This window comes from Massilia frigida (assembly GCF_011682175.1).
Lineage (GTDB): Bacteria > Pseudomonadota > Gammaproteobacteria > Burkholderiales > Burkholderiaceae_D > Telluria_A > Telluria_A frigida.
Window position 1 is genome coordinate 57,672 of sequence record NZ_WHJG01000002.1, and the last position, 56,819, is coordinate 114,490.

47 protein-coding genes and 6 tRNA genes (1 of these 53 only partly in view) are annotated in these 56,819 nt (G+C 65.3%); 30 read left to right on the plus strand and 23 right to left on the minus strand.

All coding sequences use genetic code 11. The features are described 5' to 3' along the window. Positions 1-384: 384 nt before the first annotated feature. Positions 385-1,593, minus strand: coding sequence for an MFS transporter (locus F2P44_RS02585; protein ID WP_167084774.1), 1,209 nt, complete (start codon positions 1,591-1,593; stop codon positions 385-387). 101 nt (positions 1,594-1,694) lie between these two features. Here F2P44_RS02585 and F2P44_RS02590 point away from each other — a divergent pair, with 101 nt between their 5' ends. Then, positions 1,695-2,486, plus strand: coding sequence for an AraC family transcriptional regulator (locus F2P44_RS02590; RefSeq protein ID WP_167084776.1), 792 nt, complete (start codon positions 1,695-1,697; stop codon positions 2,484-2,486). Positions 2,487-2,576: 90 nt separating this feature from the next. Next, on the plus strand, positions 2,577-3,842 hold the full coding sequence (locus tag F2P44_RS02595; protein ID WP_167084778.1) for a TolB-like translocation protein: 1,266 nt from the start codon (positions 2,577-2,579) through the stop codon (positions 3,840-3,842). Between the two features lie 66 nt (positions 3,843-3,908). Here the strand turns inward: F2P44_RS02595 and F2P44_RS02600 are convergent, their stop codons facing one another. Then, complete coding sequence (locus tag F2P44_RS02600) at positions 3,909-4,877, minus strand: questin oxidase family protein (RefSeq protein ID WP_167084780.1); 969 nt, start codon at positions 4,875-4,877, stop codon at positions 3,909-3,911. A 182-nt stretch (positions 4,878-5,059) separates the two neighbouring features. On the opposite strand from F2P44_RS02600, the gene F2P44_RS02605 reads away from it, so the two are divergent. From F2P44_RS02605 to F2P44_RS02615, 3 genes are all read left to right on the plus strand, one after another. Next, complete coding sequence (locus F2P44_RS02605) at positions 5,060-7,474, plus strand: catalase (protein ID WP_167084782.1); 2,415 nt, start codon at positions 5,060-5,062, stop codon at positions 7,472-7,474. Positions 7,475-7,824: 350 nt separating this feature from the next. Continuing rightward, the gene (locus F2P44_RS02610; RefSeq protein ID WP_370662629.1) at positions 7,825-9,615 is read left to right on the plus strand and encodes a response regulator; all 1,791 of its coding nucleotides are present in this window, start codon (positions 7,825-7,827) and stop codon (positions 9,613-9,615) included. 341 nt (positions 9,616-9,956) lie between these two features. Next, positions 9,957-11,003 (plus strand): NF038122 family metalloprotease, encoded by a 1,047-nt coding sequence (locus tag F2P44_RS02615; protein ID WP_167084786.1) that lies wholly within the window; start codon positions 9,957-9,959, stop codon positions 11,001-11,003. A 62-nt stretch (positions 11,004-11,065) separates the two neighbouring features. On the opposite strand, the gene clpB is transcribed toward F2P44_RS02615, so the two are convergent. Further along, a complete protein-coding gene (gene clpB, locus F2P44_RS02620; protein WP_167084788.1) occupies positions 11,066-13,648 on the minus strand; it encodes an ATP-dependent chaperone ClpB in 2,583 nt (860 codons plus the stop codon). 137 nt (positions 13,649-13,785) lie between these two features. On the opposite strand from clpB, the gene F2P44_RS02625 reads away from it, so the two are divergent. Then, entirely contained in the window at positions 13,786-14,070 is a 285-nt protein-coding gene (locus tag F2P44_RS02625) for a hypothetical protein (RefSeq protein ID WP_167084790.1), read from the plus strand. On the opposite strand, the gene F2P44_RS02630 is transcribed toward F2P44_RS02625, so the two are convergent. After that, on the minus strand, positions 14,024-14,965 hold the full coding sequence (locus F2P44_RS02630) for a LysR family transcriptional regulator (protein WP_167084792.1): 942 nt from the start codon (positions 14,963-14,965) through the stop codon (positions 14,024-14,026). The genes F2P44_RS02625 and F2P44_RS02630 overlap by 47 nt on opposite strands. 92 nt (positions 14,966-15,057) lie before the next feature. On the opposite strand from F2P44_RS02630, the gene F2P44_RS35040 reads away from it, so the two are divergent. The 3 genes from F2P44_RS35040 to F2P44_RS02645 all read left to right on the plus strand — a co-directional run bounded on the left by F2P44_RS35040 (position 15,058) and on the right by F2P44_RS02645 (position 17,261). Next, positions 15,058-16,272: a hypothetical protein gene (locus F2P44_RS35040; protein WP_167084794.1), complete on the plus strand. Its 1,215-nt coding sequence runs from the start codon at positions 15,058-15,060 to the stop codon at positions 16,270-16,272. Beyond that, positions 16,272-16,961 (plus strand): hypothetical protein, encoded by a 690-nt coding sequence (locus F2P44_RS02640; RefSeq protein WP_167084796.1) that lies wholly within the window; start codon positions 16,272-16,274, stop codon positions 16,959-16,961. Before F2P44_RS35040 ends, F2P44_RS02640 begins: the two co-directional genes overlap by 1 nt. A 102-nt stretch (positions 16,962-17,063) precedes the next feature. Beyond that, entirely contained in the window at positions 17,064-17,261 is a 198-nt protein-coding gene (locus tag F2P44_RS02645) for a hypothetical protein (RefSeq protein ID WP_167084798.1), read from the plus strand. A 49-nt stretch (positions 17,262-17,310) separates the two neighbouring features. Here F2P44_RS02645 and yiaA read toward each other — a convergent pair whose 3' ends face one another. The 5 genes from yiaA to F2P44_RS02670 form a co-directional block, all read right to left on the minus strand. Next, on the minus strand, positions 17,311-17,748 hold the full coding sequence (gene yiaA, locus F2P44_RS02650; protein WP_167084800.1) for an inner membrane protein YiaA: 438 nt from the start codon (positions 17,746-17,748) through the stop codon (positions 17,311-17,313). 21 nt (positions 17,749-17,769) lie between these two features. Next, complete coding sequence (gene crcB / locus F2P44_RS02655; protein ID WP_167084802.1) at positions 17,770-18,144, minus strand: fluoride efflux transporter CrcB; 375 nt, start codon at positions 18,142-18,144, stop codon at positions 17,770-17,772. Then, positions 18,141-18,608 carry a molybdopterin synthase catalytic subunit MoaE gene (moaE, locus tag F2P44_RS02660; protein WP_167085192.1) on the minus strand — a complete coding sequence of 156 codons (468 nt, stop codon included), beginning with the start codon at positions 18,606-18,608 and terminating at the stop codon, positions 18,141-18,143. Before moaE ends, crcB begins: the two co-directional genes overlap by 4 nt. Next, positions 18,608-21,169 (minus strand): DUF349 domain-containing protein, encoded by a 2,562-nt coding sequence (locus tag F2P44_RS02665; RefSeq protein ID WP_167084804.1) that lies wholly within the window; start codon positions 21,167-21,169, stop codon positions 18,608-18,610. Before F2P44_RS02665 ends, moaE begins: the two co-directional genes overlap by 1 nt. Before the next feature lie 231 nt (positions 21,170-21,400). Further along, positions 21,401-22,015, minus strand: coding sequence for a hypothetical protein (locus tag F2P44_RS02670; protein ID WP_167084806.1), 615 nt, complete (start codon positions 22,013-22,015; stop codon positions 21,401-21,403). Between the two features lie 24 nt (positions 22,016-22,039). Between F2P44_RS02670 and F2P44_RS02675 the strand changes: the two genes are divergently transcribed. The 4 genes from F2P44_RS02675 to F2P44_RS02690 all read left to right on the plus strand — a co-directional run bounded on the left by F2P44_RS02675 (position 22,040) and on the right by F2P44_RS02690 (position 26,526). Further along, on the plus strand, positions 22,040-22,183 hold the full coding sequence (locus tag F2P44_RS02675; RefSeq protein WP_167084808.1) for a hypothetical protein: 144 nt from the start codon (positions 22,040-22,042) through the stop codon (positions 22,181-22,183). Between the two features lie 351 nt (positions 22,184-22,534). Next, entirely contained in the window at positions 22,535-25,456 is a 2,922-nt protein-coding gene (locus tag F2P44_RS02680; RefSeq protein ID WP_229423343.1) for a PAS domain S-box protein, read from the plus strand. Between the two features lie 114 nt (positions 25,457-25,570). Continuing rightward, positions 25,571-26,104: a hypothetical protein gene (locus tag F2P44_RS02685; protein WP_167084811.1), complete on the plus strand. Its 534-nt coding sequence runs from the start codon at positions 25,571-25,573 to the stop codon at positions 26,102-26,104. Beyond that, on the plus strand, positions 26,095-26,526 hold the full coding sequence (locus F2P44_RS02690; protein ID WP_167084812.1) for a PIN domain-containing protein: 432 nt from the start codon (positions 26,095-26,097) through the stop codon (positions 26,524-26,526). The genes F2P44_RS02685 and F2P44_RS02690 overlap by 10 nt, the downstream gene beginning before the upstream one ends. A 9-nt stretch (positions 26,527-26,535) precedes the next feature. Here F2P44_RS02690 and F2P44_RS02695 read toward each other — a convergent pair whose 3' ends face one another. Beyond that, on the minus strand, positions 26,536-26,688 hold the full coding sequence (locus F2P44_RS02695; protein WP_167084813.1) for a hypothetical protein: 153 nt from the start codon (positions 26,686-26,688) through the stop codon (positions 26,536-26,538). 126 nt (positions 26,689-26,814) lie between these two features. Here F2P44_RS02695 and F2P44_RS02700 point away from each other — a divergent pair, with 126 nt between their 5' ends. From F2P44_RS02700 to F2P44_RS02715, 4 genes are all read left to right on the plus strand, one after another. Next, on the plus strand, positions 26,815-27,027 hold the full coding sequence (locus tag F2P44_RS02700) for a hypothetical protein (RefSeq protein WP_167084814.1): 213 nt from the start codon (positions 26,815-26,817) through the stop codon (positions 27,025-27,027). A gap of 104 nt (positions 27,028-27,131) precedes the next feature. Further along, positions 27,132-27,971, plus strand: a complete 840-nt coding sequence (locus F2P44_RS02705) for a hypothetical protein (protein ID WP_167084815.1) — start codon at positions 27,132-27,134, stop codon at positions 27,969-27,971. Positions 27,972-28,071: 100 nt separating this feature from the next. Continuing rightward, positions 28,072-29,229: a methyltransferase gene (locus F2P44_RS02710; protein ID WP_167084816.1), complete on the plus strand. Its 1,158-nt coding sequence runs from the start codon at positions 28,072-28,074 to the stop codon at positions 29,227-29,229. After that, positions 29,208-29,984 (plus strand): substrate-binding periplasmic protein, encoded by a 777-nt coding sequence (locus F2P44_RS02715; protein WP_167084817.1) that lies wholly within the window; start codon positions 29,208-29,210, stop codon positions 29,982-29,984. The genes F2P44_RS02710 and F2P44_RS02715 overlap by 22 nt, the downstream gene beginning before the upstream one ends. A gap of 60 nt (positions 29,985-30,044) precedes the next feature. On the opposite strand, the gene F2P44_RS02720 is transcribed toward F2P44_RS02715, so the two are convergent. After that, the gene (locus F2P44_RS02720) at positions 30,045-30,566 is read right to left on the minus strand and encodes a GNAT family N-acetyltransferase (protein ID WP_167084819.1); all 522 of its coding nucleotides are present in this window, start codon (positions 30,564-30,566) and stop codon (positions 30,045-30,047) included. Between the two features lie 136 nt (positions 30,567-30,702). Here F2P44_RS02720 and F2P44_RS02725 point away from each other — a divergent pair. The 7 genes from F2P44_RS02725 to F2P44_RS02755 all read left to right on the plus strand — a co-directional run bounded on the left by F2P44_RS02725 (position 30,703) and on the right by F2P44_RS02755 (position 36,510). Then, positions 30,703-30,779, plus strand: a tRNA-Met gene (locus tag F2P44_RS02725). A 94-nt stretch (positions 30,780-30,873) separates the two neighbouring features. After that, positions 30,874-31,107: a hypothetical protein gene (locus tag F2P44_RS02730; RefSeq protein ID WP_099876952.1), complete on the plus strand. Its 234-nt coding sequence runs from the start codon at positions 30,874-30,876 to the stop codon at positions 31,105-31,107. Between the two features lie 94 nt (positions 31,108-31,201). After that, positions 31,202-32,611: an ATP-dependent RNA helicase DbpA gene (gene dbpA, locus F2P44_RS02735; protein ID WP_167084821.1), complete on the plus strand. Its 1,410-nt coding sequence runs from the start codon at positions 31,202-31,204 to the stop codon at positions 32,609-32,611. A gap of 353 nt (positions 32,612-32,964) precedes the next feature. Further along, positions 32,965-33,597, plus strand: a complete 633-nt coding sequence (gene tagH, locus F2P44_RS02740; RefSeq protein ID WP_167084823.1) for a type VI secretion system-associated FHA domain protein TagH — start codon at positions 32,965-32,967, stop codon at positions 33,595-33,597. After that, positions 33,590-34,363, plus strand: coding sequence for a PP2C family protein-serine/threonine phosphatase (locus F2P44_RS02745; RefSeq protein WP_167084826.1), 774 nt, complete (start codon positions 33,590-33,592; stop codon positions 34,361-34,363). The genes tagH and F2P44_RS02745 overlap by 8 nt, the downstream gene beginning before the upstream one ends. Then, positions 34,360-36,027 (plus strand): serine/threonine-protein kinase, encoded by a 1,668-nt coding sequence (locus tag F2P44_RS02750; RefSeq protein WP_167084828.1) that lies wholly within the window; start codon positions 34,360-34,362, stop codon positions 36,025-36,027. Before F2P44_RS02745 ends, F2P44_RS02750 begins: the two co-directional genes overlap by 4 nt. An 18-nt stretch (positions 36,028-36,045) precedes the next feature. Then, entirely contained in the window at positions 36,046-36,510 is a 465-nt protein-coding gene (locus F2P44_RS02755) for a TssQ family T6SS-associated lipoprotein (protein WP_167084830.1), read from the plus strand. Positions 36,511-36,575: 65 nt separating this feature from the next. On the opposite strand, the gene F2P44_RS02760 is transcribed toward F2P44_RS02755, so the two are convergent. The 10 genes from F2P44_RS02760 to F2P44_RS02805 all read right to left on the minus strand — a co-directional run bounded on the left by F2P44_RS02760 (position 36,576) and on the right by F2P44_RS02805 (position 45,594). Next, positions 36,576-37,151, minus strand: a complete 576-nt coding sequence (locus F2P44_RS02760) for an elongation factor P (RefSeq protein ID WP_054267202.1) — start codon at positions 37,149-37,151, stop codon at positions 36,576-36,578. Between the two features lie 118 nt (positions 37,152-37,269). After that, a complete protein-coding gene (gene earP / locus F2P44_RS02765) occupies positions 37,270-38,445 on the minus strand; it encodes an elongation factor P maturation arginine rhamnosyltransferase EarP (protein ID WP_167084832.1) in 1,176 nt (391 codons plus the stop codon). Positions 38,446-38,618: 173 nt separating this feature from the next. Beyond that, a tRNA-Glu gene (locus F2P44_RS02770) sits at positions 38,619-38,694 on the minus strand. A 55-nt stretch (positions 38,695-38,749) separates the two neighbouring features. Continuing rightward, positions 38,750-38,825, minus strand: a tRNA-Ala gene (locus F2P44_RS02775). Positions 38,826-38,889: 64 nt separating this feature from the next. Next, positions 38,890-38,965, minus strand: a tRNA-Glu gene (locus F2P44_RS02780). A gap of 139 nt (positions 38,966-39,104) precedes the next feature. Next, positions 39,105-39,180, minus strand: a tRNA-Glu gene (locus F2P44_RS02785). A gap of 59 nt (positions 39,181-39,239) precedes the next feature. Continuing rightward, a tRNA-Ala gene (locus F2P44_RS02790) sits at positions 39,240-39,315 on the minus strand. 64 nt (positions 39,316-39,379) lie between these two features. Beyond that, positions 39,380-40,789, minus strand: a complete 1,410-nt coding sequence (gene gltX / locus F2P44_RS02795; protein ID WP_167084834.1) for a glutamate--tRNA ligase — start codon at positions 40,787-40,789, stop codon at positions 39,380-39,382. Between the two features lie 93 nt (positions 40,790-40,882). Next, complete coding sequence (locus F2P44_RS02800; RefSeq protein WP_167084836.1) at positions 40,883-44,335, minus strand: ATP-binding protein; 3,453 nt, start codon at positions 44,333-44,335, stop codon at positions 40,883-40,885. After that, positions 44,332-45,594 carry a metallophosphoesterase family protein gene (locus tag F2P44_RS02805; protein WP_167084838.1) on the minus strand — a complete coding sequence of 421 codons (1,263 nt, stop codon included), beginning with the start codon at positions 45,592-45,594 and terminating at the stop codon, positions 44,332-44,334. Before F2P44_RS02805 ends, F2P44_RS02800 begins: the two co-directional genes overlap by 4 nt. Before the next feature lie 303 nt (positions 45,595-45,897). On the opposite strand from F2P44_RS02805, the gene F2P44_RS02810 reads away from it, so the two are divergent. The 6 genes from F2P44_RS02810 (at position 45,898) to F2P44_RS02835 (ending at position 55,258) form a co-directional block, all read left to right on the plus strand. Beyond that, entirely contained in the window at positions 45,898-47,397 is a 1,500-nt protein-coding gene (locus F2P44_RS02810) for a vanadium-dependent haloperoxidase (protein ID WP_167084839.1), read from the plus strand. Between the two features lie 397 nt (positions 47,398-47,794). Further along, positions 47,795-49,150 carry an SWIM zinc finger family protein gene (locus tag F2P44_RS02815; protein WP_167084841.1) on the plus strand — a complete coding sequence of 452 codons (1,356 nt, stop codon included), beginning with the start codon at positions 47,795-47,797 and terminating at the stop codon, positions 49,148-49,150. Beyond that, positions 49,147-50,745 (plus strand): DUF5691 domain-containing protein, encoded by a 1,599-nt coding sequence (locus F2P44_RS02820; protein ID WP_167084843.1) that lies wholly within the window; start codon positions 49,147-49,149, stop codon positions 50,743-50,745. Before F2P44_RS02815 ends, F2P44_RS02820 begins: the two co-directional genes overlap by 4 nt. 5 nt (positions 50,746-50,750) lie before the next feature. Continuing rightward, the gene (locus tag F2P44_RS02825) at positions 50,751-51,833 is read left to right on the plus strand and encodes an AAA family ATPase (RefSeq protein ID WP_370662630.1); all 1,083 of its coding nucleotides are present in this window, start codon (positions 50,751-50,753) and stop codon (positions 51,831-51,833) included. A 7-nt stretch (positions 51,834-51,840) separates the two neighbouring features. Beyond that, positions 51,841-54,111: a DUF5682 family protein gene (locus F2P44_RS02830; protein ID WP_167084847.1), complete on the plus strand. Its 2,271-nt coding sequence runs from the start codon at positions 51,841-51,843 to the stop codon at positions 54,109-54,111. After that, positions 54,101-55,258 carry a VWA domain-containing protein gene (locus tag F2P44_RS02835; protein ID WP_167084849.1) on the plus strand — a complete coding sequence of 386 codons (1,158 nt, stop codon included), beginning with the start codon at positions 54,101-54,103 and terminating at the stop codon, positions 55,256-55,258. The genes F2P44_RS02830 and F2P44_RS02835 overlap by 11 nt, the downstream gene beginning before the upstream one ends. A 55-nt stretch (positions 55,259-55,313) precedes the next feature. Here F2P44_RS02835 and F2P44_RS02840 read toward each other — a convergent pair whose 3' ends face one another. Together F2P44_RS02840 and F2P44_RS02845 are read right to left on the minus strand one after the other, a co-directional pair. Continuing rightward, positions 55,314-56,513, minus strand: coding sequence for a right-handed parallel beta-helix repeat-containing protein (locus F2P44_RS02840; RefSeq protein WP_229423344.1), 1,200 nt, complete (start codon positions 56,511-56,513; stop codon positions 55,314-55,316). 165 nt (positions 56,514-56,678) lie between these two features. Next, on the minus strand, positions 56,679-56,819 hold the end of the coding sequence (locus F2P44_RS02845) for a substrate-binding periplasmic protein (RefSeq protein WP_167084851.1). Its footprint extends 636 nt past the window's final position; 141 of the gene's 777 nt are visible here — the last part of the coding sequence; its start codon lies off the right edge, out of view; its stop codon occupies positions 56,679-56,681.

A 56,819-nucleotide genomic window follows, 5' to 3' on the forward strand; every position in this document is an offset into this window, starting at 1 on the left:
CAGTCGATGCCCGAGCGCCAGGGCCGGCCCATGGCCGCCAGCTACCAGGACCGCAGCGCGCATTACACCGACCACGCGCACTACCGCTATTACGGCGTGCTCGACAAGTCCGGCAAGCTGATGGCGTATTGCGAACTGGGTATCTACGGCAATTTTGCGCTGTTCTCGCGCCTGCTCGGCTACCGCAACAATGACGGCATCATGCACTTCATGATCGTCGAAATCGTCAGCATGCTGATCGCCGAACGCGGCCTGCGCTATGCCATGTACGACACCTGGTTCGGCGCGTCCGAAGGCTTGCGGCGCTTCAAGACCATCCTCGGCTTCAAGCCGTACCGGGTGCGCTACGCCCTGCTTCCGGCCGAGCGCCTGTACCCGGCAGGCTCAGGCCTGCTTGAGCTGCGGCGCGCGGCTGCTGCCGCCGACGGTCAGGGCGGTCCCGATCGCCAGCACCTGGAACAGGGCGATGCAGCCGAATACCCAGGCCGGGTGGCCGCCATCCATCATGGTGCCGAACAGGAGCGGGCCGAGCGCCAGGCCACTGTCGAGGCCCGAATACACGATGCCGAACACGCGTCCGGTCGAGTTCTTCGGCGCCGCGGCGCGGATCAGTAAATCGCGCGAGGGACCGGCGACGCCGGCCGCCAGGCCGATGCCGCCCATCAGCACCACCGCCATCCAGCCCGGCACCACGGCCGCGCCGACCAGCAGCGCCATCAGCGCGGCGCAGATGAAGGACAGGGCGATCGTGCGGTCGTGGCGCTGGGCGCGCGCGGCCAGGAAGCCGCCCAGCACCATGCCGCCGGCCGAGGCCAGCATGTAGGCGGTGTAAGCGGTGGTGGCCGATGCCAGCGAAATGCCGTACAGCGCTACCAGGCTGGCCGAGGAAAAGCTCTGGATGCCGCCCAACGCGATGGCGGTCAGGAAAAAGAAGCCAAAGCTCATCCAGACAGCCGGCAGCTTCATGAAGGCGAACGAACTATCCTGCGCCACCCCGGCCGCCTGCACCGGAGCCGGATCGGCATGCAGATGGGCGCGCTGGGCGAACAGCAGCGCCAGCGTGGCGAAGGGAATGGCGGACGCGGACAGCAGCGCCACGCGCCAGCCGGCCAGCGCGGCGATGCCGGCCAAAAACGCGGGCGCAGCCGCCCAGCCCAGGTTGCCGCTGATGCCGTGCAGCGAAAAGGCGTGGGCGATGCGGGCGCGGCTGACGCGCTGGTTCAGCAAGGTATAGTCGGCCGGATGGAATACGGCATTGCCCAGGCCGGCCAGCATGGAACCGGCCGCCAGCATGGCATAGGTGTGCGCGCCGGCCAGCACCAGGGCCGCCGTGCCGAGCAGCGCCAGCCCGCAAAACAGGACCCGGCGCGCGCCGACCCGGTCCACCACGAAGCCGGACAAGGCCTGGCCGACGCCGGAGACGACGAAGAACATGGTCATCAGCAAGCCGAGCTGGGCGTACGACAGATCGAAGGCGGGTTTCAGCCACGGAAACAGGGCCGCCAGGATCAGGTGATAAAAGTGCGATACGCCGTGAGCCAGGGAAACAAGTCCGATGACGCGCGCATCCTCGCGCAGGGTAGGTGTGTTCATGAAGCATCCTTGAATGAGCGAACCCCAGTGTAAGTAAAAAACCATCGACAGTTTTGAGACAGGAAGCCATACTTTGTCGCAAATCCGCCAATCGCATGCGCATGACCCTGACCATCCTGACCCATACCCGCTGGCAGCCGGCCGGACTCGAACCGACGCCGGCGCGCCCGGTGCGCGCCCTGGCCCGCGACCTCGACGTCACCCAGTGGCTGGCCCCGCACCAGCATCGCTGGGGCCAGCTGACCTTCGCCCTGAGCGGGGTGCTGCGCGTGACCACGCCCGGCAGCAGCTGGATCGTGCCGCCGCTGCGCGCGATCTGGATTGCGCCCAATGTGGAGCACGCCATCCACGTGCTCGAAACGGCGCGCCTGCGCCCGCTCTGCATCCTGGCCGCGCGCGCGCCGTTCGAGGGCGACGAATGCCGGGTGCTGACCGTGTCGGTGCTGCTGCGCGAGCTGATCATCGCGCTCGGGCAGGCCGGCCCGGGGCCGCGCGAGCACTTGCTGGCCGAGCTGATCCTCGACGAATTGCCCGGCTCGGCCACCCGTCCCATGCGCGTGCCCCTGCCCCGGGACAAACGCCTGGGCGCCCTGTGCACGGCCCTGATCGAGGACCCGTCCTGCCAGCTGACCCTGGGCCAGTGGGCGGCCCAGGTCGGCGCCTCCGAGCGCACCCTGACCCGCCTGTTCGAGCGCGAACTGGGGATGCGCTTCGGCCACTGGCGCCAGCAAGTGCGCCTGGCCCACGCCGCGCCCCTGATCGCGCGCGGCATGCCGCTCTCGCAGGTGGCCGGGGAACTTGGCTACGCCAGCCAGTCGGCCTTTTCGGCGATGTTCAAGAAAACCTTCGGCAGCTCGCCGACCGCTTTTTTTGCCGACGATAAGCCGCGCTGAACGGCGCCGTGACAAATAGTGTATTTCTGATCAGTATTAAGCACGTATAGTGGGCGCTTCCCTGTCGTCCCCAATTTTAGGAGTTCTCTGGTGGTTTTACTTATCGGTTTTGCGCTGCTCGTCTGCCTGGTCGTCCTGTTCTACCGCGTGACGGATGCGCCGAAAGAGCCTGCGGCCGGCACCGCGAGCGCCGCCGGCTCGGCCAACCTGTCCGGCATCGGGGTGGCGTACATCTCGAACGGCAAGCTGTTCTACCAGCCCGACGGCGGCGCGCTGCGCCAGTTGCACAGCCCCTACATCCAGGAGATCGAAGACCGCCTGGCGCGCAGCAACGAGCGCAATTCGTGGAAGAAAAACACCAGCTTCGAAGTGGGCGCCTACGGCCAGATGAAGCAGTTCGGCGACGCCGCCAATGGCATCCGCTATACCTCGGCCCAGTTCGACCAGCATCAGGCCATCCTGTATTTCCTGAGCGACGCGGGCATCGGCGGCCTGTTTTCCCTCAACCTGGAGACGGGCGTGGAAACGCGCATCGTGCACCGCCAGCATCTCGATTTGAGCGACCTGAACCTGAACCGCGACACCGGCAAGCTGGTCTGCACCTCCTCGTCCAAGGACAGCATCACCAATATTGCCACGCTCGACGTGCAGGGCAACAAGCTGCGCGAGCTGACCGGCGGCGACACGGCCGATTCGGCGCCGGCCTGGTGCGACGAAGACACCATCGTCTACCAGTCGGCCGGACTGGCGCGCGACGGCCAGGGCATGATCGTTGCGCTCGGCCACAGCACCATCCAGAAGCTGGACCTGCGCTCGGGCAAGCTGGACACGGTACTGGACGACGCCAACACCGACTTCCTGCATCCGCGCGTAACAAGCACGGGCGAACTGCTGTTCATCCGCCGTCCGTACGAAGTGTCGCAATACAGCAGCGGCAATATCTTGCTCGATACCGTACTGTTCCCGTTCCGCCTGCTGCGCGCGGTGTTCCACTACCTGAATTTCTTCTCGATCATGTACAGCCGCAAGCCGCTCACCGGCGCCAGCGGACCAGCGGCCCAGGCCGACGTGAAGGCCATCATCCTCAAGGGCAAGCGCATCGATGCCGAGAAAGCCCTGCGCAGCGAAAACATGGTGGCCGGCGTGCCCTCGCTGGTGCCGGCCAGCTGGCAACTGGTACAGCGCAGCCGCTCGGGCGATGATCGCGTGCTGGCAAGCAATGTGGCGTCCTACGACATCACGCCGGCCGGGCAAATTCTCTACTCGAACGGACGCGGCGTGTTCCTGCTGGGCGATGACGGACGCTCGACCCTGGTGCTCAAAGGCGACCTGGTGGGCGACATCATCGCGCGTTGAGCCGGGCCGCCGGCGAACGCAGCGCCGGTTTCCGGCAGCTGACAAAGCTGCTCAAGTCGGCGCCAGTCACGCGAGCTTGCGCGCCGCAATCGCCAGGTAGCGCGGGTCGCCATAGACAAGCGACTCGCACCAGGCCGAATAACACAGCTTGATGACGTGCGCATCGGTGGCCCGCGCAGCTTGCGCCATGCAGGCTTGCCAGTCAATTCCCGCAGCGGGCGCGGGCGTGCCCCCAGGTGCAGGTTCGACTGTCAGGCTCGCGACTACCACCGCTTCCCACAGATAGCGCAGCGCCTGCCGTGGGTCGCCCGCGTACGGCGCCACTACCCGGAAAGCATGGCAAGCCGTGACAGTGTGCAAGAGCGTGAAATCTTCCTGCGCATGGTAGGCGCCAAGCGCAAACTGCGCCACCTGGCGCAGGTCGAGCGTGGCCGGCTGGATCGCCGTGCCGGCCATGGCAGGATGGCGTGCCGCCTGGCGCATGTGGTCGATGATGATGCCATCCCACGGCGCATGGCCTGCCACCGCACGGGCCAGGCGCGCCGCGATGGCGGCCGGCGCCTCGTCCACCTCGTCCGGCGCCAGATCCAGGGTCACGTATTCCATGACCCAGTAGGCCAGCGCGGCGCACGTTTCGTCCAGGTCACCGGCATCGATGGCATACGCAAGCCGGATCAGGCAATGAAACGCCGACGCCGACACGCCCGGCAACAGCCGTGGCACCCAGCCGCGCAATACGGCGTCGAGCCCGGCGCGACGCACGCTCTCCTGGAAAAAGCGCTCGAGGCCGCCGGCGTTGCGTCCCTTGCCCAGCCACGCAAGCGCATCCGCCACCGCGCCGATATCGCCATCCTGCGCTTCCAGGCGGCGCGCATTGACGTCAAACGCGCGTTGCATGGCGTCGGCCGGCGCGCCCATGCGGTCGAGCGCGATCAGCGTCATCGGCAAATGATTGGCGAGCCGCTCGCCATACAGCGGCCCGTAGCGCCGGCTGTGCGCCAGCAAGTTGCGGCAAGTATCCGACAATGTCGCCATGCAGGTTCTCCACGTGATCCACCAGCCCGACAGACTACCACCGGCCGCGATCGCGCGCACGCCATGAAAGCGCCCTGATCTCCCGCGCCGCATCGCCTGCTGGCGATCAATCCCGCGCAGCGGCAGCGATGCAAACTCGACAGGCCAGGGGCGCCGGCCCCACTCTTTCAAAGAGGAAATCCATGGTCACACGTAAAAAAAGCGGACCGTCCACCGACGGCGCAGGCTCCATCTTCAGCACCGTCGCGGGTCCCTCGGACCCGACCCTGCCCGGCAGCCTGGGCAGCACCAATCCCACTGCGGAGCGCTTGCTCGACAAAGCCGGCGGCGACGCGGACCTGGCCGACGAGCAGCCCTTCAACGCCACCAAACCGCTCGAACACGGCGCTGCGGCGCGCACGCCCCACACCGGCGAAGCGTATGCGGCGTCGACCCCGCTGGCCACGGCCAGCACCAGCACCGACAACGTCGCCTCGCCCAAGGTCGGCGCCGGCACCCCGCATCTGGGCGACAACGCCCTGAACAGTTCGCTAGACCGGGTGCGCGCCGACGATACCGAACAGCGCCTGACCACCAACCAGGCCGTTCCGGTGTCGAGCAACCAGGACGCGCTCAAGATCGGCCTGCGCGGCCCGATCGCGCTGGAAGACTTCGTCATGCGCGAAAAAATCACCCACTTCGACCACGAGCGCATCCCGGAACGGGTGGTGCACGCGCGCGGTTCTGCCGCGCACGGCTACTTCGAATCCTACCAGGACCTGTGCCAGCTCTCGCGCGCCGCCCCCTTCGCCCATGCGGGCAAGCGTACCCCGGTGTTCGTGCGTTTCTCCACCGCCACCGGCGAGCGCGGCTCGCCCGACACGGCACGCGACGTGCGCGGCTTTGCCGTCAAGTTCTACACCGACGAAGGCAACTGGGACCTGGTGGCCAACAACATCCCCGTGTTCTTCATCCAGGACCCGATGAAGTTCCCCGACGTGGCCCACGCCATCAAGCCCGAACCGCACCACGGCATGCCGCAAGCGTCCAGCGCGCACGACACCTTCTGGGATTTCGCCTCGCTCAGCCCCGAAATCACCCACATGCTCATGTGGATCATGTCCGACCGCGCCATCCCGCGCAGCTACCGCATGATGCAAGGCTTCGGCGTGCACACCTTCAAGCTCATCAACGCCAAGGGCGACGTACGCCTGTGCAAATTCCACTGGACCCCGCTGCAGGGCACCCACTCACTGGTGTGGGACGAGGCGTTCAAGCTGCGCGGCGTCGATGCCGACTACCACCGGCGCGACCTGTGGCAAGCCATCGAGGCCGGCAACTTTCCCGAGTACGAACTGGGCCTGCAAGTGTTCACCGAAGAGGAAGCCGCCACCTTCCCCTTCGACATCCTCGACCCGACCAAGCTGATCCCCGAGGAATTGATCCCGCTGTTCCCGGTTGGCAAACTGGTCCTGAACCGCAACCCGGACAATTTCTTTGCCGAGACCGAACAAGTGGCATTTTGCACGCAGCACATTATTCCCGGCATCGACTTCAGCAACGACCCGATCCTGCAGGGCCGCAACCATTCCTACCCGGATACCCAGATCACCCGCCTGGGCGGCCCCAACTTCCACGAAATCCCCATCAACGCGCCGCTGGCCGAGGTGCACAACAACCAGCGCGAAGGCTTTCACCGGCAAACGATCAACCGCGGCCGGGTCAATTACGAGCCCAACTCGCTGGCGGGCGGCTGCCCGTTCCAGGCTGGCCGCGCCGGTTTTGTGAGCGTGCCCGACGCGGTGATCGGCAACAAGCTGCGCGGCAAGCCCGAACTGTTCGCCGACCACTATTCGCAAGCACGCCTGTTCTGGATCAGCCAGAGCGGGCCCGAACAAGCCCATATCATCGACGCTTTCCGCTTCGAGTTGACGCGCGTGGAAACGCTGGCGATCCGGGTACGCATGGTGGCCGGCCTGGTCAATGTCGATGCGACCCTGGCGCGCGCCGTGGCGGCGGGCCTGGGCATCGCCGTGCCGCCGCCGCTGCCGCTGGCCACCACCCTGCCGCTGCCGGTGTATGCGCCCTCGCCGGCGCTCTCCCTGCTCTACCGTCCGGGCGTGGCCGGCATCCGCACGCGCCAGGTGGCCATCCTGGTCGCCTCCGGCACGGACGGCGCATTGGCGCGCGCCATCTATACCGCCTTGCTGGAAGGTGGCGCCGTGCCGCGCCTGGTAGGCCAGCGGCTCGGCCAGGTCAGTTCGCTCGACGGCCAGCCCCTGCATGTGGAAATCACCGTCGAAGCCAGTCCCTCGGTGGTGTACGACGCGATGGTGCTGCCCGGAGGGGACGATGGCCCCATCGCGCTCGGCCGCGACCCGCGCGTGATCGACTTCGTGCGCGAGCAGTACCGCCACGGCAAGCCGATCCTTGCCATCGGCACGGGCGCCGCCGTGCTGGCCCAGGCCGCGATCCCGCAAACCTTGCCGGACGGCTGCGACGATCCCGGCATTGTCCACGCCAGCGCCAGCCTGGCGGCGCAAGCGCTCCAGCGCTTCAAGACAGCCCTCGCGCGGCACCGTACTTTTGCGCGCGAAACCGATCCGCCGACCGTGTAAGCGACAGCGTGTGTGGTAAAGCCGGCTACGCGCCGGCTTTTTTGTACGGCGCAAAATGGTGGCGTGATATGCGCTTTGTGCATACACTATGTAAAAAACACTGGAGAAGTAGCAAAAACCAATACCAAATCAGGGTTTACTACGCTCCCTGCCGGCCTGTGGCAGAACAAGAACACACGAATGCTTACAACCATCCTTCGTGTTCTGCCGCGCGCCGGTGTATCATTGTTGCCTACAACCAAGATCGCCTTTTATTAACCAATTGCCTTGAAAAAAGGTAACGACGGAGAGCTGTTCGCGTGTTTACTTCAAGTTACGAAACAAATGTCGGCATTGGCGTTTTGATCTTAGTGCTCCTCTACGTGGCCTACCGTGTCGTCGTCCACATGTTGCGCGAACGCGAAATCAAAGCGCTGCAACAGCGTGATGAACCGACCATGCTCGAGGATACCGGCCAGGCCAAGGAATTCGCCCGCCTCCAGGCTGAGAAGGAAGCCGCCGAGGAAGCGCAACGGTTGGAAGCGGAACGCCTCGCTGCCGTCGCCGCGCGCGCCGCGGAGGAGCAGGCAAAACTGGACCGCCTGGCCGCGCTGGAAGAAGAACGCCTGGCAGGCGAAGCGGAGCAGCGTGCCGCCGAAGCCGAAGCGCAACGCCTCGAAGCGGTGATCGAGGCCGCCCGTCTCGACCTGGAGCGTCTTGCCATTGCCGAGGAAAATGCGCGCCGTGAGGCCGAGCGCCTTGCGGTGATCGAAGCCGAACGCATCGAAGGCGAACGCATCGCTGCAGCCGAGGCGGCCCGTGTCGAGGCCGAGCGCATCGCCGCAGCGGAAGCGGCGCGCCTGGAAGCCGAGCGCGTTGCCGCTGCCGAAGCGGCCCGTCTGGAAGCCGAACGTATCGCCGCCGCCGAAGCCGCGCGTCTGGAAGCCGAGCGCATTGCCGCCGCCGAAGCGGCCCGCCTGGAAGCCGAACGCATTGCCGCTGCCGACGCTGCGCGCCTGGAATCGGAACGTCAGGCCGCCGAGGAAGCGGCGCGCCAGGAAGCGCAACGCCTTGCCGATGAACAGGCAACGCAGCTGGAAGCAAAACGCATCGCCGACGAGCACGCCGCCCAACTGGAAGCGCAGCGCATCGCCGACGAGCACGCCGCGCAGCTGGAAGCGAAGCGCCTGGCCGATGCACATGCCGCCCAGCTGGAAGCCGAACGCATCGCCGCGATTGAAGCGGCCCAGCGCGAAGCTGACCGCATTGCCGCCGACGATGCGGCGCGCCGCGAAGCCGAGCGTCTTGCCGCCGAAGAAGCCGAACGCATCGAAGCCGACCGTCTTGCCGCTGAAGAAGCCAAACGCATCGAAGCCGACCGTCTTGCCGCCGAAGAGGCCGCGCGCATCGAAGCCCAGCGCCGCGCCGAGGCCGAGGCGGCACGCCTGCAAGCAGAACAGGCCGCCAAGGCGGAAGCGGAACGCATTGCCGCCGAACAAGCCGCCCGCCTTGAAGCGGAACGTGTCGCCGCCGAACAAGCCGCGCGCATCGCGGCCGAACGCATCGAGGCGCAACGTATTGCAGCCGCGCAGGCGGCACAAGCGGAAGCCGAACAGGCTGCCCGTGGGGAACCAGTACGGCTCGCTGCCGAACAGGCAGCGCAGGCGGAAGCGCAGCGCATCGCCGCAGCACGCCTGGCCGAGGAAGAAGCGGCCCGGCAGCGAGCTGCCGCTCCGGTCGCTCCAGCCGCCCCGGCCGCCCCGGCACGCGTGATCGTGCCGAAATCCGCTGCCGACACGGTGGTCATGATCGCGGACGACTCCAAGGTCGTGCGCGTGAAAACCAACCGCTTGCTGGTCAACAATCAGTTTCAGGTGGCGATGGCCGAAGATGGCCTCGATGCGATGAAACAGATCGCCGAGCGCATGCCCGACGTGCTGATCACCGACGTCGAAATGCCCGGCATGAACGGCTTTGAGCTGACCCGCCACGTGCGCGAGAACCCGCTGACGGCGCACATCCCCGTGATCATGATCAGTGCCGAAGAAAGCTACCAGACCAAGGCCGCCGACGCCGGCGTCGATGTGTTGCTTGGCAAGCCGTATTCGGATACCGTCATGCTCGACCACATCCAGCGCTTCATGCGCCAGGGCCGCGGCTGATTCCCCAGCGCTAGACCGGGGGCCTTGCCCCGACCGAAAACCGCCCTTCCTGCTTCTGCGGGAAGGGCGGTTTTTTGCTTTCCGGGCCAGCCGTCCTGTCCGGCTCACCCACCCTCCTTCTACCCTCCTTGACTGTCGGAAATCCTTACAGTCGAACTGTCAAATCCCGCCTCGGGAAAAATTTAATCTTTAGTAACAAGGGCTTAACATTCTGGCGCGAAACTTGCTCTCTAGCATACGTTTTTGAGAGTAACTCATCCATGCAATGCTGCTCAGCATGAAGCGTGATGAAAAATATATTAATAGTCTGATTCCAATCAGCGACACCTTGAAAAGCGGAAATGAAAACTTTAAAACGTCTACTGAAGATCGCGCCGGTCCTCCTGTGCGCATACGCGGGCTCGGCCCAGGCACTCGTCATCAACTTCACGCCGGCGCCCGGCATGGATCCGCTGGCGCTGGCCGGCTTCCAGGCCGCTGCCGCGCGCTGGACCAATGTGTTGCATGACAACGTACAGGTCAACCTGAACATCGGCTTCATGGCACTCGATCCGGGCGTGCTCGGTTCGACCGGCTCGACCCAGGAACTGTTCAGCTACGACGGCTACCGCAAGGCACTCGCCAAGGACGCCTGGAGCATCAGCGACAAGACCGCCGTGGCCAACCTGTCGAAGAGCAGCTGCCTGAACGTGATCATGAACGGCACCGGCACCAACCCGTCGGGCATCGGCAGCGCCACGCCCTTCCTGGACGATAACTGCGATGACAACAACAGCAACATCCGCATGACCCGCGCCAATGCGCGCGCGCTCGGCCTGGCCGACGCCAAGGATGACATCTCCGACGGCGAAATCAATTTCAGCAGCCTGTTCAGCTGGGACTTCGATCCGAGCAATGGCGTCGACGGCAAGGCCTTCGACTTCATCGGCGTGGCCGCGCACGAAATCGGCCACGCGCTCGGCTTCATCAGCGGCGTCGACGTGCTCGACTACAACCGCGATGGCGACTATGCCGACGCCGAGTTCACCTACATTTCCCCAGGCGACCTGTATCGCTGCTCGGACCACAGCAAGAAAAAAGCGGCGGACCTGGACTGGTCGGCCGACACGCGCACCAAGTACTTCTCGCTCGATAAGTGCCAGACCACCCTGGCGACCTTCTCCACCGGCTCGACCTACGGCGATGGCCAGCAAGCCAGCCACTGGCAGGACGACATGCATCTGGGCCTGCTCGACCCGACCGCCGGCCGTGGCGAAAAGCTCGGCCTGTCGCCGCTGGACGTGCAGTATTTTGACGTGATCGGCTGGAACGTGGTTCCCGAGCCGGGCGCGATTGCGCTCTTCATGCTTGGCCTGGCAGGCCTGGTCGGCGTGCGCCGCAAGCGTTGATCCAACGCTGGCGCGGACGGGCTGCCTGCCTGCCCGCGCCGGTTTGACTACCCGCAGCCTGCTTACTCGAAGCTCAGGCTGCCGTTCCTGACCCGCACCGGGATCTGGTCCTTGGGTCCGAAGCGTCCCGACAAAATCAGCTTCGACAGCGGATTTTCGATCTGCTGCTGGATGGCGCGCTTGAGCGGCCGCGCGCCATACACCGGGTCGTAGCCCGCCTCCGCGATCTTCTGCAAGGCTTCTTCCGAGACATCGAGCGTCATTTCCATCTTCGCCAGGCGCTGTTCCAGGTGCTTGAGCTGGATCTTGGCGATGGCGCCGATGTTCTTCTCGTCGAGCGCATGGAACACCACGATCTCGTCGATCCGGTTGATGAACTCCGGCCGGAAGTGCGAGCGCACCTCGGCCATCACCGCCAGCTTGACCACGCCCGGATCGTCGCTGTCCATCGACTGGATCTTGTGCGATCCCAGGTTCGAGGTCATCACGATCACCGTGTTCTTGAAGTCCACCGTGCGTCCCTGGCCATCGGTCATGCGGCCATCGTCGAGCACTTGCAGCAGCACGTTGAAGACATCGCTGTGCGCCTTTTCGACTTCATCGAGCAGGATCACGCTGTACGGCTTGCGCCGCACGGCTTCGGTCAGGTAGCCGCCTTCGTCGTAACCCACGTAGCCGGGCGGCGCGCCGATCAGGCGGGCCACCGAATGCTTCTCCATGAATTCGCTCATGTCGATGCGGATCATCGACTCCTCGGTATCGAACAGGAAGCCCGCCAGCGCCTTGCACAACTCGGTCTTGCCGACCCCCGTGGGGCCGAGGAACATGAAGGAGCCGTACGGACGGTTCGGGTCCGACAGGCCGGCGCGCGAACGCCGGATCGCGTCGGACACGGCGACTATCGCCTCGTCCTGCCCCACCACGCGCTCGTGCAGCTTTTCTTCGATGTGCAGCAGCTTGTCACGCTCGCCCTGCATCATGCGCGAGACCGGAATGCCGGTCGCGCGCGAGACCACTTCGGCGATTTCCTCGGCGCCGACCTGGGTGCGCAGCAGCTTCGGCTTGGCGCTTTCGGCGGCGCGCGTGGTATCGGCTTCGGCGTGCTTCAACTGCGCTTCGAGTTCGGGCAGCTTGCCGTACTGGAGCTCCGACACTTTCTGCCAGTTGCTGCTGCGCGTCGCTTCTTCCATCTGCAGGCGCACGCGCTCGATTTCTTCCTTGATGTGGGTGGTGCCCTGCACGATGGCCTTCTCGGACTTGAGGATTTCCTCGAAATCGTTGTACTCGCGTTCCAGGCGCACGATTTCCTCGTCGATCAGGTCAAGCCGCTTGCGCGACGCTTCATCCTTTTCCTTCTTGACCGCTTCGCGTTCGATTTTCAGCTGGATGATGCGGCGTTCCAGCTTGTCCATCACCTCCGGCTTGGAATCGATCTCGATCTTGATCTTCGAGGCCGCTTCGTCGATCAGGTCGATCGCCTTGTCGGGCAGGAAGCGGTCGGTGATGTAGCGGTGCGACAGTTCGGCCGCCGCGATGATGGCCGCGTCGGTGATCTCCACCTTGTGATGCAGCTCGTATTTGTCTTGCAGGCCGCGCAGGATGGCGATGGTCGCTTCCACGCTCGGCTCGTCCACGATGATCTTCTGGAAGCGGCGCTCCAGCGCGGCATCCTTCTCGATGTACTTGCGGTACTCGTCGAGCGTGGTCGCGCCGACGCAATGGAGTTCGCCGCGCGCCAGCGCGGGTTTGAGCATATTGCCCGCATCCATGGCGCCTTCGGCCTTGCCGGCGCCGACCATGGTGTGCATTTCATCGATGAAGACGATGGTCTGGCCCTCGTCCTGCGCCAGTTCCTTGAGCACGGACTTGAGGCGTTCCTCGAACTCGCCGCGGTACTTGGCGCCCGCCAGCAGGGCCGCCATGTCGAGCGAGAGCACGCGCTTGCCCTTGAGCGAATCGGGCACCTCGCCGTTGATGATGCGCTGTGCCAGGCCTTCCACGATGGCGGTCTTGCCCACGCCAGGCTCGCCGATCAGCACCGGGTTGTTCTTGGTGCGGCGCTGCAGCACCTGGATCGCGCGCCGGATTTCATCATCGCGCCCGATCACCGGATCGAGCTTGCCGAGGCGGGCGCGCTCGGTCAGGTCGAGCGTATATTTTTTCAGCGATTCGCGCTGGCCTTCGGCGTCGGCCGACTTCACGCCCTCGCCGCCGCGCACGGCCTGGATCGCGGTCTCCAGGGCCTTGCGTGTCAGGCCGCTTTCGCGCGCCAGGGTACCGGCGTCGGACTTGTCTTCGGTCAGCGCCAGCAGCACCATTTCGCTGGACAGGAACTGGTCGCCGCGCTTCTGCGCTTCCTTGTCGGCCAGATTGAGCACGCCGACGAACTCGCGCCCCGCCTGCACCTGGCCGCCGTTGCCGGACACCTTGGGCAGGCGCTCAAGGGAACTGCGCAGGGCCGTGGTCAGGCTGCCCACGTTCACGCCGGCGCGCTGCAGCAGCGAGCGCGCGGCGCCGTCGTCCTGGTTCAGCAGGGCCGACAGCAGGTGGACCGGTTCGATATACTGATTGTCATTGCCCACCGCGAGGCTTTGCGCATCGGACAGCGCTTCCTGCAGTTTGGTGGTCATTTTGTCTTGGCGCATGGTCGAGCTCCACAAAAAAGTGCGATTAACTTGATTGAAAGATTGGGCCGCGCGTGACTTTTTCAAGGCACGCAAGCCGATCGAGGCCATTCCCCGGAATATTCTTGCGATCTTGAAACTTATATTGGGGTGCCGCCTTGCCAATCCCTCGCCTGCGCGCCCTCGGCGCCCTCCTCCTGGCCAGCGCGGCCTGTGGAGCCGCCCCGGCGCCGGCGCCCGTGCCTGCCGACGCCCCTACCCGGGCGACTGCGGCGGCGCGCTCGAAGCGCATCGCCAATGTCGCGTATGTGCTCGACTTTACGCTGAGCGGCCAGGACACCTTCGGCGGCACCAGTACCCTGCAGTTCGACCTGGCCGATGCGCGCGCCATTACCGTCAACCTGGACCAGGCCAGCTATTGCGCTTTAGCGCAGATTCGATGATGTCGTCCCAGTAGGGACGGGTCCCGAACTCACCGACGCAAAAATCGATAAAGCGGCGCACTTTGGCCCCGACATTGCGGCTCGATGGGTACAGGATGCTCAGTGACAGCAGTTCGCGGATCGATTCCGGCAGCAGCAGCACCAGGTCGCCGCGCTGCACCGCCTGGTAGATGATGAAAGTGGGGAGGTAGCCGATGCCGCAGCCGGCCATCACGGCTTCGCGGATTGCGTCGCCGTTCGACATCGTGATGACAGGATGCACGGTCACCTGTTCGCCGCCGGAAAACACCCAGCAATCACGCGGCTCGGCGTAGGAGTAAGAGACAGTCTGATGCCTGGCCAGTGCCTGCACGGTCTGCGGCGCGCCATGCTGCCGCAGGTAGGCCGGACTGGCGCACAGCGCATGCCGGATTGTCGAAATCCCGCGCGCGATCAGGGATGAATCTTTCAACCGGGTAATCCGCAGCGCCAGGTCAAACCCTTCACGAACGAGGTCAACATGGCGATCGCTGGTCTCGACGTCGAGTGCCAGCCTTGGATTGGCGAGCAGGAAGCGGCCCAGCGCCGGCGCAAGGCAGTGTGAGGTGAACGATACCGGCGTCGCAATGCGCAGCGTTCCGACTACTTCTGCCGACCCTGCCGAAGCCGCTTCTTCCGCTTCGCGCAAATCGGATATCAACCTGAGCGCTTTTTCGTAAAATTCAGCGCCGCCTTCGGTCAGCGTCAGCGTCCTCGTGCTGCGGTTGATGAGGCGCGCGCCTAGCCTGTCCTCCAGTTCGCCCAGCCGCCGGCTCACGGCGGACTTGACCAGCCCCAATTCTCGGGCAGCTGCGCTGATTCCTTTACCCTGAACGATCGCAACGAACGTTCTCAAATCGTCGAATTGGTTGCTCATCGTACTCTCATGGAGAACAGTCTGTACTTGCTAGCGTGAATTTATTCTTATTGCCCATGCTAGCATTTTTAAAACTTCACAAGGAGCAAAAAATGGCCCGCAAACCCCTTCTCTCGATGCTCATCGCAAGCGCGTTCGCCTCCGCGCAGGCCGCCGACATCAAGTCGATTTCACGTATCGAATTCGGTCCGGCCGATACGATCTTCCTGGCCGACTGGAAGGGCGCACGCCTGCATGCAGTGACGCTGCCTGCCACCGCGGCAGTGCCGGCGGGCCAGACTTTCAATGTGTTGGACCTGGAAGCTGCGCTTGGAAAGGCGCTTGGCGTGGCAAGGGTCAGCGTCGAAGACATGGTGGTTCGCCCGGGTACTGGCGAGGTTTATCTCGCAGTGAGCACCGGGGCCGAAAAGAAGCCGTTCCTTTTGGTCATCTCAAGCGACCGCAAGGTGCGTCGAATCGACTTGGCAAAAGCCAAGTCGACTACGATTGCGCTGAAGAACGCCACAACGTCGAACTTCGCGTTCTGGAACGCTATCCCCGAGCGCAGCTTCACCGTCACTGACATGAAGTGGCGTCATGGCGAGTTGTTTGTCGCAGGACTGTCGAACCAGGATTTCCAGTCCACGTTGCGCCGTATCAGCTATCCGTTCTCGGACCAACAGCCGATGGCATCGGTCGAGATCTATCACACGACGCACAACCAGATCGAAACCCGGGCGCCGATCCGAGCCATGGCGTTCGCTGACATTGGGGGCAAGAGCTACCTGATCGCCGCCTACACCTGCACGCCCCTGGTGACCATTCCCCTCGACGTCATCAAGGACGGCGCCCACATCCGGGGCAAGGCAATCGCCGAGCTCGGATACGGCAATACCCCCGCCGACATGCTCACCTTTCGCAAGGACGGCGAAGAAACGGTCATGCTGCTCAACTACGAGCGTGTAGCGGCCATGATCCCCGTCACCCAGATCGCTGCGGCGAACGCCAAGCCTGAAATCGACAAGCCGGTGCCGTTCGGCGCGATGAGTGGGCTAGATCCGTTTCAGGCACCGCTGGCGGGCGCAGTCCGCATCGACAATCTGGACGAGAAATCATTCATCATCGTGCGCCGCCAGCTGGAAAAAGGCACGCTGGAACTGGTCACGGTCGACAAGAGCATGGGCTTTCGTCTGAGCGACTTCATCTCGGAGTACAACTTTCCGCAGTATACGTATGCCGGCAAGGAATTCCAGCTTAAGTATCTTAAGCCGGTGCAGGACATGCTGATGAAGCAGGAAGGCTATCCCGAGCTGATCAAGGCCCCCTGATGTTCGCGGCGATGATCTTGGCGGCCGCCGTAGCCCAGGTGTATCCCACGGGCGCGGAGGTGCCCGAGAACCTGTTACGTATCTCTGTTGCGTTCGATTCCGCTTCACGCACAGCGCTGCTTTCCCGCTTCGGCTTGCGCCGGGCCAGTGGCGTGCCGATCGGCAATCCGTTTCTGGAGCAAGAATTATGGAGTCCGGATAGCAAGGCGCTGACAATTCTGCTGCACCCCGGTCGAGTCAAGAGCGGTCTCGCTGAAAACCCCGTACTTCATGCGGGTGATGCTGTCGAACTGACGTTTGACTCCCATGCGATCAAGCGCTGGACAGTCAGACCGGCGGACATCTCGGGGCCTATGATTGGCAACTGGCGCATCGCCCGAGTCGCTGCTGGGAGCCGGCAGAGTGTGAAGGTCGACCTTGATGCGCCGATCGACTTCCAGGGCCGGCACCTCATTGCCGTAGCCGACGCGAGCGGCGTGAAGGTGCCAGGTCGGATTGAAGTCGCACCAGGCGAGCGCCGCTGGCTGTTCAATCCCCTGGCGCCCTGGCGCAAAGGGACTTACCGGCTGGTCGTACATGGCCTGCTAGAAGATCCGTCCGGCAACCGCGTCAGCGACAGCTTCGAGTTGCCCTCCGCCGCGCAGCGCACCCGTGTACAAGACCACGTTGTCGATTTCGTGATCAGATAAGTCGAGGCGTACCGCTCAGCGGATGTTCGCCCTGTTCGACTAGCCCGACCTGAAAGCGGCCTTTCAGCTCAGTGCCGCCGCGCCGGCCGACTGGCCGGGGGTGTGCATCAAGCGCGAAAGCGCCATCGAAGAGCGCGGCGCTGGAAGGACTGCACGCCGGCCAGCGTCGAGCGCCTGGCGAAGGCTGGCATGCAGTTGAAGGGATTATCGGAAGAGACCATGCGCGCCCTGCGCGACCAGCACGAAAACGAGCGGCGCTGCCTGACGGTCAGGAAGGCGATGAAGTCCCCTCGGCAGTGATGCAACAATGATGCAGTTGCCGGGCCGCGTTGCGCGGCCCGGCGCCGCCTTACTCCTTGCCCGAATCGACGTACAGGTCTTTCGGGTCTTCCGACAGCGCGACGTCGCGCACGTTCTTTTGCACGGCCACGGCGGCGAACAGGCTCAGGACGAAGGACATCGCATAGAAGCCCTTCTCGCTCTGCGCCAAGGTGGCATTCCACAAGCCCACCGTCAGCAGCAGCACCGACAGCAGCAGGGACACCCAGCACAGCGCAAAGTAAATGCCCGTGACCTTCACGCCTTCGAGGCGGTCGCGCACCGATTTTTGCAGCGACACGGCGGCGAACAGCCCGTACATCAGCAAGGTGAAATAATAGCCGCGCTCATTGAGCTGCATCGTCGAGTTCCACAGTCCGATGAGGAAGGTACCGGCGCCGACGAACAGGGCCGCCCAGGACGCGCCGATAAAGGCACCGGTAGGACGTTGCGGCAGTTGCTTGGACATTGAATTCTCCTTGGTTTGACATCACGTTGATAATGCGCGCCAGCTTGCATAGCCGGCGATACAGCAGGTAATCGATCCGGCCAGGTGCAGCGCCGAATGCGCCAGCGCCCAGCCATAGTCGCCGCGTTCGAGCAGCACCATTGATTCGCCGGAAAAAGTGGAGAATGTCGTCAGCCCGCCCAGGAAGCCGGTCACCGCGAACAGGCGCCACTCGGGCGGCAGTTGCGGATGCGCCGCGAAAAAACCGAGCGCCACGCCAATCAGATAGCCGCCGCCGAGGTTCACGGCCAGGGTGCCGAGCTGCAGTTTCGGGTGCAGGGCCCCCAGCCACAATCCCAGCCCCCAGCGCAGCCACGCACCGAGCGCGGCTCCCACGCCGACGGCGACAAAATTCACTTGTCGTCCCGATTCGCGGCCCACTTGGCCAGTGCGGCGTCGTCGGTGACGCGCGCGTCGACCCAGCGCGCACCGTCAGGTGTTTGCTCCTTCTTCCAGAACGGGGCGTCGGTCTTGAGGTAATCGATGATGAATTCGCAGGCGGCGAACGCTTCGCCACGGTGCGCCGCGGTGCACGCCACCAGCACGATCTGGTCGAGCGGCGCGAGCGGCCCGACCCGGTGCACCACCAGCGCGCCGTACAGAGGCCAGCGCCCGCCGGCCTGCGCCACGATCTGTTCCAGCGCCTGCTCGGTCATGCCGGGATAGTGTTCGAGCTCCATGGCGGCCACGCTGGCGCCGTCGTTCATGTCGCGCACGGTGCCGACAAAGGTGACGACCGCGCCGATGCGCGCATCCTGCGCGCGCAGGGCCGCCATTTCGGTGCTCAGGTCGAAGTCGGCGGTCTGGACCCGCACCGCCATCATTTGCCGTCCTTGGCGATGCGCGTGAACAGGTGCTCGATGCGCGACGCCGTGCGGTCGTCGACCAGGGCCGGGGTGGCGCACAGTTGCAGGAACCGGGCCGCCTGGTTGCCCGGCTTCTGGCCCGACTTGAGCGAGGACTGCAAGGTCTCGACCTGCAGTTTCAGGCGCTCGCGCGCGAACTCGCTGCCGCTGTCGATGCCGGCCCCGATTTCGAGGCGCAGGATTTCGTGCAGCAGCGGCGCGCGGTTCTTTTCGAGCAGCGCGGCGAAGGCGGCCCGGCCTTCGCCACGCGCCGCCAGCGCCGCATCGAAGCGTGCCTTGAGCGTGCGTTCGTAACTGGCGTCCAGCGCCGGCAAGGCGCTCCAGCGCGCGGCCCAGTCAGCGCTGTCGGCATCCACGCCGCCGGCGGCAACCTGCGCTTCGAGTTCCTGGCACAGGCGCAGCTTGTCGCGCAGGGCGCTGGCCTGGGCACGGCTGGCGTCGCGCTTGGCGCCGTCCACATGGTGCTGCAACGCGCCGATGGCTGCGTGGTAGCGCTTCTCGACCTTCGCTTCGTTGGCGCGCGGGACGGCGCCGATGGTGTTCCATTCGGCGGCCGCGTCGCGCAGCAGTTTGGCGGCGTGGGCGGCGGCGCCAGGCTCGCCGGCGGCGTGGGTTGCAGCTTGTTCCAGGCGCGCACTGATGGCGTCTTTCGCTTCCTGGTGGCTGCGCCGTTCGGCGTCGGCCGCGTTGGCGCTTTCCTTGCGGCGCGCGAAGACGGCATCGCAGGCGGCGCGGAATTTCTGCCACAGCGCCTGCTCGGACTTGCGTTCGAGCGGCACCGCGCGCGCGTGTTCCTGCCAGCGTTCCTGCAGCGAGCGCAAGGTGTCGAGCGCGTGGCGGTCATGGGCGTCGAGCGCGCCCACCTGGGCGATCATCGCTTCGCGTTCGGCCACTTCGTTCTTGCGCTGCTGTTCCAGCGGCGCCTGCAAGGTGTTGAGCGCATCGGTGAATTCGTGGTCGAGGCGCTTCTTTTCCTTGCGGTCGATCGCACCCAGGTGGCTCCACGCCAGGCGCATGCGCTGCACGGTCGCCGCCATGTGCTTCCAGTCGACGCTCCCGCCTTCGGCCAGCTTGGCTGTTTCGAGCGCCGCTTCGGCGATCAGGGCTTGCGCCTTGGCCGCGTTGGTGTGGCGTTCGTCGGCCAGGTGCTTGAAGTGGGCGGCGGCAGGCGCGTAGGCGGCGCTGCAGGCGGCGTCAAAGCGCTCCCACAGGCTTTTCGGCGCGGCGCCGGACAAGGTGTCGAGCGACTTCCAGCGTTCGCGCATGCTGCCGACTTTCTTGGCCAGTTCGCTCATCGCCAGTTTTTGCGTGGTGAGCTGCTCGACCGCCTTGATCAATTCCTCGCGCGAGACGTTGCCGCCCCAGCGCGCCCAGTCCGACAGGCGTTTGAGTTCGGCGCGCGCGTGCGCCAGGCGGTCGGCCATGGCGGGCGTGAGGCGCGTGCCCTTGCTGTCCTTGAGGATCTTGTCCATGTCGGCCGCGCTGCCGAGCGAGCCTTGCTGCAGGGCCGCTTCCATGGCGTCGAGCGTGTCGATGACATGCTGGTCGGGCGCTTGCGCGGGCGCGTTCTTGCGCGCTTCTTTCGGCTTGTGCGCCGAGGGGACCGGGGCCGGCAGCGAGGCAAGCAGCACCTCGAAGCGCTGCTGCAGGTCGGCGGCAGCCTCCTTTGGTGCTGGCGGCAACTGCTGCCAGGCTTTTTTCAGCTGGTCCTGGTTGAATGCGCCGGGCGGCGTGGCGCGCCATTCGGCCAGCGCGGTCTCGCGCGCGATCACGGCCGACTGGCCCTGCTCCAGCGCGCCCAGCGAGGCGGAGAGGCGCGCGTGCTCGGAAGCGAATTCATTGGTCAGGCTGCGCGGCAGCGAGGTGTGTTCCGGTGCGGCCAGCGCGGCGGCGTGGGCCTGCGCCATCTGTTCCAGGCGCTCCGCGAGCTCGGCGGCGCGCAGCTCGCTGGTGCCGAGGGCGCGCAAGGCGCCCAGGCTGTCGATCATGGCACGCTGCAAGCTCATCTGGGCTTCGAGGCGCTGCGCCAGCTGGGCGCGGATGGCATCGAACTGGGCGGCCAGTTCCGGCGCGGCGATCACCGACCAGCGGCGGTCCAGGTCGGCCACCTGGTTGGGCGAGAGCTTCTCGTCCTTGAGCAGGGTCTGCGCCTGCTCGATGCAGGCCTGGCCGCGTACGAGTTCGGCCTGGTGGTGGCGCAGCGCATCCAGCCGCGACTGCATCAGCTTGGCGACGCGGCGGTCGGTATTGCGCATGGCCGCGTGCACGCGTTCGAGCGCGGCGGCCGAATGCACGTGCTCGGCGGCGGCAAGGCGCAGCTCGGAAAAATCGGATTGCAGGATGAACTCGACGGCGGCGGCTTCATCGCCGGCCAGCGCGGCTACCTTTTCGGCCTGCTGGGCACGCAGCGCGCTGGTCTGCGCGGCTGCCGGAGCTGGATTCGGGCTCGCCTGCACGGACTTCCCGGCAGGGGTGTCGGACTTGTCGGCCGGTCGCTTGAAAAGGAATTCGAACATGACGTGATATCAACCATTCAAAACCACCATCATAGCAAGAATGGCGCGGAAAGCACGCGATCGGGAGGAGTATTCATGCACGATACCGCAGGTGGCTTGCGCCGCCGGGACAAGGTGATCAGCGCGGACCGGGCCTGGCGGCAACAATCCAGGCCATCCTGCCCGGGCGCGGGAAGGTCGAGCGCCCACCGGCCCGGCAATCCGCGCCAGCGCCGGCCGGGTGGATGGCGTTTAATGCGCGAAATGCGGCGCGAAGCGGCGCTCGCGCCCGTCGTCCACGCGCTCGTGTTCGCCACCATGCCCGCGCCGGGAGAGGACGATGGCTTGGCGCGACGGTTTGCGTTCTTGCACGTAAGCATCATGCAAGAGCATTTCGTTGGCGATGGAAAACCACGCTTCGCCGGAAATCACGGCCCGCGCGATGGGAAACAGTTCGCGCTCCTCGCGCTCCAGGCGCTTGAGGGTGGCGCTGCAAAACGCTTCCAGCGCGGCGCAGAACTGGGCCACGCTGGCATAGGTGTCAAGCGCCTGGAAGCCGAGCCGCACCACCAGCACGCCCACCGCGTCGCCGGCGGCCCGGCCCAGTTCTTCCAGGTCAAGCAGCAGGCGGTCGGCGGCGGGACTGGCCTTGCGGATGGCCGGCACCAGGAACATGTCGATCTTGCGCCAGTGGCAATTTTCGTACAAACGCTTGACGGTCTCGCAGGCGGCACTCACCTGCCCGGCGGCAAGCGCATTCTGATGCGCGAACGTCGAGTGAAGCAGCTTTTGCACCTCCTGCACCTGCGTACGAATCTTCGCTTGTTCGACAGACAGTGCAACCAGGGTATATGTCGCCGTTAACATTCGGTCTCCTCAAAAGTTGCCCGCATGCGCAAGACCCGCACGCTGGAAGCGCCGGGGAGCCTGGCTGGAGTCGTATATTTTGGCAGGCTTGGAATTGTTCTTTATGAACTTTTTCATCAGCCCGGAGAAATCAGTGTAAAGAACTCCGACACCACAGCTTTGATCTAGCGCAAGGCGTGCCCCATCAGTGATTTCTTATAGGCACATCCGCAACGTGTCGCCGCCTGATGCCCGCGCAAGGCACCGGCGGCGAGCCGATTTAGTAACGAAACGTCACGCTTTGTTCTTGCACCCAAGATTTTTTTGAGTGCGCCAACCAAAACGCCGCCATTTGCGCGCAGAATGTAAGTTACGGTGCGGCCGAATTTCAAGCATTTTCAGCCTCGCAAATCTTTTCTTTCGATGCCAAGCAACCATCTGGGGACGCCTATTCCTTCCGCCAGCGTATTTCGCCGATCAGCCAGGCGCCTGTTCCGGGTCCTGCTGCTCCCGTGCTTCGCGCTGTCGCTGGTGGCGGCCATGTGGATCACCCTGTTTCACCAGATGGGGGTCGAGCGCGCCGCCGCCCATCACGACGCGGTGCTGTCCAGCCAGGCGCTGGCGCGCGTGCTGTCCGAGCATGTCAGCCACATCCTGCGCCAGAGCGACCACGCGACCCAGCTCTTCAAGCTCAAGTTCGAGGAAACCGACGGCGCCCTGCGCCTGCCCGAGTTCTCCCAGCGCAACGGCTTGCTCGACAGCGTGCTGCCGGCCAAACTCAACCTGCCGATGGCCCTGATCGACCGCCACGGCATGCTGCTCGACAGCGCCAACGGCTTCAGCGCCGACCCCGGCCCGATCGCCGGCAGCTCCTGGTTCCTGGCGCTCGCGGGCGGCGCCGGCGACGCCTCCCGGTTCGCGACCCCGGTGGTCGAACCGCGCAGCGGCAAGTGGCTGATCCAGATCGCGCGCCGCCTCAACGATGGCAGCGGCGCATTCACCGGCGCCATCGTGATCATGATCGACCCGCTTTACTTCGTCGACGACTACGACCGCGTCAGCGTGGACGACGAAGCGGCCCTGTTCCTGTGGGCGCACGAGGCCCAGCTCACCATCGGGCGCGTGGGCGAGCGCCTGTTCGTGGGCGAACGCCTTGGATTCCGTGCGCGCAAGGAGCCCGGCGCCTTTGCCGATGAACTGGAACCGAGCGCGCCGCCGGACCGCATCGCGCGCATCTACAGCTACAGCGACATGGACCGCTACGCGCTGGTGGCGGTGGTGGGCATCACCGAGCGCGCCGCGATGGAAAAATTCGAACGCCACCGCATCCGCTACCTGTGGATGGCGCTGGCCGCAACGCTGGCGATCGCCGCGGTGACGATGCTGCTGATGCGCCAGAGCGCGCGCCTGCGCGCCAGCATGCGCGCCGCGCGCGACGCCCAGGCCACCTCGCGCGCGGCCGCCGAGGGCAGCCTCGATGGCGTGATGTTCCTCAAGGCCCGGCGCGACGCCGACGGCAGGATCACCGACTTCGTCGTGGCCGACATCAACGACAAGGGCGCGGCCATGCTGGGACACACGCGCGCCGCAGTCACCGGCCAGGGCATCCTGCCGCTGCTGCCGCGCGAGGTCGACCCGCCATTCCTCGAACGCTACGCCCGGGTGCTGCTCGAATCGCACCCGCTCGAAGAAGAAGTCGAGCTGCGCGCCCCCGGCGAACGGGCGGTGTGGATCCGCCACCAGATCGTGCCGATTCCGGATGGCGTGGCGGTCAGCTGGCGCGACATCAGCGCGCGCAAGCTGGCCGAACTCGAAATCAGCGGCAACCGCGGCTTTCTGCAATCGCTCATCGAACACCTGCCGCTGCTCATTTACGTCAAGAGCGTGCGCCCGGCCAGCTTCGGCACCATGGTGGTATGGAACAAGGCCGCAGAAGCGGCCACCGGCTACGCCGCCGAGGACGTGATCGGCAAGACCGACTGCCTCGCCTTCGCCCCCGATTTCGCCCTCTTCAGCCCTGAAGAAGACCGCGCCATGATGGCCAGTCCGGCGGCGCTGGACCTGCCCGAAAAACCGCTGCGCCGGCCCGACGGCGAATTGCGCTACCTGCACACGGTGTCGGTGCCGCTGTTCGACAACGACGGCGCCATCGAATACATCTTGTGCATCGCCGAAGACGTGACCCGGCGCCATGAGCAGGAACAGAACCTGCGCAACAGCGAAGCGCAGCTGACCGCGATCACCAACGCCTCCCCGCTCGGCCTGGTCCGCGCCGACCTGCGCGGCAACTGCACCTACGTCAACCGCATGTTTGAAACCATCAGCGGCCTGACGCGCGAGCAGGCGCTGGGCGGCGGCTGGAAGGATGCGCTCCATCCGGAGGAGCGCGACAGCCTCAACGCGATTTTCCAGCACCAGCGCAGGAACCCCGAACCGTTCAAGAAAGTGGTGCGCTGCCTGCGTCCCGACGGCAGCCTGGTATGGGCGTCGGTCAAGGTGGCGGCGGTGCGCATCGGCGAGCGCATCGAAGGTTTTGTCGGCACCATCGACGACATCACCACCCTGCGCGAAGCCGAACTGGCGCTGCGCGAAAGCGAGGCGCGCCTGCGCACCATCGCCGATACGCTGCCGGCCATGGTGGCCTACATCGACGCCAACCAGGTCTATCGCTTCCACAACCTGGCTTACCACCGCGAGTTCGGACGCGATGGCGCGGCCGTGCCGGGCATGACGGTGCGCCAGACCGTCGGCGAGCAGCGTTTCGCCACGCTCGAACCGTACATCCTGCGCGCGCTCAAGGGCGAAACGCTGGTGTTCGAGGAACACGACGGCGCCGAAGGGGCTGAACGCGCGCTCGAAGTGACCTACATTCCGCAACTGGGCGAGGACGGGGTGACGGTGGTCGGCTTTCACGTCATGCGCCAGGACATCACTTCGCAAAAGCGCGAGAAGAAGCGCTTGCTGAAACTGGCCCAGGTCGACGCCCTGACCGGGCTGGCCAACCGCGCCGGCTTCCTGCACAAGCTCAGCGTGGCCATGCGCGAGAGCGCCGACGACGGCCATCTGATGGCGCTGATGTACATGGACGTCGACCATTTCAAGCCGGTCAACGACACCTACGGACACCATGTGGGCGATGCCCTGCTCAAGGCGTTTTCGGCGCGCCTGACGCAGACCCTGCGCGCCAGCGATACCGTGGCGCGCCTGGGCGGCGACGAATTCACCATCATCATGGAAAAGCTGGCGCGCCCGGAAGATGCGCAGGCCATCGCGGCCAAGATCGTCAGCGCCATGCAGGCGCCGTTCGAGCTGGGAACGGTCACGGTGTCGGTCTCGGCCAGCATCGGGCTGGCTTACTTCAGCGGCGGCACGCTCGAACCGGACGCGCTGCTGCAGCAGGCCGACATGCAGCTGTACCAGGCCAAGCAGGCCGGGCGCAATACCTGGCGCGCGGCGGCCTGAGCCGGCTTGTTTTCTCCGTCGGCAATCCCCTCAAATTTTGTCGCGAAGCGCCGGGTCGTGCTGGCCGAATTGCGCTAGACTGGGTCGGCACGCATCGACAAACGGGAGCAAAAGATGAGCTCACTTTACGAGAATGACTGCGCTTTCACGCCGGAGACGGAGCAGGCTTGCGCCGCCGGTCCCTTGCACGACGACGGCCAGGAGCGGCTGGCCGGGAGCGGGTCTGGTACCTCGCCGGCGCCATCGTTCTCGGCGCATTTCCATTTGACCTGCGTCACAACGTTCCGTGGAACCGGGAACAGCGTCGAGAACAAGCATGTCCTTCAATTCAGTTGTTCCGGTACGCCCGCGCCGGGTGCGCCTGTTGCGCCGACGTGCACATCGGTCAACTGCGATATCGACGTCAAGGGTGAAAGCGAAGCGTCGCATCCGGACGTTGACCAGGGCGCGCCGGAAGACGCGCTGGCGTCCACACGTCCTCCTCAAGATGCGCCAGGCGGGCCGCAGGCTGCCGATGACGCATTGCAAAGCGAGCGTGCCAGGCGCCTAGCGGCACTCAATGCGGCGTTCGGCATGTGGAAGGATCGTGACGACACTCCCAAAGACGGTCTTCAATACCAAATAGAGTCGAGGGCTGAATGGCGTTAGTCTTATTTGACACCAATATACTGATCGACGCCCTGAATGGCATTCCTGAAGCCCTCCAGGAATTGGGTTATTACACCAATCCTGCCATCAGCAGCGTCACCTGGATGGAGCTGATTGCGGGGACGCCGCCTTCGGAGCAGCCGGGCACGCGCGCATTCCTGGTGAGCGGCGGATTCGAAGTCATTCAAACGGACGAAGCGATCATGCACGAAGCCGCGGCGATCCGTGGCGCGAGTATGCGCAGTCTGCCGAAGATCCCCTTGCTGGACGCTCTCATCCGCGCAACCGGAAACATCACGCGGCGGCTGATCATCACCCGGAACAAAAAGGATTTTGTCGGCCCGACTATCCGCATCCCATACGAGCTCGAAACGCAGACCATCGTGCACGTCATCAATGTGATGGCGCCGCCTGCGCAGTAAGTCCCGCAGTTAGCGTTTCGGCCGGACCGGGCGCGCCTTCTCCAGTTCCCAGCCCAGCTCGCGCCGGATATCCTGCGGATCGGGCGGCGGACGCCGTTGCGCGATTTGCGCGCGCAGCCACTGGCGCACGCTTTCCTTGCTTGGTTGCTTGTCGGAGTTCATCTTGCTTCCTGTCTCGATCACTTCGCCCGGGGGCCTGCTCCGTTAACGCTGTGCCAGGCCAGCAGTTGACTGCGTGCGCATCGACCGATGCTAAAATGCGCGTTTTTTTACGTTCGGACCTTCCCCATGTCAAAACCCGCCCGCGTGCTCACTTTCAAATGCGCCAACTGCGAAAAACCTGTCAAAGTCTTCTTGCAGAAAGTGTCCGCCTGTTCGCATATCCAGCCCTACCAGGGCGTGTGCGGCTGCGGTGTGCTGAAACGCCATGCCACAGGAAACAAGGACGCTGTTCAATCCTATCTCGCATCGCCGGAAGGGCAATGGTCCCATCACCATTGATTGAGATTCCTCAAGGCAATAAAAAAATAATAGAAAAATAACTAAAGTAATCGGCAAGACTGCCGTTATGGTCAGTAACGCAACTTTTTTATTGTCTGACCGCCATGTCCTTCTTGTCCGCCCTGAGCGCCCGTCCGCCCGCATCCACCCTCCTTCCTGCCGCCGCGCAGGCCGGTGGCAGGAGCGTCGGCGCACAGCTGGCGCCGGCCAGCGGCCATGTCGCCGCGCGCCTGCCGGTGGTCGATCCGGTATCCCTGTACAACGATAATGTCAATTTATCCCCGCAGAGCCTGATGAACCGCGTGGACCAGCTGGCCACGTCGACCGTCGATGTGGCCCAGAAATTTCTCGATACCTTTGTCGGCAAGCTGTTCGGCGATGCCGCCAAGGGCGCCAAGGTCAGCTTCGACGCGGTGTCGGTACAGGCGCAATCGGCGTTGTCGGCCTCGGCCACCCAGAGCGGCAATCTGCGCGCCAGCGCCTTTTCCCTGAACGAGAGCGCCAGCTTCATCGGCACCGGCCAGCTGGTCACGGCCGATGGCCAAACCTTCGATTTCGAGCTGGAGGTCAATTACGAGGCCAGTGCCAGCGTTGCCACCGAAACAACAGCGCCCGCCGCCCGCCCGGCCCAGCTCGATGCGCCCGATGTGCTGGTGCTGACTGGCAAACCGCTGCCACCGGTGAAATTTCCCGGCAGCCTGAACGAGCTGTTCAAACTGCTCGGGCGCGAACTGTCAGCGCCCGTCACCGGCACGGCCGGCGAGAATGGCGACAGCGTGGGCGGCAATCTGAGCCTGCGGCTGCTGCGCCTGGTCGACCGCGCCGCCCTGCTCGCCCCCCGTCCGCGCGCCGATGAACCGGCCGCCGCCACGCTCGAGCGCAGCAAGGCGCTGGCCGGCTCCTACGGCGGCGCGCCCGCCAGCAGCATCTTCGCCAGCGCCTGAAGGCGCGCGCGGCCCCACGTATAATAGTGATCATGGCGCCCCGTGCCCGCACGGGGCACTTGCCGTTTTCCGTTTTTGCACCACTGACCGATCGCCCCCAATGCAACCTGAACACACTGCCGACGCCCCGGCACGCATCCACTGGACCGAAGAAGGCCAGCCGCGCACGGCGCGCTGGCGCTCCGAGAGCGGCATGCCGCCGCCGAAAAAAGTCGTCATCGCCGACGACAAAACCCCGGCCGACGTGGCCTACCGCCTCGCCTGCGAAGGCACCGCCCTGCTCTGGCGCGGCGACTTCCACAACGCGCGCCAGTTGCTGCAAGCGCTGGCGCGCCGCGCCGACCACAAGGGCGGACGCGCCAAGCCGCCCAAGGTGCCCGCCTCGGCGGCCGAAGCGTTCCACCTGCACCGCCAGGCCCAGTCGCAGCGCGCACGCACGCTGGCCATGCTGCTGCTGCCGTTCGAGGCCGACTACAGCGTGCCGCTGCGGCGCGCGCCGGATGTCACGCAAGCCTGCAACGAAGCCTATGGACGCGGTGACGAACCGTTCGTGGCATCGATGCGCGAACTGCTTGGCCTGATCGGCGCCCACGAGTGGCGCAAGAACGGGGTCGAGATCCCGGCGCTGGGCGCACGCATCCACCCCCACTACGGCGTGTTTTCGCCGATCCGCGGCGAGTACGTGGCGCTGGTGGCCGACGCGCCGCTGCCGCCCGCGTGCGCGCTGGCCTTCGACATCGGCACCGGTACCGGCGTGCTGGCGGCCCTGCTGGCGCAGCGCGGCGTCAAGCGCGTGGTGGCCACCGACATGGATGCGCGCGCCCTCTCCTGCGCGCGCGAGAACCTGCAGCGCCTCGGCGCGTTCGACAAGGTCGAAGTGGTGCAGGCCGACCTGTTCCCCGAAGGACGCGCCAACCTGGTGCTGTGCAATCCGCCCTGGCTGCCTGGGCGCCCGAGTTCCTCGATCGAATACGCAGTGTACGATCCGGACAGCCGCATGCTCAAAGGCTTTTTGAACGGCCTGGCGGCCCACCTGGCGCCCGGCGGCGAAGGCTGGCTGATCCTGTCCGACCTGGCCGAGCACCTTGGCCTGCGTCCGCGCGAGCAGTTGCTGGCGCTGATCGCGGCCGGCGGCCTGCAAGTGATCGAGCGCCACGACGTGCGTCCCACCCACCCGCGCGCGTCCGACGCGACCGATCCGCTGCACGCTGCGCGCGCCGCCGAACTGACATCGCTATGGCGTTTGCGCGCACTGTAACCGCGCTGCTGGCGTGCGCCACCCTGCTCGCGGGCGGGCGGGTGGGCGCCTGCAGCCGGCCGCTGAACATGGTCAGCGAGGAATGGCCGCCCTACTCCTTCACCAACGAGGAGAATGTCCAGACCGGGCTCGATATGGACATGGCCAAGGCCATCCTGAAGGAAGCCGGTTGCACCCTGGTGAGCGCGCCGCCGCTGCCGACAGTGCGGCGCATGCTGCTATTCGAGCGCGGCGAATTCGACCTGATGCTGGCCGCCACCGACACGGCCGAACGGCGCCGTTTCGCGCGTTTTTCCGACGCCTACCGCAACGAGACGGTGGCGCTGTTCGTCCTGGCGCGCGACTATGCGCGCTACGCCGGCATCGGCAGCATGCCGGCGCTGGTGCGCGGCCCCGCTTCCGTGCTGGCGCCGCGCGTGGGCTGGTACGGGCCCGAATTCGCGAACGCCACGCCAAGCCTGCGCGCCAGCGGCCGCCTGTTCGACTTCGGCACCTTCGAGCAGGGCGTGCGCATGCTCGGCGCCGGACGCGCGCCGCTGATCATGGGCGACCGCGCCGCCGTGCTGTATGAAGCGCAGCGCCAGAAGCTGGTGCTGCGCCAGCTGCCCTTCGTGCTGCATCAGGCGCCGGTGCGCCTGATGCTCAGCCGCGCCAGCACCACGCCGGACGACCTGGCGCGGGTGAACGCCGCCATTGCGCGGCTGGAGAAAAACGGCACCCTGCAAGCACTGCGCGAACGCTATGGCTTGCGCTGACCAGACCGTCCAACAGCGCCATGCGCATGGCCGGCATCCCCCTGCAAACACTGGCTTGCTTTATATTTCCGAAGCCGGCTGCGAGCGGGGGAATCGAAAAACGTCACGCTCCCCACCATCAGGAAAACTGCGTCGCCCCGTGACGACAGCGCCAAGCCGTCGCACCAGCGCGCGCGCGGCATGGTTGTCGTCATTCATATAGGTCTCGAGCGAGGGCCACTGAAACACTTGATGCGCATGCGCGATCACCGCGCGCGACGCTTCCTGCGCGATACCGGCACTGCGGGCCTGCGGCAAGAGCCACCAGGTCAGCTCGCGCGGCCATCCTTTGCCCTGCCAGAAACCGCACACCCCAAGCAACTCGCCTGCGTCCCGCCGCGCAATCGCCCAGACACCAAACCCCTGCACATGCCAGGCGCCCAGGTCCGCCGCCAGGCGCGACCAGGCAGCGGCACTGGTCAGCGGTCCGCCGTAAGGACCGGACGCATCGGCGTCGGTATAAAAGGACTCGTACATCTCCTCGCACGCGGCCGAAGGCGGCAGCAGGACAAGGCGCTCAGTGTGCAGCGTTTGGATATGCATGGGCAAATGGCATGAATGACGAGGTCCGCAAACTGTAGCATGGCTGTCATTGCAGCCAGCGCCAGTGCGCCAGAACGCTGATTTAGTCCCGGCCATTGCACTTGTGCGGGAACCCCTGTACAATTCGCCGCTCAGACGCGGGGTGGAGCAGTCTGGCAGCTCGTCGGGCTCATAACCCGAAGGTCACAGGTTCAAATCCTGTCCCCGCAACCAAACACATTTTGAACTGAGCCCGACTCTTCACACAGCCGGGCTTTTGTTTTTAGAAAGGGACTAGCTGCCTTCAAGCCAGTCCACCGCGCTTCCCATGAGAGACAAAAAAGATAACGCGACCTTCGATCTGCCGGGGTTCGGCGCGGCTGCGCCGCTCGTCCATCCCCCAGCCGAAGCGCGCCGCACCACGGTGCCGCGCCAGCGCAAAGCCACCATCCGCCAGCAACAGCTCGAACTGCTCGACGAAACCGATGCCAGCGGCTTGCCGGTGTGGCGGCGCGACGACAATACCGACCTGACCGGCCTGCCCAACTGGGCAGCCGCGTAACTTCTCCGGTGCGGCAGCCGTGCCGCGCCATCGCAATTCATCCATCTCCGGTCGCCTGTTAGACTGGGGACCTCCCCTTTTGCCAGAGCATCACATGAATCCAAACGCCTTCGCCACCCTGCCGCTCACCGCCACCTTCCTGGCCAACCTGGACTCGCTCGGCTACCGCGAGATGACCGACATCCAGACCAAGAGCCTGCCGCACGTGCTCGACGGGCGCGACCTGATCGCCCAGGCCAAGACCGGCAGCGGCAAGACCGCCGCCTTCGGTATCGGCATCCTGCACAAATTGAATCCCGCCTGGTTCGCGGTGCAAGGCCTGGTACTGTGCCCGACGCGCGAACTGGCCGACCAGGTGGCCAATGAGCTGCGCCGCCTGGCGCGCGGCGAAGGCAATATCAAGGTGCTCACGCTGACCGGCGGCGCGCCCATGCGCCCGCAGATCGCCTCGCTCGAACACGGCGCCCACATCGTGGTCGGCACGCCAGGCCGTATCCGCGACCACCTGGGACGCGGCAGCATCGACCTGTCCAAGGTGCAGACCCTGGTGCTGGACGAAGCGGACCGCATGACCGACATGGGTTTCTACGACGAGATCGCCGGCATCGTCAGCGCCTGCCCGTCGCGCCGCCATACCCTGCTGTTTTCAGCCACCTATCCGGACGATATCCGGCGCGCCACCGAATCGTTCCTGCGCAACCCGGTGGAAGTGGTGGTCGAAGCCCAGCACAGCGGCGACCAGATCGAGCAGCGCTTCTATGAGGTCGGCTTCGACAACCGCGACCAGGCCGTGGGCCGCCTGCTGAAACACTTCAAGCCGGTCTCGGCCCTGGCATTCTGCAACACCAAAGTCCATTGCCGCGAACTGGCCGACGAATTGCGTGCCCAGGGCTTTTCGGCGCTGGCGCTGTACGGCGAACTGGAACAGCGCGAGCGCGACGAAATCCTGGTGTTGTTTTCCAACCGCAGCTGCTCGGTGCTGGTGGCGACCGACGTGGCCGCGCGCGGCCTCGACATTGCCAACCTGGGCGCGGTGATCAATGCCGACGTCTCGAAAGACACCGAAGTGCACATCCACCGCGTGGGCCGTACCGGCCGCGCCGGCGAATCGGGCCTGGCGCTGACCTTGTGCGCGCCGAACGAAAAGAAATGGGTCAAGCTGATCGAGCAATACCAGCACGCGCCGGTCAGCTGGCATCCACTGTCGGAACTGGCCGACGATGGCGAAGCGGCAGCGCCGGCGCCGATGGTCACCCTGGTCATCATGGGTGGCAAGAAAGACAAGCTGCGCCCGGGCGACCTGCTGGGCGCCCTGACCGGCGACGCCGGGCTGACCAAGGAACAGGTCGGCAAGATCAATGTGTTCGAATTCATGACCTATGTGGCGCTCGAGCGCCACGTGGCCGAGCAAGCTTTCCAGCGCCTCAATGCAGGCAACAAGCTCGGGCGCGACTTCGGCAATATCAAGGGCCGCAGCTTCAAGATGCGCTTTATCGACGCCTGAGGCAGCACGCCAAGGCGGTGGCCAAGGGGAGGCTAAGGCGACGCCAAGGCGGCGCCAAGGCGACCGGCAAAGCGATGCCGTACGGCATGCTGTTGCGTAACCGATGAGCCGGGCTTTGCGGCGGGGCACTTATGCAGCTACACTAATCGTGTCACGCGCCCTGCTGCACGGAAAAACAGCAGTGGGGCCGTCGCATGAGCACCCAGACCGGCGTTCATGCCAGAAGATGCGGCAAATTGCGTTGTCATGAGGCAAAATGCATAAATTAGGTTCATCCGATTGATGCGCTTAATCGTTAAATCTGGCATGATTGCTTGAGATAAACATCGACGCTCCCCCGCGGCCCCGCACTCATGAATACTAACGTTGTGCTTGATGACATTGAAACACTGAAGCAGGCCTTCCTGCGTGGCGCCGGCATTCCCGCCGATGCGCTCGGTTCCGGCCTGACGCCGGAGTTGATGGAACTGATGGGCAAGCTGATGGCCAGCTCGCTGCAAGGTACCATCGATCTGCTGGCCCTGCGCTCGCTGGTCAAGCAAGAGGTCAAGGCCGATGTCACGATGGTGGTGATGCGCAACAATAATCCGCTCAAGTTTTTCCCTGACAGCCAGACCGTGCTGACCCAGATGCTGCGCAAGAAAATGCCCGGTTTCATGGAGCCGCTCGAATCGATCGACGATGCCTATAACGACTTGCGCAGCCACCAGAAAGGCATGGTGGCGGGCACCCGGGCCAGCATGGGCGCCATGATGGCGCGTCTCAAGCCCGAGCTGTTCGAGACCGAGGTGTCGGGCGGCGGCATGATGGGCACCCTGATTCCCTCGCGCCGCCAGGCCGAGAGCTGGAAGACCTACAAGCAGGCTTACCACACGGCCGAAGCGGAAGCCAAAGACCAGTTCAAGTCCATCTTCGGCCCCGCTTTCCTGGCCGCGTACGAGAAGGAAGTCGAGCGCGCGAATGCGGCCGGCACCAGCAATGGTTGAGCGCAATCCGATCCGCCTGGCCTGGACACGCATCAGTGAAATCGGCATGCGGGCCAGCAACCAGGATGCCGTCGGCGAAGCCCAGCATGGCGATATTTCCTGCTTCATCATCGCCGATGGCGCCGGCGGACACGAGGGCGGCGAGGTGGCCGCGAACATCGTGGTCGAGGCCATGCTGGAAAAATTTGCCAGCGTGCCGGCCTTTGGGGCCCATGCTTTGCTGTCCTACACGGCCCACGCCATCGCAAGTGTTGCGAAAAACAAACAGATTCACGCCGAAAACCATGACATGAGCGCCACCGTGGCCGCCTTGCTGGTGGACCAGGCCAATGCCCATGCTTTATGGGCGCATCTGGGCGATACCCGCATCTATCTGTTCCGCGACGCCAAGCTGGTCAGCGCCACGCGCGACCACAGCCTGACCCAGCAACTGATCGATGCCGGCTATGCGCGCGCCGACCAGCTGCGCAGCCATCCCCAGCGCAACATCCTGTTTGCCGCCATCGGCGCCGAAGGCGAAACCCCGGTCGCGCTCGGCGACGGCCCGGTCCAGCTGCTCGACGGCGATGCCTTGCTGGTATGCAGCGATGGCTTGTGGGAATGGGTGCACGAAGACGAGATGGAACGCACCCTGGCCGAAGCGGGCAATAGCGAGCAATGGCTGACCGCCATGTGCGCGCTGGCCGAGGCGGCCCTGGAAGGCACCGACCGGGTACGCGACAATTTCTCCGCGTACGCCATCCGCGTCGAGCGAGAGATCGTATGAACGCCCTCGCCCCCGGCTCCGAGAACTGCCTGCCGATCGGTACCAGGCTGGCCGACTTTGAAATCACCGGCGTGCTCGGTGAAGGCGGCTTCGGCATCGTCTACATGGCGTTCGACCATTCGCTGCAGCGCAGCGTGGCCCTGAAAGAATACATGCCGGGCGTGCTGGCCACGCGCGCCAGCGACCACAGCATCATGGTGCGTGCCGAACGGCACCAGGAAACTTTCAACGTGGGGCTGAAAAGCTTCATCAACGAAGCGCGCTTCCTGGCCCAGTTCGATCATCCGTCGCTGGTCAAGGTGCACCGTTTCTGGGAACAGAACCGCACCGCCTATACGGCCATGCAGTATTACGATGGCCGCACCATCAAGGATATCGTCACCCAGAGTCCGGAACTGGTGACCGAAGTGTGGTGCAAGAAGGTGATGAAGCAGATTCTCGATGCCCTCGAGATGCTGTACACCATGAAAATCCTGCACCGCGACGTGTCGCCGGACAACATCATCGTGCAGGAAAGCGGCGATGCCGTGCTGCTCGACTTCGGTTCGGCGCGCCAGATCATCGGTGACCGCACGCGCGGCCTGACCGTGATCCTGAAACCCGGCTACGCGCCGGTGGAACAGTACGCCGGCGACGCCTCGCTCGACCAGGGTCCGTACACCGACATCTACGCACTGGCCGCGGTGATGTTTTTTGCCATTATCAAGGAACCGCCCGCGACCTCGATCGCGCGCATGGTGCGCGATCCGGTCAAGCCGCTGGCCGAGCGTGGCCTGCCCGGCTACAGCCAGGAATTCCTGGCGGCCATCGACAAAGGCCTGGCCGTGCTGGCCCAGGACCGTCCGCAAACCATCGACGCCTTCCGCGCCCTGCTCGGCATCGAAACCAGCGGCGAAGCGCCGCGCGCCCGCCCCACCGGCCCGGCCCAGCGCTTTGCCACGCTCGACCGCCTGCCCGACGCTAGCCCCGCCGCCACAACGGCGCCGACGCCGGCATCGCCCGTGACCGGCCCGGTCAAGCCGAACCTGTCCAAGCCGGCCAGCGCCTCGTCGCGGCCAGACGGGCAAGCGCGTTCCTCGCGCCGCCCGAAACCGGAGACGGCCGAAAAACCGGCCAAGCCGGTCAAGCCAGCCAACAAGGGCTTGCCGCCGTGGACCGGCATTGCAGTCTCCGGCGTGGTGATGGTGGCCGCGATCGCGGTGGGCCTGTATTCGCTGCTGTCCAAGCCGTCCGACACGATCATGGTCGCGCCGGCCCAGCCGGCGGTGGCCGACGCCTCCGCCCTGCCGCCACCGGCGCCAACGCCGACGCCCGTGCCCACGGTCGCCGTCCCGGCCGAGCTGCCCGTGCCGAACGACAATGCGTCTGCCGCCGTCCCGGCACCGGCCGAGGCTGTTGCCGCCACCGATGTGCTGGCCGATCCGGCCGCCGAAGCGGCGCCCGAAACGTTCAACTATAAATTGTCGATCAAGCCGTGGGGCACGATCTATGTCGACGGCAAGGAATCCGGCGTCACGCCACCACTGAAAAAGCTCACGCTGCCGGCCGGCAAACACAAAATCCGGATCGCCAATCCCGGCTTCCAGGATTTCCTGCTGAATCTCGATACAACAAAAAACAAGTCACGCACGATTGAACATGATTTCACAGCGCAGCCCAAATAAACGCATTAAGATCGAGGCATGAACCGATCCCAACACCTCCTGATGTATGCCGTGCTGGCCGGCGGCCTTGCGCTGTCCGGCTGCACCACCACCGAACCGCCGCCCAAGGCCAGCACCACGCCCCGGCCACCGGCGCCGCGTCCGCCAACCCCACGCCCACCGCCGCCGGTGGTGCCAACGGCGCCGGCCGTCAGCGCCGACCAGGTGGCGCTCAACGAAGGCATCGAACTGTACAACCAGGGTGCGTATAACGACGCCATCAAGCGTCTGGGCGCGGCCGATATCAGCGCCGGCTCCAAGGCCAACCAGGTGGCCGCGCACAAGTACATCGCTTTCAGCTATTGCGTGACCTCGCGGCCGGCCCCGTGCCGCCAGCATTTCGAAAAAGCCTTCAAGCTCGATCCCGCGTTCGCGCTGGCGCCAGGCGAAAGCGGCCATCCGCTGTGGGGTCCGGTGTTTGCCAAGGCCAAAAAAGCAAAATAAACGCGCTGTTCCGACGAAAAAAAACGCTGCCCATGAGGCAGCGTTTTTTTTGAACGGCAACGTGATCAGTTACGAACGACGCGCTTGTATTCGTTGGTGCGGGTGTCGATTTCGATGACGTCGTCGGTGCTGACGAACAGTGGCACCTGGACCGAGTGGCTGTGCGCTTCGATCGCGTTTTCCAGCTTGGCTTCTTTCAGGACGTTACCCGACGTGTTGCCCTTGACTGCTGGCTCGGAGTAAGCAACCTTGCGTGCGATCGTGGTTGGCAGCTCGACCGAAATGGCTTTGCCGTCGTAGAACACGGCTTCGCATTCCATGCCGTCTTTCAGGTAATGCAGTGCATCGCCCAGGTTTTCTTCTTCGATTTCGTACTGGTTGTATTCAGTATCCATGAAAACGAACAGCGGATCGGCGAAGTACGAGTAGGTGACCGGCTTCTTGTCCAGCACGACGACGTCGAACTTGTCATCGCCACGGAAGACGTTTTCCATTGGGCTGTTGTTCAGAAGATTTTTCATCTTCCATTTGTAGGTGAAGCCCGTGCGGCTCGAGCCGTTGACATCGGAACGCAACACGATCATAGGCTTGCTGTCAACCATAATGATGTTGCCAACACGAATTTCTTTTGCAGGTTTCATAAAGAGTGTACGTAAAAAGTGGGTTGCATGAAAATCATCTGTCGCCTGCTGGCATGACGCCGGAAGCTCACGTTTGATCGAGGTAAAAATACGTTAGAAATTAACCGAATATTGTACCTTATCCGGGCCGCGATGACCTAAGCGAAGCGGCAAAGTTCAGCATATTACTGGTGAGATCGCCGTTTGCCAACATCTGGCGCTGCCATTCATCGGCGCGGGCATGCAGTTCGGGCAGCGCGGCGTGGAAAGCGGGCCACAGCGGCGCCGGATCGGGGTCGGCCGGCGTGGCGCCGTTCCAGCACAAGGACAGCGCCGACAGGCTGTCCAGCCCGCTTGCGTAGCGCCCCAGGAAGGCGCGCAGTTTTTTGTGGTGCAGGTTGTCATCCTGCGGGTAGATATGCCAGATGAACGGGCGGCCGGCCCACTGGGCGCGCACAAACGAGTCTTCGCCGCGCACGCCATTGAGGTCGCAGGCCCACAGCAGACGGTCGTAGTCAGGCTGGGGCACGAACGGCAGCACGCGCACGGTCAGCGCGCCACGGGTGGCTACGGCGCCGGCACTGGACGGCGCTTTTAGGAAAGCCTCGACCGCTTCTGTCGCCACGCCTTCTGGCACCAGGCAGGTCATCGCCTGCGCCCCGCCCTGCCAGGCGCCGAACAAGGCAGCCACGGGCGCGTGCGGGTAGCAAAACAAGGAGACTTTGGCCGACGCCATTTCCTGCGCCGTCACGCCGAACTGGCCGAGAAAAGCCGCCATTCCGGTAGCATCTGCCTGGAACTGGCGGCGCTCCTCATCGAGCGCCGCCTCGCGCATCAGGCCGCCGGTCTTGGCGGTGAAGCCAGGGAAGAAAAAGTGTTTCGTCAGCGGCAGGCGCGGATGGGACGACGGCAGCGTGTGGCAGCCTTCGACCCACTCTTCGGCGCTCAAGCCTTCCAGGTTGAACCAGACCGGACGCGGCTCGCACTGGGCCATGGCGGTAATGTAGCCGGGCGGGATGTCGCAGGCAAAAAATTCGATGACGATATCGGCGATGTCGGCGGGCGTGAACACGCCGTCCTGGCCGGCCCAGTGGCGCACGGTCACGCCATGGATCTGCTGGAGGGCGGCGCCGGGGTCGACGTCAGGGCAGATGCGGCGAAAACTGGGCAGGTCGTCGACCCACAGGGTGACCAGGATGCCGTGCTCGCGCTGGAGTTGGCGCGCGAGACGCCAGCAGATACCGATATCGCCGTAGTTGTCGACGACCCGGCAGAACAGGGCAAGGGTGAGAGCGTGATCGTGTGCAAGGGACATAGGTTTTTTTGGTTCGGCTCGGCAAATAGTACCGTTGACCTACAAACCGTCGTCCCCGCGCAGGCGGGGACCCAAGTCTGATGAGCCGTCGACTGCGCTACAAACTTGGGTGCCTGCCTGCGCGGGCACGACGAGCAATGCAAAAAGCCGCACAAGGCGGCTTTTGCACTAACTGGCGTCCCCAAGGGGATTCGAACCCCTGTACTCACCGTGAAAGGGTGATGTCCTAGGCCTCTAGACGATGGGGACCTGAACTGTTGTCAGGTAGTGGCAACTACCTGCAATGTACGACTACATCAAAACTTGGTGGAGGTAAGCGGGATCGAACCGCTGACCTCTTGCATGCCATGCAAGCGCTCTCCCAGCTGAGCTATACCCCCCATGTAACGCGAACTACGTTGCGCTGGAAAACAAAGAACCGCTTTAACGATTCTCAGGTAAAACTGGCGTCCCCAAGGGGATTCGAACCCCTGTACTCACCGTGAAAGGGTGATGTCCTAGGCCTCTAGACGATGGGGACAGAAATCTGTCCTGGACGTATTCTACATCCTGACCTTACTTACCGCACCAACAAAAAACCCTGACTCGTCAGGGCGTTTAGTGATACTAAACTGCGACAGCATTCTACTACAAGGTACTGCATTTTACTACTCGAATCTTGGCGTCCCCAAGGGGATTCGAACCCCTGTACTCACCGTGAAAGGGTGATGTCCTAGGCCTCTAGACGATGGGGACCCGGTACTGCAATCAGGTAGTGGCATCTACCTGCAATCCATTCCAACTGCTTCGATTAGTGGTGGAGGTAAGCGGGATCGAACCGCTGACCTCTTGCATGCCATGCAAGCGCTCTCCCAGCTGAGCTATACCCCCGTCCGTCGAAGAAGCAGAATTATATACTAGGGCTTGCAATATGCAAAGCCCCGAGCCCAACAATTTAAACTTCGGCTTTCAGGCGTGACAGGACCAGTTCACGGCCCAGCAGCACCAGCACCGCATCGATTGCCGGCGTCTGCAACTGGCCAGTCAGCAAGAGGCGCAACGGCATCGCCAGCACCGGCATCTTGATGCTGTTAGCGGCAAGCACTTCCTTGATCATCGCCGCCAGCGCTTCGCGCGTCCACTCGACCGTGGCGCAACGCTCGGCGAACTGGGCCACGACAGGCTTGACGGCATCGGTCAGGTGCTGGGTCATCAGCGCCGCGTCCGGCTGCGGCGTGCGGTAAAACAGCATGGCCGCATCAGCCAGTTCATTGATCGTGTTGCTGCGGTCCTTCATCAGCGCCAGCGCGGCGGCCAGGTCGGGCGCGCCGTCGAACTGGGCGCCCTGCGCTTCCATCAGCGGACGCGCCAGGGCGGCCAGGCGGGTGTTGTCGGCCTGCTTGATATAGTGATTATTCAGCCAAGCCAGTTTTTCCAGATCGAACTGAGCGGGGGAACTGGTCAGATTATCTGTAGTGAACCACTCACAGAACTGCTCCATCGAAAAGACTTCATCATCGCCATGGCTCCAGCCCAGACGGGCCAGGTAGTTCAGCAGCGCTTCCGGCAAATACCCCATGGCTGGATATGCCATGATGTTGACCGGAACAACTTTTTCCCCTTTGTCGCGTTTGGAAATCTTCTTGCCGTCCGAACCGTGGATCATCGGCAGGTGACCATACTGCGGCAGCGGCGCACCGATTGCGCGCAGGATATTGATCTGGCGTGGGGTGTTATTGACGTGATCGTCGCCGCGCAGCACGTGGGTGATCTGCATGTCCCAGTCGTCGACCGCCACGCAGAAGTTATAGGTCGGCACGCCGCCCGGACGGGCGATCACCAGATCGTCCAGCTCCTTGTTGGAAATCGTGATCGTGCCCTTGACCACATCGTCCCAGCTGACGTCGCCGTCGAGCGGGTTCTTGAAACGCACGACCGGCTCGCGCTCGGCCGGCACGGCGGGCAAGGTCTTGCCCGGCTCCGGGCGCCAGGTGCCGTCGTAGCGCGGCTTTTCGCCCGCGGCCGTGAAGCGCTCGCGCATGGCGTCGACTTCTTCCTTGGAGGAATAGCAGTGGTAGGCGCTACCGGCTTCCAGCATCCGGGCCAGCACTTCGCGGTAGCGGTCCATGCGCTGCATCTGGTAGAACGGGCCTTCGTCATGCGCCAGGCCGAGCCACTGCATGCCTTCGATGATGGCTTGCACCGCTTCCGGCGTGGACCGCTCGACATCGGTGTCTTCGATGCGCAGCACGAAGGTGCCGCCGACATGGCGGGCATACGCCCAGCTATACAGCGCGGTGCGGGCGCCGCCAAGGTGGAGGTAGCCGGTAGGGCTAGGGGCAAAACGGGTGCGGACGACGGTCATGGGATTGGTATGCGTAGGTAAAGAGAAGTATTTTACAGCGTCGCCGCCGCACCGCCCATCAGCGGCGGCGCGGCGGCGAAACGAACGGGCGGCCTAGAGGCTGACGACCTGCAGCATCTGCGCGGGCACGCTGCGCTCGGCCACGCTCAGCAGATGCGCATGGTGGGTGAATACGATCACTTGGTGGTCCCTGGCGAAATCGGCGATCGCGCGCAAGGCCAGCGCCGCGCGGCCGTCGTCGGAGGTCATCAACACGTCGTCGAGCACCACCGGCAGGTCGTAGCCGGCGTCGCGCCGGATTTCGAGCGCGGCCAGCCGCAGCGCCAGGTAGAGCTGGTCGCGCGTGCCTTCGCTCAGGCCCTCGACACGCACCTGGCCGCCAGTACCGCGCTGCGCCAGCAAGACCGGCTTCGGACCGGCGTCGTCGCTGACCAGCCGTACGAACTGGCCGTCGGTCATCTGCTGGAAGTAGCGCGATGCTGCCAGCAGCATCGGTCCCTGGGCGCGCTCGCGGAAGCGCTTGAGCGCCTCGTCGAGCAAGGCATGCGCCAGCCGCGAGCGCATCCACGGCGCCATCGACAGCCGCACCCCTGCCGCATCGCGCTCCATGAGCTCGCGCGCTGCGGCAGCGGTATCGGCCGAGTCGACCGCCTCCAGGGCGCGGCGCGCCGTTTCTTCTGCCTGGCGCGCGTTGCGCAAGTCCTCCTCCAGCTTGCCCAGCTCGGCCGAAACCTGGTTTTGCTCGTCGTCCATGCGCCCGGCATCATAATCGCGCAGGAGTGCGCGCAACTCGTCCAGCGGCCGCGAAGAGGCCACGGCGAGGTCCTTGCGGACGCGGTCGGCGTCGGCCTGGGCCAGGCGCTTGCGCTTCGATTGTTCTTCCGCCGCCGGCAGCGCCTCGGGCGCATCGACATTGGCCGCGCGGCACAGCCGCTCCAGTTCCGCCTGATGGCGCTGCGCCAGGCTTTCCTGTTCGCGCCAGCGTTCCTGCGCATCGTCCAGTGCCTGCTGCTTGAGGGCGCGTTCGTTGTCGATCCGCCTCGCTTGCGCGAGCCTAGCCTCCAGCTGTTCGACGTAGTGGCGCAGGTCGGCGGCCGGCGGATCTCGCATGGCCTGGGCCAGTTCGCGGCCCTGCCCCTGCAAGCGCTCGAATGCTTGCTGCGCCCGCAATTCGCGCGCGCTGGCGCCATCGAGCTCGGTCTTGGCATCGACCAGGCGGCCGAACTCGGCCAGGCGCGCGCCCGCAGCGGCGATACCCGCCTCCGGATCGAGGTGCAGCGCGCCGTAGACGTGCGACGACACTGCCGCCGCCGCGCCGGCAAGCTGCTCTTCCAGCGTCGCCTGCTGCGTCTTGAAGCGGTGCCGCTGCTGTTCGCGCTCGATGCGCTTGCCCGCCGCCGTGCTGAGCGCCCGCTGGCGCCGTTCGATGTCGTCCTGGATATCGTCCACCAGCGACGACAGGGTGGTCAGGGAACTGCTGGCGGGCGCCGCCACGCCGACCGCCGCGATTGCATCGAGCAAATCGTCGACCAGCGCGCGCTCGGTCGTGCGCGCCACCTCCAGCTCGTCGGTCAGCGCTTGCAGGTCGCCGCTGCGCTCGCGCGCGGTGGCAAGCAGTGACTGCCACTCGCGCAGCGCTTTCGGCGCCAGTGGCGGCAGGCCGTGCGCTTCCAGCCTGGCGTTCCAGCGCTCCAGCGCCGCCGCGCTGCGTTCCTCGATCGCCGCGTGTTCGTGTTCCAGATCGGCCGACTGCTGGGCAAGCCGTGCCAGCTCATCCTGGCTGCCCTGCAACTGCGTGGCGCGCTCGGTGTCACGGGCTAGTTCGTCGACCAGCCGGTCGGCATCGCGGATGCCGGCCTCGACATTGTCGAGCAGGGCGGCGGGCGCCGGACTGCCGCCGACGCTGGCCTCACGCACCTGCATCCAGTGGGTGTCGCGCTGGCCGCGCGCGGCGCGCACCTGTGTCATCGTCGGCACCGCGCCGGCGGCCAGCAACTGGTCGCGCCTGGCTGCGGCGGCCGCGTGCTCGGTTTTCAGCTGCGCAAGCTGCTTGCGCAAGGTGGCCATTTCGGTGTCCGCCGATTCCGACGCGCTGCGCGCGGCATCGATTTCGCTGTCGAGCAGCGCGCGCACCTTGGGCAGCGCCGCGTGATCGGCCAGGCCCAGTGCCGTCACATCGGCCTCGATCAAGCGCTCCAGCTGGCGGATCTCGGCCGGAATCTGCTCCTTGCGCTTCATCAGCGCTTCCTTGCGCTTGGCCTCGTCCCGGACCGCATGCAGCACGCGCACCAGCCCGGACGCCGGCAAGGCATCGCTCGCCTGTTCATCGTCGTCCACGGGCAGTGCCGACTCCAGATGCTGGTGCAGCCGCTGTTGCGCCAGTTTGAACTCGCCCAGCACTTCGTCGATCCGGGCGCGCGCGGCCGGGGCCGGCGCCAGGGCCAGCACGGCGTCCGCCGCCGCACCGGGCACGATGCCGCCCGCGTATTGATCGAGCAGGCGATGCGCCTCGGCGACCTGGTCCGACGCCTCGGCAATCGCCTCCCGCAAGCTGTCGAGCGATTCGGCGCTCACGGCCAGCCGTTCGATGCGGGCGGCCGCGTCCAGCGCCGCCTGGTCCGGCGCCAGCGCCTTGAGCTGGGCGGACAAGCGTTGCACGGCTTCCCGCTCCGCTTCCGCGCTCTGGTGCGAGGCGGCAAATCCGGCCTGCGCCGCCGCCCGTTCGGTGGCGGCATCTTCCGCCAGCACGCGCACGTCTTCCAGTTCGGACAGGATCTCGCTGGCCGCATCCTGGCTGCGGATCAGCGGCCCGACGCCACGCAGTTCGGACAGGCGCAGCTGGCGGCGCTTGGCTTCCTCGTGCCGCACTTCCAGGTCGGCCAGCCGCTTGGCCGCCGACTGGTGCTCCTTGAAGCGTTCCGCCCACCACGCCGGCTTGACCTGCGCATCCTTGAATGCGTGATGATGTTCGCCATAGCTGCGCAACGCCTCGTTGATGCGCCCGTTCTTTGCCCGCGTGCCGGGCATGAAGTAGTTGCGGGCCGACAAGTCGAGCTGCGCCAGCACCGCCGGAATGCTGCGCACCCCGGCGCTGGCCTCGAACAGCGCCGCGCCGACCTCGCCCTGGCCGGCCAGCAGCGCCTCGCCGCCCTTGCGCAAGCGGTCGTGGTCCAGGCCGAACATGGCCTCGTAATCGTCCTTCGACAGGCCGCAGGTGATCAGCGCCTCGATATCGGGCGTCACCGGGCTGCCGTCGGCATATTGCAAGGTGTTGGTGCGGCCCTTGCGGCGCATGATGTGATAGGACTTGCCGTTGCGGTCCACCAGCACGCCGCCCAGCAGCATGTCGCGGTGCTCATGCACGAAATTATCGCGGCTCAGCTGCGGTATGCCGAAGCGCAGGTCCGAAATCGCGCGCAAGGTCGACGACTTGCCCGCTTCGTTGGGACCGTGCACGAACACCACGTTTTGTCCGGCGCTGCCGAAATCGAGCTTGCGGTCGGTGAAGGGACCGAAGGCGGTCAGGTGCAGTTCGCGCAGTTTCATCGTGCGCTTCCTTCCATGCCGCCCAAGTGGGCCAGGACGGTCGCCTCGGCGTCGGCCAGCAGCGCGCGCAGCGCTTGCGGCGTCAACAGCGCGGGGTCGCAATCGGCCAGGCCGGACGGCAAGGTCCCCAGGCTGCCGAGCTGCGCCAGCGCCCAGGCGCGCAGCTGTTCCTCGCTCGACGCGATCTCGTCCACCAGTTGCACCACCTCGCCAACCGCGTCCGCGCGCTTGCGGGCGGCATCGCGGTCGAGCGGCGAGCGCAGGTCGAGCTGGACTTCCTCGACCCACAGGTCGGCGCCCTCGAAGTCCTGGGTGCCGGCCTGGATCGCGGCGGCACTGGTGCCCGGCTGTTCGGCCTCGATCCGGTGCAGTTCGGTCTGGCCGCTGACGATCACCCGCAGCGCATGCAGGCGTTCATGCTCGCCGGCCACCAGCTCGCCAGCCGCCTTCATGAAGCGCTGGCGCAAGGCATTGACGTCGGCCACGCCGCCGGCGTCCAGTAGCAGGCGGTGCCAGCGCACCACGTCGAGCGGCACGAACTGCGCGCTGGTGATGGCGCCAGCGCTCACCGTGACCAGTTCGCAGCCCTTGGGGCCGGTCTCCTTGGCGTGGCGGCCTTGCAGATTGCCGGGATAAACGATGCGCGGACCGGCCTCGCGCACGACCTCGCGCGCGTGCACGTGGCCGAGCGCGAAATAATCGTAGCCCTTGCCGCACAGCGCATCGAGCGTCGTCGGCGCATACACGTCGTGCCCGCCGCGCCCGTTCAGGCTGGTGTGCAGCACGCCGATGTTGAACATATTGGCGCTGGCGTCGGGATAGTGCTCGACCAGGTCTTCCGGCACGGCGCGGTTGGGGAAGCTGCGTCCGTGCAGGGCTACGCCGAGCTGGGCTATCGTGAAGGTCTCGACCGAGCTCGACTTGAATGTATGGACGCCCTCGACCGGCGGCAGCTGTTTGGTGATCTGGCTTTCGGCATCGTGGTTGCCCTTGACGATGTAGACCAGGATGCCTTCGCGCGTCATGCGGACCATCTGGTCGCGAAAAAACAGGCCGGTGCGGAAGTCGGCCCAGTTGCCGTCGTAAATGTCGCCCGCCAGGATGACGAAATCGACCGCTTGTTCAATGGCGAGGTCGACCAGGGCGGACAAGGCCCGGCGCGTGGCGCCGCGCAACTCCTGGACCGGCGCGCCATCGTAACCGTTCAACCCGCGCAAGGGGCTATCGATGTGCAAATCGGCGGCATGGATAAATTTCATGAATCTGACCTTGGAAAGTGAGCTCGACAGAGGGCAGCCGTATTGTAGTGGCAAGTGGAAAGGATTTGCTTGCTCTTGTGAACCGCCAATCATGCGTCCGCCGTTTGGACCACCGTCGGGCATCGACAGTTCGGTCTCCGGCCATGCGTCGATTCCTGTTTTCGCTGCGGTATTGCGGCTGCGGCTGCTCAAGGCCAGCGCGGCGGTAGCGGGCTATCGTCGCCACGTCAGCCCTCACCGCAGACCTTGCCGCCAGGCATCCCCGCGCTTCCCGGCCGGAAGCCACCTCTCTGGGAATCCACCATGAAACGACGCAGCTTCTTAACGATAGGCGGCACCGCCGCTCTCGGCAGCGCCCTGACGGCGTGCGGCGGGTCGCACGAGCCGCCACCTCCGCCCCAGCCGGAACCACCCGTGCATTCGGGCACGGTGATCGCCTGGAATACCCTTGCGCTCAACGCGGTGCGCGCCACCCGCATGCCGCCACCCATCGCCGCGCGCGCCCTGGCAATCGTGCACAGCGCCATGTACGAAGCCTGGGCCGCCTACGACAGCGTCGCGCTTGGCCAGTACCTTGGTTCCCAGCTGCGCCAGCCGCCCGCCGAATGCACGCGCGCCAACAAGGCGCTGGCGATCAGCTTCGCCGCTTACGCGGCCCTGCTTGATCAATTTCCCGGCCAGCAAGCCGCCTTCGACGCCCACCTTGCCGCGATGAACAGCCGGCCTGTCGACGCGTATAACAATAGCGCCCCCGCTCCTCGTGTCGGCAACATTGCCGCCCACGCGGTGCTCGACCAGCGCCGCAACGATGGCGCCAACCAGGACGGCAAGCTGACGCCCGGCGGCATCCCGTTCGCCGACTACAGCGGCTACCAGCCCCGCAACCCGCCGTTGCTGGTCAGCGAGCCCACGCCGCGCGCCAGCATCCCCTTCCCCGGCCTGTGGCAGCCGCTGTCATTCATGGATGCCGGCGGCGTGCGCCGCACGCAAGCGTTCCTGACGCCATTCTGGGACGCCGTGCGCCCGTTCGCCCTGGGCACCGGCAGCCAGTTCCGCCCGCCTCCGCCCGCCGCCTTCGGCAGCCAGCAATTCATCGACCAGGCCGAGCAGGTCGTGCAGATCCAGGCCACCCTGACCGAACGCCAGAAAGTGATCGCCGACTTCTGGGCCGGCAGCACCATCGGCGAATTGCCCTGTTCCTACTGGTGCCGCTTCGCGCAACGGATATCGGAACGCAACGATTACAGCGACGATGACGACGTCAAGCTGTTCTTCGCCCTGGCCAATGCGGTGTTCGACGCCAGCATTGCCGCCTGGGATGCCAAGCGCGCCTACGATTCGGCGCGCCCGCTCAGCGCCATCCGCTACCTGATGCAAGGCCACATCGTCCAGAGTTTCGGCCCCGGCGGTCCCGCCAGCGGACTGCGCCCGGTGGCCGGCGAAGCCTGGATGCCCTTCCACCTGGCCAGCGCGCCCACGCCCGCCTTTCCCGACCATGTGTCCGGCCACAGCACCTTCAGCGCCGCCTCGGCCGAGATCCTGCGCCGCTTCACCGGCAGCGACAGCTTCCGCCACACGGTGACGATACCGGCGCGCTCGCTGCTGTTCGACCCGGCCCTGCCATCCGCGCCGGTCACCCTGGCGTGGGAAACGTTCAGCGATGCCGTGGCCGAAGCGAGCCTCGCGCGCGTCTACGCCGGCATTCATTTCGAGCGCGCCAGCATCGATGGACGGGCCCTGGGCAGGCAAGTTGGCGCCGCCGTGTTCGCACGCGCGCAGGCACTCTGGCTCGGCCACGCCTGAACCGACAGCCCGAGCCGGGAATGCAAACGGTCCGTGCTGTCGCCTAAGACGACAAGCTGAGGCGACAACCGCGACCGCACGCGCGCAGGCGCCCTGGCTGGGCCACGCCTGAGCCGACAGCCCGAACCGGGAATGCAAACGGTCCGTGCTGTCGCCTAAGGCGACAAGCTGAGGCGACAACCGCAACCGCACGCGCGCAGGCGCTATGGCTGGGTCACGCCTGAACCGACAAGCTGAGGCGACAACCGGAGGCGACAGCCCGGGCCGGGAACGCACCCGGCCCCGGCTATCCTCATCGCCGTCCCGGCAAAAAAGACTTCCCAAAATTAACGTCAGCGGTTAACTTACTATCTTTAATCATTTGCCAACGGTCATAGGCCGGCGGCATTGTTCCTCCATGACTTTGAATGCCGATCAAATCCTCGCACTGGCGCCCGATGCGAGTTCCGCCAAAGCCGGCAGCCAGCTGGCAGGGCCCGCCAAGTGGGGCAACCTGGGCCGGACCGACAGCGCCGTGTGGGGCGAATGCCAGGGCAGCGGCAAAGTCCCCTACCGTACCCAGATCGACCTGGGCGAGCCGGCCTTCAAGTGTTCCTGCCCCAGCCGCAAGTTTCCCTGCAAGCATGGCATCGGCCTGTATCTGTTACTAGCCAGTAACGCCCCCCTGTTCGCGGCCGGCGCGCCGCCGCAGTGGGTCAGCGACTGGCTCGACAGCCGCCAGCAGCGCAGCGAAAAGAAACTCCAGAGCGTCGCCGACAAGGCCGTCGCTCCCACGCCCGAGCAGGCGGCAGCCCAGGCCGCGGCGGCGCAAAAGCGCGAGGACAAGCGCGACAGCAAAGTCGCGGCCGGCATTACCGAACTGCACACCTGGCTCGAAGACCTGGCGCGTGAAGGCTTGTCCACCCTGCGCGCACGCGGTCCGGCCTTCTGGAACGACATCGCCGCGCGCATGGTCGACGCCCAGGCCGGCGGCCTCGCCGCGCGCCTGCGCCGCGCCAGCGGCGTGTGCTTCGACACCACCCTGCCCGACTGGGAAACCCGGCTGGCGCGCGAGCTGGCATCCATTTACCTGCTCGGTACCGCCTTCCGCCGCCTGCCGGACTTGCCGCCGGAACTGCAAAGCGACGTGCGCACCCTGATCGGCTGGAGCGTCAGCCAGGAAGAGGTGCTGGCCCAAGCCGGCGTGCAAGACCGCTGGCAAGTGCTGGCCCAGCACACCAGTGACAACGAGCGCATCCGCGCGCGCACCACCTGGCTGCGCGGGGTGGCGAGCGGACGCTGGGCCATGATCCTGCAGTACGCCGCCGGCACCCAGGGCTACGACAGGGTGCTCGCGCCCGGCACCCAGTTCGACGGCGAACTGTGCTTCTATCACAGCGCCTATCCGCTACGCGCCCTGATCAGGCAGCAGGATGCCTTCGGCCCGCTTGATACCCGACTGGCGAACGCCCCCACGCTCGACGCCTCGCTGGCGGCCTACGCCGAAGCCCTGGCACGCAACCCTTTCCTCGACCGCTTTCCGCTCGTGCTCGACGCCATGGTGCCGCGTGCCGGTGCCACGCCCCACCTGGCCGGCGCCGATGGCCGCGTCGTTGCGCTGCATGCCAGCTTTCGCCACCTGTGGCCCCTGCTTGCGCTCAGCGGCGGCCATCCGGTGACAGTGATCGGCGAATGGGACGGTGACGCTATCGTCCCGCTCAGCGTGTTCGCCGAAGACCGCTTACATTCCTTCGACAACGAGACCGTAGCATGAGTTCCCCGCTCCCTTTGAAAATGCATAAGACGCTGCAGATCGGCACCTCGCGCGCCGCGCCCGGCGTCGACGACGACTTGCCGCTGGCCTTGCGCGAAAGCGTGCGCGGCCGTCCCGGCGCCGCTGCCGCCACACCCGAAGAAAACCTGTGGCTGTCGCTGGCCGCCCACACCCTGTGGCAGCGCGCCGGCCATCAGCCCACTGCGCCGGAACTGGCCGCGCCAGCGACGCCATCGAGCGACAGCGATACCCTGCGCGCCTGTCCGGCGCAGGCCGAACGCGCGCTGGCGCTGCTGGTGCAAGATGAATATCCGCAAGTGCGCTCCGAATGGCTGCGCCTGGCCAACGCCTGCCAGTGCCGCCTGCCGCCGCGCCTGCTTCCGGCCGTGCTGGACATGGGCAGCGCGCATCGTCCCTTGCGCGGCCTGATCGAGGGCGTACTCGGCGCGCGCGGCCACTGGCTGGCGAAACAGAATCCCGCCTGGAACTGGGTGGGCGCCGACACCGACGATGTGCGCTTGCTGTGGGACGAAGGCAATATCGAACAGCGTGCCCATGCCCTGCGCGACATGCGCGCCCAGGATGGCGCCGCCGCCCTGCAAGCACTGCACGCAACCTGGCCGAGCGAAACGCCGGAACACAGGGCCACCCTGCTCGGCTGCCTGTCGGTGGGCCTGGGCCTGGCCGACGAAGCCTTCCTGGAAAGCGCGCTCGACGACAAACGCAAGGAAGTGCGCAGCGCCGCCCAGCGCCTGCTGGCCGGCCTGCCCGGCTCGCAAATGGCGCAGCGCATGCTGGCGCGCGCCGTGCCGCTGCTGCGCGTCGAGCGCAACGGCGACTCGGCCCACCTGCTGGCCGAGGTGCCGCATGAGCGCGACAAGAGCATGCAGCGCGACGGCGTCGGCGCCGGCCTGTACCCCGCCATGGGCGAAAAATCGGGCTGGCTGGTCGATATCCTGGCGGCCGTGCCGCCGACCTACTGGTCGAACAGCTTCGACGCTTCGCCGCGCACCTGCCTGACACTGGCCATGGCCAGCGAGTTCAAACATACATTGCTGCTGGGCTGGTCGAGCGCGCTGCAACGCAGCCTGCAAGCTGGCTACGATGCCGGCCTGCACGCCTGGTTCACCGCCTTCCTCGACCTGTATTTAAAGTCGTCCGGCATCCACACCCACATGCCGCGCGACTTTTTCAGCCTGTTCGGCACCCTGCCAAGCGACGCCGCCGACGACTTGCTCAGCACCCTCGTCGAAGCGACCCCGGCAGCGTGGATGCGTGCCCATTCGAGCCTGATCGACATGCTCGACGACGCCGCCAAGAGCGCGCAGCGCAACTGGCCGCTAGCCTTGTCCAAGGCCGTGGTCAGCCGCATCCAGGCCGGCTGCGCGGCCAACACGCTGCAGAGCTGGTCGCTGACCTACACCATGGCCTCGCTCGCGCTGGTGCTCGACCCGCGTGGCATCGAGGCCTACGAAAACGGCTGGCCGACCGACATCCCCGAGTTCGCGCAATGGCAGGACACGGTCGACAAATTCCTGCGCACCCTGCGTTTCCGACACGATATGTATTCCCCTTTTCAGGAGCAATCTGCATGACCGCCATTTCTACCATCCTGCGCCAGCACGCTGAAACGCAGTACGCCGAGGAACTCGCAGCGCTGGCCGCGGCCGACACGCGCCAGCGTCCGCCGCGCTGGAAGCTGTCGCCGTGGGCCGTGTCCACCTACCTGCTGGGCGGCACGCTCGACAATGGTGTCGAGATCAGCGCCAAGTACATCGGCAATGCGCGCGTGATCGAAATCGCCGTGGCCACGCTCGCCACCGACCGCGCCCTGCTGCTGCTGGGCGTGCCGGGCACGGCCAAGTCGTGGGTGTCGGAACACCTGGCTGCCGCCATCAGCGGCGATTCCACCATGATCGTGCAGGGAACCGCCGGCACCAGCGAAGAGGCGGTGCGCTTCGGCTGGAACTACGCGCAACTGCTGGCCAAGGGTCCGTCGATGGAAGCCGTGGTCCCAAGCCCGATCATGCGCGCCATGCGCGACGGCAAAATCGCCCGCGTGGAAGAACTGACCCGCATCCCGAGCGAAGTGCAGGATAGCCTGATTACCATCCTGTCGGAAAAGATGTTGCCGATCGCCGAGCTCGACGATGAAGTGCTGGCGCAAAAAGGTTTCAATATCATCGCCACCGCCAACGACCGCGACCGTGGCGTGAATGAACTGTCGAGCGCGCTCAAGCGCCGCTTCAATACGGTCGTCTTGCCGCCGCCGGCCACCGCCGACGAGGAAGTACGCATCGTCGAAACGCGCGTGGCCAGCCTTGGGCGCGCACTGGAGTTGCCGGGCGAAGTGCCGGCCCTGGAAGAAATCCGCCGCGTGGTCACCGTGTTCCGCGAACTGCGCGCCGGCGTCACCGCCGACGGCAAGCGCAAGATCAAGGCCCCCAGCGCCAGCATGAGCACGGCCGAAGCGATTTCAGTCATCACCAACGGCATGTCGCTGGCCGCCCACTTCGGCGACGGCACCATGCGCGGCGCCGACGTGGCCGCCGGCATGATCGGCGCCATCATCAAGGACCCGGTGCAGGACCGCGTCGTGATGCTGGAATACCTCGAAACCGTGGTCAAGGAACGCGAAGGCTGGAAAGACCTGTACCGGGCCTGCCGCGACGTGATGAATTGACTGGCCGATGAGCGTTCATTTATTCGGCATCCGCCACCACGGTCCGGGCTGCGCGCGCAGCCTGGCGCAAGCCTTGCAGGCGCTGCAGCCGGACTGCATCCTGATCGAAGGCCCGCCCGAGGCCGACGAGCTGATTGGCTTCGCCGCCGACCCGGCCATCAAGCCGCCGGTCGCGCTGCTGGTCTACGTGCCGGCCACGCCGCAGCGCGCCGTGTTCTACCCCTTCGCCGAATTTTCGCCGGAGTGGCAAGCCATGCGCTACGCCACCGCCAACGGCGTCCCGGTACGTTTTTGCGACTTGCCGCAGGCGCACCGCCTGGCCGAGCCGGAAGCGGCCGCGCCGGCTGCCGACGAATCGACAGCCGGGCAATCCGAATCCGAATCCGGTTGCGACACCGACGAACTGCACGAAGACCCGTTGCAATGGCTGGCCAACGCGGCCGGTTTTTCCGACACCGATACCTGGTGGGACCATCTGGTCGAGCAGCGTTCCGACAGCCTCGACCTGTTCGCCGCCATCGCTGAAATGATGACCACGGTGCGCACCGACATCGCCGCCCCGCCCGATCTGCGCGAGCAGCAGCGCGAAGCGTGGATGCGCAACGCCATCCGCCTGGCCGAGAAACAGGGCCACCAGCGCATCGCCGTGGTCTGCGGCGCGTATCACGTGCCGGCGCTGGCGACCATGCCGTCCGCCAAGAGCGACAATGACTTGCTCAAGGGCTTACCCAAGGTCAAGCTGGCCGCGACCTGGACGCCGTGGAGCTACGGCCGCCTGGCGTTTCGCAGCGGCTACGGCGCCGGTGTCACCGCGCCCGGCTGGTATCACCATATGTGGAGCCACCCGGCCCAGGCCAGCCTGTACTGGCTGACCGATGTTGCCATCCTGCTGCGCAAGCACGACCTGGATGCCTCGTCGGCCAGCATCATCGAAGCGGTGCGCCTGGCCGATACGCTGGCGGCGATGCGCGAGCGGCCCCGTGCGGGCCTGGGCGAGTTGCAGGAAGCGGTGCGCGCCGTGTTTTGCTACGACAGCGACACCCCGCTGCGCCTGATCCACGACGCGCTGCTGATCAACGACCGCCTGGGCGAGGTGCCGCAAGGCGTGCCGACCCTGCCGCTGCCGCAGGACGTGCAAACCCAGCAAAAGCGCCTGCGCCTGCCGGTCAAGGCCGATCACAGCCAGCTCGAACTCGACCTGCGCCAGCCGGCCCACCTGGAAAAAAGCGTGCTGCTGCACCGCCTGGCGCTGCTCGGCGTCGACTGGGGCCGCGCCGAGCGGGTCAGCGGCAAGTCGGGCACCTTCCACGAATGGTGGCGCCTGGCATGGGAGCCGGAATATGCGATTCGCCTGATCGAAGCGAACGTCTGGGGCGGCACCGTGGAAGCGGCCGCCACCGGCAAGGCGGTCAGCCAGGCCAATGAAGCGAGCACCCTGCCCGAGCTGACCGCGCTGATCGAACAAGTGTTGCTGGCCGACCTGCCGCAAGCGGTCGACTTGCTGATGCAGCGCATCCAGGAAGTCGGCGCGCTCACGCCGGACGTGGGCTTCATGCTGGCCGCCCTGCCGCCGCTGGCCAGCGTCATGCGTTACGGCAGCGTGCGCGGCACCGATACCAGCGCCATCGGCCAGGTGGTCGACGGCCTCGTCACGCGCGCCTGCATCGCCCTGCCCTTCGGCGTGCTGGGCATGGCCGATGAACCGGCGGCCGAACTGGTCAGGCAGCTGATCGCCGCCGACCGCGCCATCCGCCTGATCCAGGAAGAAGCGCTGCTGGACGCCTGGTTCGGCGCGCTCGACCAGGTGGCGGGCAATGAACTGTCGCATCCGCTGATCAGCGGGCGCTGCGCCCGCATCTTGTCGGAGCAAGGCCACTGGGACCAGGAACGCACCGCGCGCGCGCTGGCCTTGCGCTGTTCGCATGCGAGTGCGCCGCTGGCCAGCGGCAACTGGCTGGAAGGTTTCCTGCAAGGCAGCGCCGCCCTGCTGCTGCACAACGACAGCCTGTGGAGTTTGGTCAACAACTGGATCAACCGCCTCGATCCGGACAGCTTCGTCGAACTGCTGCCGCTGCTGCGGCGCACCTTTGGCGCCTTTGAAGCGCCGGAGCGGCGCCAGTTGAGCGAACGCGCCGGCAGCGCGGGCGGCACGCTGGTCATTACCGCGTCCGCCGGCAGCGTCGATGAAGCGCGCGCGCGATTGGTGCTGCCCGTGCTCGGCATGATCCTCGGCGGCAGCGCTGCATTATCAACACCGGAGACTTCCCATGTCGCATGAGCTCACCCAGCAGGAACAAACGCGCCGCTGGCGCATGGTATTGGGCAGCGAGCCGAACCAGCCGGAAGTGTCGCTGGGCGCGGATGACCTGGCCATGGACCGGGCGCTGTCGGCCCTGTACAACCCGGCGGCGGGACGCAATGGCGGGCTGGGCGCATCGGCGCCGAACGTGTCGCGCTGGCTGGGCGATATCCGCCAGTATTTTCCATCGAGCGTGGTGCAGGTGATGCAGAAAGATGCGCTGGAGCGGCTGGGCCTGGAGCGCATGCTGCTGGAACCGGAAATGCTCAAGGCGGTCGAGCCGGATGTGCATCTGGTCGCCACCCTGCTCAGCCTGAATCGGGTGATGCCGAACAAGACCAAGGAAACGGCGCGCATGGTGGTACGGCAAGTCGTGGACGAGCTCGAGCGCAGGCTGGCCAATCCGTTCCGGCAGGCGGTGACGGGCAGTCTGAACCGGGCGACACGCAAGCGCCGGCCGCGCCATCACGAGATCGACTGGCTGCGCACGATCCGCGCCAATCTGCGCCATTACCAGCCCGAGTACCGCACGATTATTCCGGAAACGCGCATCGGGTTCGGGCGCAAGGGGCAATCGCTGCGCGACATCGTGCTGTGCATCGACCAGAGCGGTTCGATGGCGCCGTCGGTGGTGTACGCCAGCGTGTTCGCGGCGGTGCTGGCCAGTATCAAGGCGGTCAGTACATCGGTGGTGGTGTTCGATACGGCCGTGATCGACCTGACGCCGATGCTGGCCGATCCGGTCGATGTGCTGTTTGGCACGCAGTTGGGAGGCGGTACCGATATCAATCGGGCGCTGGGGTATTGCCAGGGCTTGATCGAACGTCCGGCCGATACCATTTTCGTGCTGATCAGCGATTTGTACGAGGGTGGGAATAACGCCGAGATGCGCAGGCGGGCGGCGGCGATGGTGGCGGCGGGCGTGCAGGTGATTGTGCTGCTGGCGCTCGATGATCATGGGGCGCCGGGGTATGACCACGCCAATGCGGCGTATTTTGCGGCGCTGGGAGCACCGTGTTTTGCGTGTACACCGGATTTGTTTCCGGAGCTGATGGCGGCCGCGATCAAGCGCAGTGATGTGGGGCAGTGGGCTGCGCAGGCGGGGATTGTGGGGGTTAAGCCGTAACTCGTCGTTCCTGCCATTGGCAGGAACGACGGCTCAACGTTTAGCGCTTGAACGACTACGGCGCAATCGACGTCGATTCATACGCCCCGATATCGAGCTGGCTGGTGACCGGCCGGCCGATCCAGAATGCCACGTGCTTGTACTGCGCCACCGGCGTGAGCGAATAACCCGTCACCGACACCCCAGGATCGGTACCGGCATTGATCACCAGCGGCGATGGTGTCGGCCGCAGATCGTACGTCGCGCGGTTAACAAACCCCGGGGCGATCGAACGGTAATTGGTCTTGGCCACCGTGCTGACCTGCGTACTCAAGGTCCCGATCCCCGAAAAGATATTATTCTGCAGTAGCGCCGGCTTGGTCACGCCCGAACCGACCATCACAAACACCCCGCGCGCCGTATCGTCATTCAAGAACGTATTATTCACCACATATAAATTATGTCCGGGATTGGTGGCGCCCTCTTCCCCGTAGGCCAGCATCGCCCCGTTCTGATTGGCCGCCGGCTGCTGGATCACATTCCCGATCACGTACGAGGTGCCGGCATTCGGCAAATCGATCTCGTAACTCGGCTGTCCCGATGCCGTCGAACCCGTCTCGCCCGGACGCAGGCTGGAAAAACGGTTGTACAGGATATGGTTGGTCTGCGCGCGCGACTTCAAATTGTGCCCAACATGCGCATCATGCGAAAAGTTGCGACGGAACATCAAACTGCGCACGTTGCCGATGTACAGGTTGTGCGTCTGCCCCGTCCCGTACCCATTGTGTCCGAATTCGGTGCCTTCGATGACGATGTCGCTAGCCAGGTTCGCGCCGCTGAGAATACCGTTTTCATTGTCGTGCAGGAAGCTGTTGCGCAAGGTGAAGCCGGCACCTTCCAGGCGCAGCGCCGCGCCATTGCGGTCAGGAACCTTGGCACCAAACATTTCCACGTTTTCGATCAGCACGGTGTTGCCGACCACCACCCAGATCGCCTTGCCCATCGCATTCTTGCCGGCCGCATCGATGCGCGGACGGCCGTTCACGCCCTGGATCGTCAGGTAACTGGCGTAAATGGCGCACACGTCGCCGCTGTACAACACACCACCTTCAATCTGGATCCGGTCGCCGTTTTTTGCCGCCGCAATCGCGCGGCACGGGGTCGCGTAAGTCTTGCCCGGGCCGACGCTCAGGATCGCGGCCGAGGCGACACCCTGCATGCCCAGCACTGCCACGGCCGACCCGCAGGCCGCGCGCAGTATGTTTTTCTTTACCATTATTTCATCTCCTGGGGAGCAGGTGAACGCACAGACGCCATCCCTGCGAAAAATCAACTAGAAATATGACCGTTGTCAAAGCGTCATGCTGCGTATAGTAACCGCAAGCTGTCGATTCTACGAGGAAGTTGTGGGCGCCGTCGCGCCTGAGGCCTGATTACCCGCTCAGGGAACCTGGACGTTGAGGCGCTTGCCGAGCTTGCGCAGTTCGCCGCTGTCGACATAGGCATTGAAGGCGCGGTCGAAGCGCGAGCGCATGACGTCGTACTCGGGCCGCTTGGGGAAAGCGAAAAAGCCGCGTTGCAG

Bases quoted from the DNA above. Each gene is read 5' to 3' on its own strand.
- F2P44_RS02585 (WP_167084774.1), bottom strand. From the start codon at position 1,593: ATGAACACACCTACCCTGCGCGAGGATGCGCGCGTCATCGGACTTGTT.
- F2P44_RS02590 (WP_167084776.1), top strand. From the start codon at position 1,695: ATGACCCTGACCATCCTGACCCATACCCGCTGGCAGCCGGCCGGACTC.
- F2P44_RS02600 (WP_167084780.1), bottom strand. From the start codon at position 4,877: ATGGCGACATTGTCGGATACTTGCCGCAACTTGCTGGCGCACAGCCGG.
- F2P44_RS02605 (WP_167084782.1), top strand. From the start codon at position 5,060: ATGGTCACACGTAAAAAAAGCGGACCGTCCACCGACGGCGCAGGCTCC.
- F2P44_RS02615 (WP_167084786.1), top strand. From the start codon at position 9,957: ATGAAAACTTTAAAACGTCTACTGAAGATCGCGCCGGTCCTCCTGTGC.
- clpB (WP_167084788.1), bottom strand. From the start codon at position 13,648: ATGCGCCAAGACAAAATGACCACCAAACTGCAGGAAGCGCTGTCCGAT.
- F2P44_RS02630 (WP_167084792.1), bottom strand. From the start codon at position 14,965: ATGAGCAACCAATTCGACGATTTGAGAACGTTCGTTGCGATCGTTCAG.
- F2P44_RS35040 (WP_167084794.1), top strand. From the start codon at position 15,058: ATGGCCCGCAAACCCCTTCTCTCGATGCTCATCGCAAGCGCGTTCGCC.
- F2P44_RS02640 (WP_167084796.1), top strand. From the start codon at position 16,272: ATGTTCGCGGCGATGATCTTGGCGGCCGCCGTAGCCCAGGTGTATCCC.
- yiaA (WP_167084800.1), bottom strand. From the start codon at position 17,748: ATGTCCAAGCAACTGCCGCAACGTCCTACCGGTGCCTTTATCGGCGCG.
- moaE (WP_167085192.1), bottom strand. From the start codon at position 18,608: ATGGCGGTGCGGGTCCAGACCGCCGACTTCGACCTGAGCACCGAAATG.
- F2P44_RS02665 (WP_167084804.1), bottom strand. From the start codon at position 21,169: ATGTTCGAATTCCTTTTCAAGCGACCGGCCGACAAGTCCGACACCCCT.
- F2P44_RS02670 (WP_167084806.1), bottom strand. From the start codon at position 22,015: ATGTTAACGGCGACATATACCCTGGTTGCACTGTCTGTCGAACAAGCG.
- F2P44_RS02675 (WP_167084808.1), top strand. From the start codon at position 22,040: ATGCGCAAGACCCGCACGCTGGAAGCGCCGGGGAGCCTGGCTGGAGTC.
- F2P44_RS02680 (WP_229423343.1), top strand. From the start codon at position 22,535: ATGTGGATCACCCTGTTTCACCAGATGGGGGTCGAGCGCGCCGCCGCC.
- F2P44_RS02685 (WP_167084811.1), top strand. From the start codon at position 25,571: ATGAGCTCACTTTACGAGAATGACTGCGCTTTCACGCCGGAGACGGAG.
- F2P44_RS02690 (WP_167084812.1), top strand. From the start codon at position 26,095: ATGGCGTTAGTCTTATTTGACACCAATATACTGATCGACGCCCTGAAT.
- F2P44_RS02695 (WP_167084813.1), bottom strand. From the start codon at position 26,688: ATGAACTCCGACAAGCAACCAAGCAAGGAAAGCGTGCGCCAGTGGCTG.
- F2P44_RS02700 (WP_167084814.1), top strand. From the start codon at position 26,815: ATGTCAAAACCCGCCCGCGTGCTCACTTTCAAATGCGCCAACTGCGAA.
- F2P44_RS02705 (WP_167084815.1), top strand. From the start codon at position 27,132: ATGTCCTTCTTGTCCGCCCTGAGCGCCCGTCCGCCCGCATCCACCCTC.
- F2P44_RS02710 (WP_167084816.1), top strand. From the start codon at position 28,072: ATGCAACCTGAACACACTGCCGACGCCCCGGCACGCATCCACTGGACC.
- F2P44_RS02715 (WP_167084817.1), top strand. From the start codon at position 29,208: ATGGCGTTTGCGCGCACTGTAACCGCGCTGCTGGCGTGCGCCACCCTG.
- F2P44_RS02720 (WP_167084819.1), bottom strand. From the start codon at position 30,566: ATGCATATCCAAACGCTGCACACTGAGCGCCTTGTCCTGCTGCCGCCT.
- F2P44_RS02730 (WP_099876952.1), top strand. From the start codon at position 30,874: ATGAGAGACAAAAAAGATAACGCGACCTTCGATCTGCCGGGGTTCGGC.
- dbpA (WP_167084821.1), top strand. From the start codon at position 31,202: ATGAATCCAAACGCCTTCGCCACCCTGCCGCTCACCGCCACCTTCCTG.
- tagH (WP_167084823.1), top strand. From the start codon at position 32,965: ATGAATACTAACGTTGTGCTTGATGACATTGAAACACTGAAGCAGGCC.
- F2P44_RS02745 (WP_167084826.1), top strand. From the start codon at position 33,590: ATGGTTGAGCGCAATCCGATCCGCCTGGCCTGGACACGCATCAGTGAA.
- F2P44_RS02750 (WP_167084828.1), top strand. From the start codon at position 34,360: ATGAACGCCCTCGCCCCCGGCTCCGAGAACTGCCTGCCGATCGGTACC.
- F2P44_RS02755 (WP_167084830.1), top strand. From the start codon at position 36,046: ATGAACCGATCCCAACACCTCCTGATGTATGCCGTGCTGGCCGGCGGC.
- F2P44_RS02760 (WP_054267202.1), bottom strand. From the start codon at position 37,151: ATGAAACCTGCAAAAGAAATTCGTGTTGGCAACATCATTATGGTTGAC.
- earP (WP_167084832.1), bottom strand. From the start codon at position 38,445: ATGTCCCTTGCACACGATCACGCTCTCACCCTTGCCCTGTTCTGCCGG.
- gltX (WP_167084834.1), bottom strand. From the start codon at position 40,789: ATGACCGTCGTCCGCACCCGTTTTGCCCCTAGCCCTACCGGCTACCTC.
- F2P44_RS02800 (WP_167084836.1), bottom strand. From the start codon at position 44,335: ATGAAACTGCGCGAACTGCACCTGACCGCCTTCGGTCCCTTCACCGAC.
- F2P44_RS02805 (WP_167084838.1), bottom strand. From the start codon at position 45,594: ATGAAATTTATCCATGCCGCCGATTTGCACATCGATAGCCCCTTGCGC.
- F2P44_RS02810 (WP_167084839.1), top strand. From the start codon at position 45,898: ATGAAACGACGCAGCTTCTTAACGATAGGCGGCACCGCCGCTCTCGGC.
- F2P44_RS02815 (WP_167084841.1), top strand. From the start codon at position 47,795: ATGACTTTGAATGCCGATCAAATCCTCGCACTGGCGCCCGATGCGAGT.
- F2P44_RS02820 (WP_167084843.1), top strand. From the start codon at position 49,147: ATGAGTTCCCCGCTCCCTTTGAAAATGCATAAGACGCTGCAGATCGGC.
- F2P44_RS02830 (WP_167084847.1), top strand. From the start codon at position 51,841: ATGAGCGTTCATTTATTCGGCATCCGCCACCACGGTCCGGGCTGCGCG.
- F2P44_RS02835 (WP_167084849.1), top strand. From the start codon at position 54,101: ATGTCGCATGAGCTCACCCAGCAGGAACAAACGCGCCGCTGGCGCATG.
- F2P44_RS02840 (WP_229423344.1), bottom strand. From the start codon at position 56,513: ATGGTAAAGAAAAACATACTGCGCGCGGCCTGCGGGTCGGCCGTGGCA.